The following is a 56,253-nucleotide window of genomic DNA, read 5'->3' on the forward strand; positions in this document are numbered from 1 at the left end:
CGAAGTAGGACTTCGCCGGTTGCGCTCCATAGGCCAGTGTTAGCGCTTCGGTGGTCGTCGACATCACAGTGGGCACGGAGAGGCTGCCGAATAACTGGGCGGCAAAGGTGTCGGTCAAGGCGAAATCGGCGCTCAAGGCATTGGCTTGATGTCCCGAATCACTCGCGACCATGGCGTAGCCCTGGCTCAGGACCTGGGGCTGCAACGGCAAGATGGTGCCGTTGTAGCCGCCTCCGCCTTGGTAGTAAAGCTTGCCGTTCCACACCTCCGGCAGCGCGATCTGAAAGTTCAGGGCAGGAGGGATCGTCCCGCTGACCCTGCAATGCATCGCCATGGTTTTTGTCGCGGGGATCATGACGGCGGTGAGCGACGCGCCTGCAACGGTTTGGCCGTTCAGATTTCCGCACGCTTTCTGAACCGTTACGACCGGCGTGGGGGGAGGACTTTCCGACTGCGCAGCCGGAGCGCCGGGAAGCAGCACGGGCAAAACACCACGGTTGTCGGAGCCGCCGCCGCAAGCAGCCAGCATTGCCACGCTGGCCGCTGCAACCTGGAGCCTTGCGCGCGCTGACGAATGTTTCGAGAAGAAGACGTGCATGTTTGATTCCTTGATCGGTTTTCGAGCCCGCGCCGCGACGAGATCGAGCGATGCGCATCGGGATGACGGAGGCCGCTTCAGCTTGCGGGTGCGGCCGGCCCAATCGGTCTGCCAGGGGTGCACCGACGGGCTCTCAGAGTTCGTCGAGCGGATAGATCGGACGCCGCACGCGTTCGAAGCGCAGCTTCGAATAGTCCGACGTCGTCACACCGACGCTGTCGCATTCGATGACCTCTTGCGCCAGGCTACCGAAACCGGCTCTCCAATGCACCCGGCTCTTCAATACGAGGTACCTGGTTCGATCGAGATCGATGCCGAGCGACATCAGATAGGCCAGGTCGTGTGGCTCAGTGGCCAGCGATGTCACCACGACCTGGACGCCGCCGACTTGAAGCACCACGGTCTTGCCCGCCGAGATGGCCACGCCGGCCATCATGGGGCCGCGCAGACGGAACGCGCCATCGCTGATGAGGCGCACGCGCGCTGAAACGGTGATCGGCGCATTGACGTCGCCGGTGGCCTTCAGCTCGCTCAGGCCTCCGAGGGAAAGCGTGAGTTCGTTTCCGACGCCGGCGGCGATCGCCCGCTCCACCGCCTGCGGATCGCGAATGGCATAGAACACCGCGTCCTGAAGGTCCTGGCGCAGCACCTCGGCAAGCACACCCGTGGTGTCCATGGTGCCCCCCGAGGCACTGTTGTCGCAGTGATCGAGCAGGACGACCGGCCACGTCGTCGAAGACTTCGCTCGCGCCACCGACTCCGCCAGAGGCAACCCCTCGTACAGGAAGGCCGAACGGTTTTCCCATGCCTGATCAAGCAACGCATCGCGCACTTGCCTGGCCTGTTCTTCATTCGCATCGGTGCACACCACGGCCGACAGGCCGGCATTGCGGATGTCCGCATGCGGGAAACCCGTGAACACGGATGCGGCAAGCACAGTCCCGGACTGCTCGAGTTCGATGCAGCGCGCTTGCAGCGACTGGTTGGGCTCCGCATGCGTGCCCTGGCGCATGACGTGCGGCAGCATGGGCCGGTTGTCCCATGCGAGGACAGGTTGGATTTCTCCACGGATCGTACGCACCAGCAGTTCTGCGGCCCGTCGGCCGGCCGCGGCCATGTCGATGTGCGGATAGGTGTGGTAGCCGCTGAGAACCGTCAGCTGCTCGACCATCTCTGGATAAAGGTTGGCGTGCATATCGAACGCCGCGCCGATCGGAACGGTCGGCTGCAATTCGCGAAGCCGGCGCAGGAGTTCTCCTTCGCCATCCTCATGGTCGCCCGTGACCATCGCCCCATGCAGGTCGAGCAGGATCCCGTCGAACACCTGGTCCTTGGCAGCGTCGAGGATCAGTCCGACGATCCGCTCGTAGGCGTCGGTGTCGACCAACCCGCTCGGGCTCGCCTCGGCGACTACCGCCACGGTGATCTCGCAACCCTCGCGGTCGGTCGCTTCCAGGAAGCCGCCCATTCCTGTCCCCGTACCTCGCCGGGCTGTCGCTGCGGCATCGCCAACGAGCGGCGTGTCGCTGTCACGGAAGAATCTCCGCAGCGGCGTTGGCGCGGGAGAGAAGGTGTTCGTTTCGTGCTTGAAGCAAGCCAGAAGCAAGCGGAGGGGAGCTTCACGATTCATGTTGTCCTCGGAGTCGGTTGCGCAATGGAGGTTAGAGAGGTCGAAGTCGGGGAGGCTTGCAGCGGTCAGAAGTCCACCGCTTGAAGAACCGCATCCCACGCCAAGTCCGACGCCGCTTCGGCCAGCACGAAAGGATCGACCGACGCAGTGCCTGTTCCCGTGGAGAGCGCGAAGAGGATGTCGCCGTCGTGCGGTGTGTGAAACGGCTGGATGGCGCGGGCCATCGACGAATGCACTTGCCTGCCAAGTTGCCGCAGGAACAGCGGCGGCATGGGCTGGTCGGTCACGAGGACAGTGAGCGTGGTGTTCTCCGTCGTGGCGACGGTGTTCCCCGGTGTGACGGGCGCTTCGGCTGTGGCCGATGCGATCGGCACCAGCACCTCGCGCGGGTGATGGCGCACGCCCGTACGCCGGTGACGCAGGCCGCGCACCACCCGGCCTTGGCGGTCGACGACCACGCCCAGTGCATTGACCACGGTGGCAACGAAAACCCGGGTACCGCCGACCATCGCGAACGCGGCGCCCTGTCCGCCGGCTTCGCGTTCGTAGTCCGGGTAGGCCGAAAATTTGCCCACCGCTGCCGAGCGCCCCGCGCCGCGCGCGCCCTGCGGAAAAGTCCCGGCCTGTGCTGCCCCGTAGGCGGCCGCGCCGAGCGCCTTGTCCGGATAAATCGAATTGGTGCGTCCGCCGAAGTCGTAGATGATGGCGCCGGACACCAGCGCGATCTTTCCCCACCCCACGGCGCCATCGCGCTCGGCCAACATGTGCGATGCCACCCCCGTGGCCGCTTCCAGCCCGTACAGGGAACCGCCCGCAAGGCTGATCGCATCCACGCGCGGATAGCCACCAAGAAGGCCCGGTGCGCCACCGCGCACATCGACCTCGCAGTCGGCTCCGCCCTCGACATGAAGGACCGTGCAACCGGTAGGCCCCTCTTCGTACTCCGCAATGCCGATCTTCAGCTGAGGAAAGTCGAAAGACAGCGCCCGACCGTCCGACGGCCCCTGCCACAGCCGCGGAACCAAGTCTTGCGCGGCGTTCACATCGTTTTTCATTTGTTTGACTCTTTCGTATTTACGCTGCAGCCTGCCAAAGGGCCTGGCTGTACTCGTGGTGCGGTTTCTCGTAGAAACGCGCGGCGTCGCCGATCTCGAGCACTTCGCCCGCGCGCATCACCGCGATCCGGCTGCATACGTAGCGCGTGGCGGCCAGATCGTGGGAGATGAAGAGGGCCGCAAAGCCGTGACGCTGCTGCAGGTCGCGGATCAGATTGAGGATCTGCACCTGCACGGATACGTCGAGCGCACTGACCGCTTCATCGAACACCAGAAACCGGGGCTGCGTGATCAACGCCCGGGCGATCGCCACCCGTTGGCGCTGCCCGCCAGAGAGCTCATGCGGGAACCGCTCGGCAAATCCCGGGTTGAGGCCCACCAGCGCGAGCGTTTGCGCGACGCGCTCGCGGCGCTCCTGCGGCGTTCCCGCACCGGTGACCGCAAGCGGCTCTGCCACCGACACGCCGAGACGAAGCCGCGGGTTGAGGGCCCACTCCGGCTGCTGCAACACTACCGACATGCGTCCCGCAAGCAGAAGTTGCCGCGCTCGACGCGAGGCGGGAACGACATCGCCAAGGAAGCGCACCGCCCCTTGCGTGGGCGCCTGCAAGCCCAGCAGTAGCCGGCCCATTGTTGTTTTCCCGGAGCCGCTTTCTCCGACGACCCCGAGCGTTTCGCCGGCGCGAATGCTCAAACTCACATCACGCACTGCGTCAACGCGGCGCCGGTTCCAGACCGGCCCCGCGGTGAAGGTAACGCCCACGCTATCGAGCGACACCACGGGCTCCGTCATGCGGCCTCCTTAAATTGAACCAGCTCGCCGGCGCGGTGGCATGCGACCGAACGCCCCTCGACCTCGCGCAGCTCAGGCCGCAGCGAGCGACAGTCGGCGCCGGCATACCCGCACCGGTCGGCAAAGGCGCAATGCTCGCTGCGACCGCTGAGCGCCGGCGGCGCGCCGGGAATCGAAGCCAGAACCTCGCCCAGTTTTTCCCTTCCAGGCGCCACGGCAAGCAGCGCCTGCGTGTAGGGATGCGCAGGCCGCGCGAAGACCACGGACGCCGGGCCGTACTCGACCACACGGCCGGCATACATCACCGCCACCGTGTCGCAATGACGGGCCACGGCGCGCAGTTCGTGGCTCAGCAGCACAACGCCTGTTTTCATTGAATCGCGCAACGACACGAGCAACGCAAAGATCTGCTCGCGCAGGGTTGCGTCCAGGGAGGCCGTCGGCTCGTCGGCCACCAGCAACATCGGCCCGCGCGCAATGGCCATTGCGATCACGACGCGTTGCGCCATGCCACCCGACAACTGGTGCGGAAAACTGCGTTCGACGCGTTCGATGTCGCGCAGCCCGACGCGTGCCAACAGATCGCGCACCGGCGCCTTGCTGCCGGCCGCCAGCGCCACTTGCTTGCCGACGCGCATGGTCGGGTCCAACGCGACCATGGGGTTCTGAAAAACGAAACCGAGCGTGCGACGACGCAGGTCGCGCATGGCAGTGTCATCCAGCTCGAAGACCGACCGGCCGTTCACTTTCAGATCGCCGCCGGGTCGACCGGCGTTGTCCGCCAGCAGCCGCCCCACAGCCAGGCCCAGCGTGCTTTTTCCCGAGCCGCTTTCCCCGACCAGCCCAAGTACTTCGCCGGCGCGCACCGACAGCGTCGCCCCGTCCAGCGCCCGATGTGCGGCCCCCGATGCGTCGCCGAACTCGATGACAAGGTCCGTGACTTCCAGCAACGGCGGTGTTGTCGCGCTGTTCATCAAAGTCGCCTCCCACGCAGAGGTTCGAGAGCATCGCGCAGTCCGTCGCCCAGAAGATTCACAGCCACAATGGACAGCGCCAGCACCACACCCGCCGACAGCGCGAGCCAGGGCGCGATCGTCAGGTACACCGAACCAAGACGCAGCAAAGCGCCGAGAGAAGACTCCGGCGGCTGGGAGCCGAGTCCCAGAAAACTCAACCCGCTTTCGATCAGGATGCCAATCGACACGGCGTAGGTGAACTGCACCAGCACCGCGCCCAGCACATTGGGCAGCAGGTGCACCAGCATCACGCGCAGGCGCGAGGCCCCCGCCACCTCGGCGGCCGTCACGAAGCCGCGCCCCACCATGCCGAGCGTGACCGAGCGCACCACCCGCACGAACAGAGGCAGCGTGGCGAACAGGATCACCGCGAGCGCAGAAATGCTCCCCGGGCCGATCACGGCAGCTACCAACAGCCCAAGCATCAGCGCCGGAAACGCGAACATGATGTCCATGGCCCGCGCAATCACGGTGTCGACCCAGCGCCCCACATAGGCGGCGTACAGCCCGATGAGTGTTCCGAGAATGGCGGTCCCGCAGACCGATGCCAGCGCCAGAACAAAGGTCGCACGGATTCCACGCACGATGCGTGGCAGCAGGTCGCGGCCCAGTTCATCCGTCCCGAAGGGCATTGCCCATGAGGGCGCAGCGAAGCGCGGGCCGGCGCCGATCTGGTCCGGATCGCCCAACGGCAGCCAGGGACCGAGGGCGCCCAGCAACAGCAGCGTGAGAAGGACCAGTCCGCCGAGGGCGGCCAGATGGTCGCGACGTGCGAAGCGCACGGCGGTTTTCATGACTTGCATCATTCGCCCTTTCACCCGTGGCGCCTGGCATCGATGCGCGGATCGAGCACGGCATACCCCAGGTCGGCCAGGGTATTCACGGCGATGAATACCGCAGCCGCCAGCAACACGCCGGCCTGCACGACCGCATAGTCGCGGTTGCCCAGCGCGCTGTAGACGTACAGGCCGATCCCGGGCACGGAGAAGAGGATCTCGGCAATCAATGCCCCGCCGAGCAGGTAACCGATGTAGGTGGCGGTCACGGTCAGCACAGGGATGGACGCATTGCGCAGAACGTGGTGATGCACGATCTGCCAACGGCTTCGCCCCTGCGAGATGGCGGTGAGCACATGGCCGTCGGTCAGCACGCGCTGAACCGAATCCCGCGTCGTGCGAACCAGCAGCGCGATGCCGAAGATGCCCAGGCTCATGCCCGGCAAGAGCGTAGCGCGCACGTTGACACCCGGGTCTTCGGTGAACGGCACATAGCCACCCACTGTCGCACCCAGGCTCCATCTGGAAAACACGTACACCAGCACGCTGCCCAGGACGACCTCGGGCACGCTGGCCCCCAGGGCGCCCACCATGCGGCCGACGGAGCGCCATCTGCCAATGCCCAGGCCAGCCAGCAAGCCCAGCGGCAACCCGACCGCCAGGGCCGTGGCCGTCGCGATCAAGGCGACCTGGATCGTCGCAGGCGCGCGGCGCACCATTTCGTCGGCCACCGGTTTGCTGGTCGCCATCGAAACCCCGAAATCGCCGATCGCTGCGGTGCCCAGCCATTTCACGTACTGCGCCGGCCCCGACCGATCGAGCCCGAACTTCGCGATCAGTTCGGCGCGCGCTTCCACGGAGGCATCCGGACCCAGCACCATCTGCTCGAAGCCCCCGGGCAGCAAACGCAAGCCGGCGAAAACGAGGATCGACACGCCCACAAGGGTCAACGTGGCAATCCCCAGGCGCAGGGCGAGGTAGTAGACGATTCGCATCTTTCGGCCCTGTGACTCAACGGCGCTTGAAATCTGCGACGTACTTGAAGACGTCGAAGTTGCCTTCGAGCGTGCCGAAGCGCGCGTCGAGCTGGTCGCGTCGGAAGCCGATGTAGTCCGGCTTGCCGACCAACGGGATCATGTTGGCCGAGCTCTCGATCAACCCGCATGCGCGCGTCATCAGCTTGTCGCGCTCGGGCCCATTGGGCGTCTGCCGGATCTGCGCCATCAGTTCGCCGTACTCGGGCACGGGCTCCAGGAATGTGGTGAAGACCGGCGAAAAGCCGGATGTCCACCAGTTCAGGACGATGCCGGGATCGGAGAAGCCCGCAAACCAGGTCAGCGACGCATCGAAGTTCGAGTCCTTCGGGTTCGTCGTCAGAACGCGCTTGTACCAATCGGCCACGGGCACTTGCTGCACCTGAACGCTGAACCCAGCTTCCTGCAGTTGGGGCTGCAGCACCTGGGCGATCAGCGGATAGGTCACCAGCACCGACGAGGCGATGAGGTTGATGCGCGGATTGGGGTTGCCCGCCTCCTTCAGCAAAGCCTTGGCCTTGGCCACCCGCTCCTTGCGTGGCTGCGTGTAGCTCGGCAGTCCTTCGCAAAGCTTCTTCCCGAAGGCACTGGGAACGGCGTACTCCACGGCCGACTCGCCGCCGAAAACCGCGTTGACGATCGCAGGTCGATCGACGACCAACGCCGCGGCCTGGCGCACACGACGGTCCTTGAAGACCGAGTTGCCGCTCAGACCACTCAGGTCCAAGTGGAAGTAGTTGGGCGTTTTCTGAACCACCGGCTGCACGCTCGGGATGGCGGCCAGCAAGCGCGGCGTGTCCGGGTTCTCGAATGTCGCCACGTCGATGCTGCCGTCACGCAAGCCGGCAAGGCGCGCTGCGTCATCGGGCATGACCCGGATCGTCATCTTGTCCATGAGCGGCTTGCCGCTTTGCCAATAGTGCGGATTTCGCTCCAGCAACCAAGCCTCGTCCTGGCGGTGTTGCGCCACCTTGTAGGGGCCGGAGCCGAGCATGCCCTTGGCAGGATCGAAGCTGCCCGCCTCGATTTCCTTCATCGGCAGGATCGAGGTGGTCGCCACGGAAAGTATGGACAGCAGCGAGGTATTCGGCTTGGCCAGGTCGATGCGCACGGTATGGGCGTCGATCGCGACCACATCGCTCACGCCACCGATCTGCTTGCCCCAGCCGCGCGCCTTTTGCGGATCTGTCAGCCGCTTCAGGCTGCCCACCACATCGGCCGAGGTCAGCGGCCGACCGTTGGAAAACGCTGCGTTCTTGCGCAGCTTGAAGACATAGGACGTGGGCGAAACCTGTTCCCAGGATTCGGCCAGCTTGGGCGTGATGTTGAGCTTGTCATCCGTGCTCAGCAACTGGTCGTAGATCAGATAGAAGACCGTCCACGACGAGCCATCGCCCGACGAATGCGGGTCGGTGGAAAGCACCTCCGACGGCTTGCCCCAGATGAGGGGCTTCGGGTTCTGCGCGAAGGCAAGGCCTGGCAAGACCAGGAGGGACGCCGCCGCAACCACTGCCGGCAGCCAGGTCCGGCCACGCCCGAACGCACACGAGATTCCAGTCATTTGAACTATCCGTCCTTCCGATTGATGACACGCAAATGTTATTTGACTAACATTGCATAGGTCAATGCAATATTAATACCAAGAGATAGGAGTAATCCCTTGCCCCACCCCACCACACAGACAAGAGCGAGGGATCTCGGGTTGCTCTTTTCCGGAAAGACAGGCCCTGCCAACGCGATCACCGACGTGCCCGGCGTCGAAATCGGGCAGACGACGCTCATTCATGGGGACGGCTCGCCACATCTTGGTGCGCCCGCCGTGCGCACCGGGGTGACGATCGTTCTGCCGCGAGGCCGATCCGGCGTGCTGCAGCCGGTCAAGGCCGGCGTGCACGCACTCAACGGCAATGGCGAGATGACCGGCACGCATTGGATCGAAGAGGCCGGGATCTTTCGCGGCCCGATCGGTGTGACGAACACGCACAGCGTCGGCGTGGTCCATCACGCTCTGGTGCGGTGGCTGTCCCGCGTCGACGGTGATCGCGGTGCCTACCCGTGGCTGATGCCGGTGGTCGCGGAAACCTGCGATGCCGTGCTCAACGACATGGATGGGCTGCACGTCGAGGAGTCTCATGTGTTCGAAGCCATCGCCGCAGCCGCGCCTGGCGCCGTCGCGGAAGGCAACGTCGGCGGAGGCACCGGCATGGTCTGCTACGGCTTCAAGGGCGGAACCGGCACGGCGTCGCGCGTCGTGAACGTCGCGGGCCAGGACTACCGTGTCGGCGTGCTGGTCCAGGCGAACATGGGCATCCGCCCCTGGTTGAACGTGCTGGGCGTACCCGTCGGTGAACTCATGCCCAGTTCAAGCAGCCGCCAAGGCGAGCCGGTTGCGCGCGAGCAAGGCTCGATCATCGTGATCGTAGGAACCGATGCCCCGCTTCTGTCCAGTCAGCTCAAGCGGCTTGCAAGGCGCGCCGCACTGGGCGTGGGCAGAACCGGCACGCCGGGAGGAGACGGCTCCGGCGACATCATGCTGGCATTCACCACCCACGCCGACCAGGCGCCCGGGGAGCTGGGCGTCTGCCGGACCGAGTATCTGGCTCAGCACACCCTCGACCCGCTCTTCCTCGGCGTGGTGCAAGCCGTGGAGGAAAGCATCCTGAACGCGCTGATTGCCGCCCAGACCATGGTGGGCCGGAACAACACGCGCGTGGAGGCGCTGGATCACAGTATGCTGATCGACCTGATGCGCCGCCATGGCCGCATCGCCGACACCCGATGAAATCTTCCCTGTCCCTTTTTGAACGCATCGAAGCGGCATCGTCCGAGATGACACGCTCGGAGCGGCTTCTGGCGGCCTACCTGACCGCCAACGCTCGCGAGCTGACGCTGGAGAACGCGGCGTCCGTGGCACGAAAATCCGGCGTGAGCCCGATGACCGTTGGGCGTTTTGTTCGCACGCTCGGTTACGACAGCTTCGACGAGATTCGCCGCGCAGCCAGTCGCTTGAGCGCACCTGCGGAGCTTCGCATCGCCGGCCGCTTCGAGCAATTCAGTCGTAGCCAGGTGCCCGTGTCCGACGTGCGCAGTGCGCAACTCACACAGCAAATCGATGCGTTGGTGGCCGCGCACGATCTGGCGACCGGAGAGCACTGGAACGCCATGGTGCGGCAGGTTGCGACATCCCAGCGTGTTTTCGTCGCGGGCTACCAAACCGTGCGCGGTGTTGCCTCCGACTTTGCGGCGCGCCTCGAATATGTGCGCGAGGGCGTGAAGTTTCTCGATGGTTCGGACGGCACCTACGCCGAACTTTTAGGCGCCCTGAAGAGCCAGACACGCTGCCTGGTTCTTGTCGACATTCGTCGTTATGCGAAGCAAGCCGAAGCGTTGGCGTCGGCCGCCACGGAGGCCGGCATTCCGGTCTTTGTCATCACCGATGCCTACTGCCACTGGGCTCGAACCTACACCCCGCATGTTTTTCATGTGCAGACGGATGTCGGCTTTTTCTGGGACTCCACCGTTGCGATCGTGGGCTTCATCAACCTGCTGATGAACGGCGTGATCGAGCAACTCGGGAAGAAGGTGGGTGAACGTGTCGGCCGGCTCGAGAAGCTGCAAGACCGTTTCGGCGCATTCCTCGATTGACATTCGTCATCGGGCACCGCCCCGGCCTGCCTGGCAGCACGTGCGGGTGCGTGCCCTCGGTTCGTCGCCGCGACCAATAAATTCGCAAGGGACAGTCACTTTCGATAGTGTGAGCGTCGATTGAAAGACCCGACGAAGTTGCTAGTCGATCAACGCCGAGCGGCAGCAACCGGTCCTGAAGCGGACATTTAACTTCAACCGTTCAGAAGACCGCTTTTGGCCGAACTCGGAAGTCTAGCCTTGGCCAAAGACAGTCCGCTCGAGCCGCAGACCTGCCGCTCGCAGGGACGAGCTGCCGACCTCGGCGCGGCATGTTCCTACGGTCTTGCGGTGCGTTCCCAGCCGCCGATAAGGTGGGCACTGGCGTGCCTCTGGTTGTCATCGGGTCCGTGTGGCTTGGCCGTTGCTGGTTCTGGCCCGACGTTCGGATGCAGGCCGCAGCAATTTCCGCAAAAACTACAAAGCACCTTTTCATGCCTTGATGCATGGCGCGATTCCCTCGCTCCTAAACTGAGAAAAACCATTCTCAGCGGCCCATTCAGGAGACATCGCAATGCATATCCGAAAGCGCCTCGGCGGCTTTCTGCTCGTTCTCGGCCTTGCCGTCGGTACGGCGCAGGCTCAGCAACCCCTGCGTATCGTGGTTCCGTTCGCGGCTGGCGGCGGAACAGACCAATACGCGCGGCTGCTGGCTTCCGAGCTCACCAAGCGCGGCACCCAGACCATCGTGGAGAACAAGCCCGGCGCCAGCGGCATCGTGGCGGCAGACAACGTTGCCCGGCCCAGGCCCGACGGCACCACCTTGCTGATGAGCTCGCTGAGCATTCTGGCGAGCAACACCGTGATGTACGACAAGCTGCCTTACGACCCCGTCAATAGCTTCACGCCGGTCACGCAGATCGCCTATCAGCCGACCATCGTCGTGGGACGCCCGGATCTGCCCTACAAGAACATCAAGGAAATGGTGGCCTATGCCAAGGCTCATCCGGACAAGATCAACCGGGGCTCGCCGGGCGCATCCATCCTGACCAACCTGGCGCCGCTGGCCTTCGAGGGCATGGCCGGCATCCGAACGACGCACATCCCGTTCAACGGAGATTCTCCCGCCCTGCAGGCCATGCTCGGCAGCCAGATCGACATCCAGGGCACCTCCATCACCGGCCCGCTGCAGCACGTCAAGGCGGGCAAGATGCGCGTGCTGGGTGTGATGGACGCCAAGCGCCTGCCGCAGGTGCCCGATGCACCCACTTTCAAGGAGCAGGGCTACGACATCGAGGCGCTGCTCTGGTATGCGCTTTCCGCGCCCGCCGCCACGCCGAAGGACACTGTCGACAAGCTCAATCGCGCCGTCAACCAGGTGTTGGTCGATCCTGACTTCATCGCGCGTTCGCAAGCGATCGGCATGGAGCCTCGCGGCGGCACGCCGCAGGCGCTGGCCGACTATGTGAAGGCCGAGACGCAGCGCTGGGTGCCGGTGCTCGAGCGGCTGGACCTGCCCAAGCAGGGGCAATGAATGAACGCGCTGTTCGACGACACCGTGGCCCTGGTCAGCGGAGCGAGCCAGGGAATCGGCTTTGCTGTTGCAAGCCGCCTGCTTGACGCCGGCTGCCGTGTGGCATTGACCGACCTGGACGCCGACAGGACGCGCGAGGCGGCCGCACGCACGGGCTGCGCCGCGGGCCGGGTGCGGCCCTATGCGCTGGACGTGCGCGATGCCGCGCAATGCGCCGCCGTGGTTGCCGACGTGACGCAGGCCTGGGGCCCCGTGGGGGTGCTGGTGAACAACGCGGGCGTGGGCGGCCGCAGTGCCGTGTTCGAGGCACAGGCGCTTTCGCAAGACATCGACCACGTGATGGCGGTAAACGTCAAGGGCGTGCTCAATCTGACGGTGGCATGCACCGAAGGCCTGCACCGCACACGCGGCGCCATCGTCAACGTGGCATCCATCACCTCGCTCGTCGCGACCTCGGCCCACATGGCCTACGGCGCCTCGAAGGGCGCCGTCGCTCAGCTGACCAGGTTCCTCGCGCGGGATTTCGGGCCCCATGGCGTGCGCGTCAATGCTGTGGCACCGGGCCTGGTGATGACGCCGATGACCGCCCACATCGCGGATGACGCCGAGCGCCACGAGCGGATGGTGCGCCGCACTTTTCTTGGCCGCGCGGGCGACCCGCAGGACATCGCAGGACCCGTGGTGTTCCTGGCATCGCCGCAGGCCCGCTACGTCACCGGAACCATCCTGCCGGTGGACGGCGGCTACACCGCCAACTGAGGCAGCCGCGCGCCTGGCCCGCAGGACAGGGCACGATCAATCACGAACAGGGCATGCCGCATGCCTTCATTGGGAAGAGAACACATGATCCGAGATCCTTCTGCGTTCGATGACACGCTGGGCACGTTGCGGCGCTACGTGCGCGAGCAACTGATTCCGCGCGAGGCGCAGGTCGAACAACTGGACGAAGTGCCTGCCGACCTCGTCGACGACCTGGCGAGCCGTGGCTTCTTCGGCTGGTCCATTCCCCAGGAGTGGAACGGCGGCGGCATGACGACCGAAGAACTGGTGCTCGCCGCGATGGAACTGTCGCAAGCCTCCGTGGCTTTCAGGGCGCGGGTTGGCACCAATACCGGCATCGGCTCCGAGGCGCTGGTCGCAGACGGCACGCGCGAGCAGAAGGCCCGCTACCTGCCGTTGCTGGCCAGCGGTGCCCTGACCGGTGCGTTCGCGCTGACCGAGCCCGATGCCGGCTCGGACGCGACCGCGTTGACGACGAGCGCCGTACGCGACGGCGATCACTACGTGCTCAACGGGACCAAGTGCTTCATCACCAATGCGCCGATCGCGGGGCTGTTCACCGTGATGGCGCGCACCGATCCGAAGGATCGGTCCGCCCGTGGCATTTCGGCTTTCCTGATCGAGCGCGGAACGCCCGGGCTCGCAACCGGCGAGCCGTACCGCAAGATGGGGCAGGCCGGATCGCCGGTGTCCGAGGTGCATCTGACCGACTGCCGCGTGCCGGCCGCCAGCATCATCGGCGGCGTGGAGGGCATGGGCTTCAAGACGGCCATGAAGGTGCTCAACAAGCAGCGCATCCATCTTGCGGCGCTGTGCACGGGTCCAGCGATCCGCATGCTGGATGAGGCTGTCGCGTGGACCTGCCAGCGTCGGCAATTCGGCCAGCCGGTGGCCGGCTTCCAGCTGGTGCAGGCGTTGATCGCCGACTGCCAGACCGAAATCCAGGCCGCACGGGCATTGATCCTGCAGACCGCGCGCCAGCGCGACGCCGGAGAGGACGTGACCATGCAGGCGTCGATCTGCAAGTACTTCGCTTCGGAGATGTGCGGGCGCGTGGCGGACCGCTGCGTGCAGATGCTGGGCGGCACGGGTTTCATCCACGGCCATCCCATCGAGCGCTTCTACCGCGACGTCCGCTTGTTCCGCCTCTACGAAGGCACGAGCCAGATCCACCAGCTCAACATCGCCAAGCGCACCATCGCTGCGACCGGCTATCGCCTGGGCGAATGAGCGAGCTGCACCACGCCAGATCCGAGGAATACCACCGAATGAACCACCCTTCCATGCAACCTCTTGCCGGCGTGCGTGTGCTGGACCTGTCGCGGGTCATGGCCGGCCCGCTGTGCGGCATGGCGCTGGCCGACCTGGGCGCCGACGTGATCAAGGTCGAGCATCCCGAGCGCGGCGACGACACGCGCGACTGGGGCGTGCGCATCGGCAGCCACAACACGTCCTACTTCAACAGCTGCAACCGCAACAAGCGCTCCATCTGCGTGGACCTGCAGGACAAAGAGGGCCAGGACATCGTGCGCAAGCTCGCGGCGCAGTGCGATGTGGTCATCCAGAACTTCAAGTACGGCGGCGCGCAGAAGATGGGCCTGGGCTACGAAGACTTGCGCAGCATCAACCCGAAGCTCATCTACTGTTCGATCTCGGGCTACTCGGTGCTGAGCGAGGAAAAGGCGCGGCCGGGCTACGACCTCGTGATCCAGGGCGAAACCGGCTTGATGGCCATGAACGGCGAAGAAGGTCAGGGCCCTTTGAAGTTCGGCATTGCCGCAGTGGACATGTTCACCGGCATGTACTCGGCCCAGGCCATCCTGGCCGTGCTCTTCGAACGCACGCGCACCGGTGAGGGGCGCCACATCCAGATGTCGCTGTACGACAGCGGGATGATGATCACCTCGTACTACGGGCTCACCGCCTGGCTCAACAAGGGTGACCCCGCCAAGTTCGGCAACTCGCATCCGTCGATCGTGCCCTACGGCGTGTTCGAGGCCGCGGACGGCCCGGTGGTGATCGCGGTCGGCAACAACGGCCAGTTCAGGAAGTTCTGTGACGAGGTGATCTTCTGTCCCGAGCTGCCGGTCGATCCGAAGTTCGCCACCAACACCGAGCGCTCCAAGCACCGGCATGAATTGCTGCCGCTCCTGCTGGCGAAGATCGGGCAGTTCCCGCGCGCCGATCTCATCGCGCGCATGAACACGGCGGGCATTCCCTGCGGTCAGGTGCTCGGCCTCTATGACGCGCTGCAGTCCGACCGGACCGCGCAGACCCAGGTCTGGCACCGCTTCGAAGACACGCAGGCGGGGCCGCAGGCCGTCCACGCGCCGCCCTACATCATCGATGGCGCACGCGCGGGCGTGCGCCACCACCCGCCGCACCTGGGGGAGCATACGGCCGAAGTGCTGCGTGAACTGCTCGACATGGGCGAGGCCCAACTCGATTCCCTGAGCCAGAGAAGCGTCATCAAATGAAGGAACACCGTATGCGCGCAACCGAATCCGCCGACTCGCGCCGGCTCTTGCTGAAGTCGTGCCTCGCGGTCGGGGCGGCGCCCTGGCTGGCGTCGCTGGCCGGCCGCGCCAACGCGGCGGGCAGCTGGCCCGAGAAAACCGTTCGCATGGTCGTGGCCTTCCCGGCCGGCGGCCCGACCGATGCGACGGCGCGCCTGATCGCCCAGAAGCTGGCCGGGGCGCTCGGCCAGCCCGTCATCGTGGACAACCGTCCCGGCGCCTCGGGGTCCATCGGGACCGCGTCGCTGATCAAGTCGGCGCCCGACGGCTACACGGTGTCCATGTTCGGCATGCCCGCGCTGGTGGCACCGATCGTCTACAGGAACAACCAGTACGACGTGCGCAAGGATTTCACCTGCGTGTCGTCGGTCTACGACCTGCCGCTGGTCTTGATGATCAACCCGCTGGTGCTGCCGGGCGTGAACGATCTCAAGGGGTTCATCGCGGCGGCCAAGGCGCAGCCGGTCAACTACTCGACCGCGGGCTCGGGCAGCATCGGCCACCTGGCGATGGAGCAACTCAAGGACATGGGCGACTTTCCGATGCAGCACGTGGGCTACAAGGGCAGTGCGCCCGCCATCACCGACCTGCTCGGTGGGCAGATCGGCGCCATGTTCGTCGACCTGGTGGCGGCCATGCCGCACATCCGCAGCGGGCGCCTCAAGGCGTTGGCGCTAGGCTCCGCCGATGCCCGGGCCTTCCTCCCCGAGGTGCCGTCCATCGCGCAGCAAGGTTTCGCCGGTTTCAACGTGAGCAGCTGGAGCGGGCTGATCGTGCCCAACGGCACGCCGGCCGCCGTCGTGACCCGGCTCGATTCGGAGCTGCGCCGCATCCTGGCCGAGGCGGACACGAAGCGCGGGCTCGAGACGATCGGAGCGCTCAGTGCCTACCAGCCGCCGGAAGTCATGAAGCGGCGGATGGCCAGCGAGTTCGAGCGCTGGAACAAGGTGGCGTCGGAGAAGGACATCTCGATCTGATTTTGGGTTTGCGCCCTCGGGTGCCGGCGCCATCGCAGCAACGCCCCGGAACCCGAGCCCTTGGAGGCTCGCGTTGCGGGGCGTTGTGCATGGAGCTTGAGGATCAGTGCGATTGCTTGGGCAGGTTCAGGCTGCGCAAGATCGGGAGCCACCGGTCCGCCTCGACCTTGATGAACCGCGCCAGTTCTTCGGGCGTGCCACCGCGCGGCTCCATGCCGATGGCGCGGGCACGGGCCACGAACTCGGGGTCGGCGATCACCTGGTTCACGGCCTTGTTCAGCCGGTCGATCACCGGCTTGGGCGTGCCGGTGGGAACCGAGAGCGAGTACCACAGCGTGGCTTCCATGTCGAAGCCCTGTTCCTTGAACGTGGGCGCGTCGGGCACCTGCGGCAGGCGCTGCGAATCCATCACGCCGAGCACACGCAGCTTGCCCGACTTCACGTAGGGCAACGATCCCGTGATCGACGTGCCGTGGATATCGATCTGGTTGCCCAGCAGGGCCTGCAGCGCCGGCGCGTCGCCGTTGAAGGGAATGTGCAGTGTGCTGATGCCCTGTTCCTTTTCGAAGGCGATGGGTGCCAGGTTCGTGAGGATGGCCGCGCCGGGCGAACCGCGGTTGATCTTGCCGGGGTGCTGCTTGGCGTAGGCCACCATTTCCTTGATGTTCTTGTAGGGCAGGTCGGTGCGGCCCACGACGATGGCGGGCTGGTAGGCGATCTGCGTGACCGGCGCGAAGTCCTTCACCGGGTCGTAGGGCAGCTTGTCGTAGAGCACGCTGTTGTTCGCGAGCGTGCCGAGCGAGGACACGAGCACCGTCTGGCCGTCCGGCTTGGCGCGCGCGACGTAGTCGGCCGCGAGGATGCCGCTGGCGCCGGGCTTGTTCTCGATGATGACGTTCAGGCCCTGCTTGTTGAGCTCCTGGGCCAGGATGCGGCAGTACTGGTCGGTGCCGCCGCCGGCGGCGAAGGGCACCACGATGCGGGTCACCTGCTGGGCGAGGGCCGGGGCGAGTGCGCAGGCACCCAGCGCCAACCCCATGACGAGTTTGCGATAGCTCATTTTTTTGTCTCCTGTTCTGGTTCGAATCGAACGCTGGATTTAGTCTAGGGCGCAGCTCGCGGTGGTGATCTGCAAGGAATGAAAAGCAGCTTTGCGCGATGTGCCGGCCGGGGCGCCAGCCCGCCCGCACACTTGCCCGATGACCGTGAAGATCACCCGGGTCGGGACGACCAAGGACCAATTGGGCGAGAGCCCCTGCTGGGATGCCGATGCGCAGGCGCTGAACTGGATCGACGCGTTGTCGGGCTCCCTTTGGCGGTTGAAGCCCGGGAGCGGAGAGCCCGAGCGGCACCTGCTGCCCGCACCCGTGGGTTCGATCGCGCCATGCCGCGGCGAGGCCGTCGTGGTGGCGCTGCGCCAGGCCTTTGCCCGCTATGACTTCGCCACGCGCACGCTCGAGCACCTGGCCCGCATTCCCTTGGACCATCCGAAGGTCCGCTTCAACGATGGCAAATGCGATCCGGCGGGCAACTTCCTGGCGGGCACCATGCACGTCGATCGCCAGGCCGGCGAGCGCGTGGAGGGCGGGCTCTACCGGCTGCGCCCCGACCTTCGCGTGGAGCACCTGGCCGACGACATCGGCTTTGCCAACGGGCCTTGCTTCAGCCCCGACGCACGCGTGCTGTACCTGGCCGACAGCCTGGAGCGAACCCTCTGGGCCTACGACTACGACCCCGACGGCCCATTGCGCAACAAGCGCCTGTTCGCGAAGACGCACGCCTTCGACTCCGGGCCCGACGGCGCGACGGTCGACGCGCAAGGGTTCCTCTGGACGGTGCTGACCCGGGCCGCCAGGCTGGCGCGCTATGCGCCGGACGGCACGCTGGAGCGCCTTGTCGAGCTGCCGGTGAGCTACCCCACGAGCATCTGCTTTGGCGGGCCGCGCCTGGAAGACATGTATCTGACCAGCATTTCACGCAGCGCGCGGCTGGAGGGCGACAAGGCGCAGGACGGCGGGCTGTTCGTGATCACGGGCCTGCCCGCCGCGGGGCGTCCGCCCGATCGTTTCGCAGACGTCTAGCGCGTTTCGCTTCTCAGCGCGTCCGCCACGTAGTCCACGAAGGCGCGCACCTTCAGCGGCAGCACGCGGCTCTGCCGGAAGACGGCGAAGACGCCGTTGGAAAACGCCCGCACGGCAAAACGGTATTCGGGCAGCAGCCGCACCAGCGAACCGTCGCGCAGGTCGTCGCGCACGGTGGCCTCGGACAGCAGCGCCACGCCCATGCCGCCGATGGCGGCCAGCCGCAGGAGTTCACCGTTGTTCGCGCTCAGTACGCCCTGGATGGCCAGTTCCTGCTGCTCGCCCGCCGGATCGATGTACTTCCAGGTGATGACCTCGCGCTCGCGCCGGTAGGTGAGGCAGCGCACCTGGGGCAGGTCGGTGGGGTGGCGGATGCGCGAGTAGGTCTTCACGAAGGCGGGGCTCGCCACGAGCACCTCGTCGCTGGACTGCAGCCGCTTGATGACAAAGCCCGAATCGTTGGACTCTCCCGTGCGGATGTCGACGTCGAAGTCGTGCTCCACCAGGTTGATCGGATGCTCGGAGAGTTCAAGCTCGACACGGATGTCGGGGTAGAGCTCCGAGAAGCGCGGCAGCAGCGGTGCGAGCACCCGCAGGCCGATGTGCGTGCGCGAATGCACGCGCAGCCGGCCTTCGGGCCGCTGGCGCGCGTTGTGCACGGCCTGCTCGGCCTCGCTCATGAGTTCGAGCATGGCTTCGGCCCGCTCCAGGAAGGCCTGCCCAGCTTCGGTCACCTTGAGGTTGCGGCTGGTGCGGTCCACCAGCTGCACGCCCAGTTCCTCTTCCAGTGCGCTGATGCGCCGCGAGATGGTGGCGGGCGACAGGCTGAGGCTGCGGGCCGCGGCCGAGAGGCTGCCTTTGCGCTGGGTGGCCACAAAGATGCGCAGCGAGTCGAGGGCCTTCATTTCGAAAGACGCAAAGAAGCTGTGCGTTCGCTGGTGATCCACGCGGGCGTCGAGTTCCTACGATGGACCTCGATCGAAAACAGCCAACCAGGAGCAACAGCGATGGATTTCGGAATCTTCATTTTGATGCAGCAGCGGAACAAGCATAAGACCTCCCACCAGATCCTGCGCGACGCCATCGAACAGACGCGTCTGGCGGACGAACTGGGCTTCGGTGCCGCGTGGTATGCCGAGCATCACTTCAGCAACTACGGCATGTGCTCGTCGCCGTTGACCATGATCGCGCACTGCGCCGCGGTCACCCGCAACATCCGGCTGGGAACCGGCATTGTCGTCGCTCCGCTGTACACGCCGGCCCGCCTGATCGCCGACGTGGCGATGGTCGACCAGCTGTCCAACGGCCGCCTGAACCTGGGCATCGGCTCGGGCTACCAGCAGTTCGAGTTCGAGCGTTTCGGCGTGTCGCTGGACTCCGCCAAGGCCCGCACCTTCGAGATGCTCGACATGCTCGAGGCGGGCCTGACGCAGCCCAAGTTCAGCTACGACGGCGCGTACTACCAGCAGCCGATGAGCGCCATCAGCCAACGCGCGGTGCAGCGTCCCACGCCTCCGATGTGGATCACGAGCGTCGATCCGGCGTTCCTGTCGCGCGCCGTGAAGTCCGATCACCATGTGTTCGTCTCCGGCGGCGACGGCGGCCTGGAGAAGCTGGCGGGCACCCGCGCGCTCATCGACAAGGTCGCCGTGGCCGAGGGCAAGGACCCCGCGGGCGTGCAGGTCGGCCTGCTGCGCGCGGCCTATGCGAGCAACAACAAGGACGAGGTGGAAAGCTACCTCGAATGCGCCCGCTACCAGCGCCGCATCGCCGTGAGCCTGAAGCGCCGCACCGCGCAGATCGCCGACGACTACCAGGTCGAGGAAGGCATCGTCGAGGGCGAGCCCACGCTGGACGAGATGCGCGCGCTGCTGCCGGTGGGCGACATCGACACGGTGATCGAGCGCGTGGTCCACGAGATCCGCACGCTCAAGCCGGTGCACTACTGCTTCCAGACGCAGATGGGCGATTTCGATCACGCCGCGATGCTGCGCCAGCTCGAGGTGTGGGGCAAGGTCATCATCCCGGCGGTGCAGCAGGAGATCGCCAACGATCCGCCGCACCGGCCTGCGGTCGCGGCCGAACTCGCCGCGGCCTGAAGCCGAACGCGAAGGAGACGCCATGTCCGAAGCCGCCGAAGACAGCGCCCGCTGCGCCATCGAGCCTGCCCAGTTCCGTCAGCTGCTCGGTTGCTTTCCGACCGGCGTGGCGGTCATCACCACCTGCACGCCGGACGGCCAGCCGGCCGGCCTGACCTGCAACTCCTTCAGCTCGGTCTCGCTGGATCCGCCGCTGGTGCTGTTCAGCCTGCGCAATGCCAGCCGCCTGCTGGGCACGTTCCAGGCGGCGGACGGCTTCGTCATCAACATCCTCTCGGAGCAGCAGGACGCGCTGTCGGGCCGGTTCGCATCGAGCAAGGTCGAAGACAAGTTCGAGGGCGTGCCGTGGCGCGCCGGCGCACTGGGCATGCCACTGATCGACGAGTGCCTCGCGAGCTTCGAATGCCGCGTGCATGCGGCCCACGAAGCCGGCGACCACACCATCTTCATCGGCGAGGTCCGGCACCTGAGCGCCGGCGCGGCCGATCAGGCGCTGGTGTTCTACAAGGGCGCCTACATGAAGCTGGCGGAGTCGCTGCGCAAGCTGGTCGTGGAAGGGCGCCTGGGCGACGCCGACATCGACGAGGCCTATCGCACGCTCTACGGCACGTTACTGCGCCTGGCCAGCGAGCGCGCCACCGAGGCCGAGCTGGACGCCGTGCATGAAGCCGCCGGCGCCATCGAGGCGCACCCCGACGATGCGCCGCTGAAAGAGCGCATCGCCTCGGCCAGCGCGTTCTTCGCCTCGATCGCCGCGGCGGGCCATAACGAGGCGCTGACGCTGATGGCGCAGACCATGACCAGCGTGCTGCGCGAGCGCATGACGCATGTGCTGTCGGTGCGCCCGCGGCCCGACCTCTATCCGCTGCGCCGCAAGGTGGCGCACAACCTGCGCCGGCGCGACGCCGCCGGTGCCACCGCCGCCCTGGACGAGCTGATCGCGCAGCTGCGCAAGGGTTGAGCCTTTTCCGATATTCCACAGGAGACAAGATGTCCATCGATTACGCCGGCTTCCGGCGCGAACTCGAATCGTTCGTGCGCAGCGCCTGCCCGCCAGAGATCCGCGCCGTCGTCGCGGCCGGCCAGAAGATCACCAAGCGCGAATACCAGGCCTGGCAGAAGATCCTCAACGCCCAGGGCTGGGGTGCGCCGAGCTGGCCGCGCGAGGCGGGCGGCACGGGCTGGGACATCCGCCAGCGCCTCATCTTCGAGGAGGTGATGGCCGAGCACGACTGTCCGCCCCTGTACCACCATGGGCTGGGCCACATCGGCCCGGTGATCATCCGCTTTGGCACGCCCGAGCAGAAGGCGCGGTTCCTGCCGCGCATCCTCGACGGCTCGGACTGGTGGTGCCAGGGCTATTCGGAGCCCGGCGCGGGCTCCGACCTGGCCTCGCTGTCCACCAGTGCGCGCCTGGACGGCGACGAGTGGGTCGTCAACGGCCAGAAGATCTGGACCTCGCATGCCCACGAGGCCAGCATGATCTACATGCTGGTGCGCACGTCGAAGGAAGCGAAGAAGCAGGAAGGCATCTCGCTGCTGCTGGTGCCGATGGACGCCCCGGGCGTCACCGTGCGCCCCATCCGGACGATCGACGGCTGGCATCACCTGAACGAGGTGTTCTTCGACGAGGTGCGCGTGCGCGCCGACAACCTCGTCGGCGAGGTCGGCAAGGGCTGGACCTGCGCGAAGTTCCTGCTCGAGCGCGAACGCCTTCCGCCGGCCAACGTGGCGCGGCTGGAACTCATGCGCCGCCAGGTCACGCAATTGGTCGAGGAGGCGAGCCGCGCCGCCGCGGGGCTGCGCGACTTCAGCGGCCTGCACCACAAGCTGCTGCTGTGCGAAGCCGACGTGAAGGGCGCGCGCGTGATGATGGCGCAGGCCACTGACGACCTGATCCACCAGCGCCCGCTGGGCGTGCAGCCCTCGGTCATCAAGATGACCTGCGCCGATGTCGCGCAGCGCCTGACGACCATCGCCCTCGATGCGGTCGGCCCCGATGCCGCGCATCGTTTTCTCGTGGACGACGGGGATGCCGGGGACGATGTGCCCGAGGCCACCTGGATCCAGAACTACATGTTCACGCGCGCCCGCACCATCGCCGGCGGCACCTCCGAGGTGCAGCGCAACGTGGTCGCCAACGAACTGCTGGGAGCCTGAGTCATGACCACATCTTTCCCGCCGCTCTTTCCCGGCATGCTGCTGGACGCAGCCAGCCGCTATGCCGAAGACCACATCGCCCTCGAGATCCAGGGCGACCCCGTGCGCGAACTGGGCTGGACGGCCACCCTTGTGCCCGAGGACGTCGGCGGCGTCGGCGGCAGCCTGAGCGATCTGGCGTCCATCGTGGAGGGGCTCGCCACGCACGGCCTGCAGTTGCCGGTGGTCGAGACCTGCGCCGTGGTGCCGCTGCTGCTGCAGGCCGCGGGGGCCGAAACCGCCAGGCGCTGGCTGGAGGCCGTGGCCGAGGGCAGCGTGCAGATGGCGCCCCTGACGGCCTTGTCGGGAACGCCCGATGTCCATGCCGTGACGGCCACGCATCTCGACATCGGCTACGAGCTGAGCGGCACGGTGCAGGGTGTCGATGCGACGCTGCCTGCCACGCACTACCTCGTGCCCGCGCAGGTCGATGGCGAGGACGCCATTTTCCTGGTCGATGCCGAAAGAGTCGGCGCACCGAAGGCCCGGTACCGGACGATGGAAGGCCGCGTGGGCGCGGACTTTGTTCTGGCGCAACTGGCCGTGCCCGAGAGCGCATGCATCGCGCGTGGTGCCGCCGCAAGTGACGCACGCGCCAGGGCCACCGATGCCGCCTTGCTGCTCACGGCCGTCGACACGGTGGCTGCGCTGGCCACGCTCATCCGCCAGACCGTCACCCATCTGAAGGAGCGGCGCCAGTTCGGCGTGGCGCTCTCGAGCTTCCAGGTGCTGCGCCATCGCGTGGCCGACATGTATGTGAAGTACCTGGGCGCCAAGGGCCTGGTGATCCATTGCTTTGACGCCTTCGAGCAGGACGCGCCCGATCTGCGCCGCACCTTGCGCCTGGCCAAGGTGTCGCTGGCCGAGTCGGCGCGCGCCTGCGCGGAAGCGGCCATCCAGATGCACGGCGGCATGGGCGTGAGCGAGGAGGTGCTGGCCACGCGCGTGGCGCAGCGCCTCGTCGCCTCCGAGTTCCGCTACGGCGACCGGCTGCTGCATGTCGCCCGGCTGCTCGCGCTGGCGCCGGAGGCGGGCGCGCCACACCTTTCTTTTTCCAACCAAACCGGGAGTGTGCGATGAGCATCAATCTGGAAGTTTCCGAACACATCGCCGTCGTCCGGCTCGACAAGCCGCCGGTCAACGCGCTGGACCGCGCCACGCGCCGCCGCCTGATCGAGATCTTCGACGAGGTCTCCGAGCGCACCGACGTGCGCGTGGCGGTCCTCACGGGCACCGGCAAGTTCTTCTGTTCCGGCGCGGACCTGAAGGACCGCCCCAACGCGGAGAAGGCCGGGGACTTCCTCGACCACAACCGCTGGACGCGCGAGACGGGCAATGCCATCCGCGAATGCGCCAAGCCCGTGATCGCGGCCGTCAACGGCCCCGCGCTGGGCGCGGGCTTCGGCCTCATGGCCTCGTGCGACATTTTCCTGGCGAGCGAGGACGCCACCTTCGCCATGCCCGAGATCAACGTCGGCCTCGCGGGCGGCGTCTCGATGCTGCGGACCATGGTCGGGCGTTCGTTCACGCGCCGCATGTTCTTCACCGGCATGAAGGTGCCGGCCGCCGAGCTGTACCGCCGCGGCGTGATCGACGAAGTGGTGCCCGCCGAGCAGCTGATGCCGCTGGCGATGGAGATCGCGCAGGAGATCGCCTCCAAGGCGCCGCTGGCCATCGCCTATGCCAAGCAGGCCGCCAACATGATGGACCTGATGCCGCAGCGCGACGGCTACCGCTTCGAGCAGAACTTCACCATGGCGCTGGCCCGCACCGAGGACGCGCAGGAAGCCCGCAACGCGTTTCTCGAGAAGCGCAAACCCGTCTACAAGGGGCGCTGAGATGCCGGTCGTGGAAGTGGGGCGCGGCATGGACGCGCTGTTCAAGCCGCGCTCGATCGCCATCTTCGGGGCGTCGGACGACGTCACCAAGATCGGCGGCCGGCCGCTGCAGTTCCTGCAGAAGTACGGCTACGCGGGCGGCATCTACCCGGTCAACCGCAAGGCGGGCCTCGTGCAGTCGCTGCCGGCCTATGCGAGCCTGGACGACGTGCCCGAAGTGCCCGAGTTGGCCGTGGTCGCCGTCCCGCCCGCGGGCGTGCTCGACGCGGTGAAGGATTGCGCCCGGCGCGGTGTGAAGGCCGCGGTCATCCTTTCGGCCGGGTTCTCCGAGATGGGCGAGGAGGGCGGTCGCCTGCAGGCGCAGATCGGCGATGTCGCGCGGGCCACCGGCATGCGCGTGGTCGGCCCCAACTGCCTGGGCGCGATCGGCGTGCCCGACAAGAGCATCGCCACCTTCTCGGTGGCGCTGGAGTCGTCCTTTCCCGTGGCCGGCTCGGTGGGCATCGTCTCGCAGAGCGGCAACCTGGGCAGCTTCACACTGCGCCTGGCCGGCGAGCGCGGCCTGGGCGTGAGCCGCATGCTGACCACCGGCAACGAATGCGACGTGGACATCGCCGATGCCATTGCCTCGCTCGCTGCGGACCCCGGCACTTCGGTGATCCTGTGCTGCATGGAAACCTGCCGCGACGGCGCGAAGCTGACGCGGGCCATGGCCATGGCCCGCGAGGCGGGCAAGCCGCTGGTGGTTCTGAAGGTCGGCGTCTCGGAGGCCGGCAGCGAGGCGGCCGCCTCGCACACCGGCGCCCTGGCCTGTTCCGACGCCGTGTTCGATGCCGTGCTGCGCAGCGGCGGCGCGATCCGCGTGCCCAGCATCGAGCAATTGCTTGAAGTCGGCCATGCGCTGTCCGTCGTCGGTCCGACGCGCGTGCCCGGCGGCCACCGCGTCGCCGTGCTCACGGCTTCCGGCGGCTTCGGCGTGCTGCTGGCCGATGCCGCCAGCGCGCAAGGCCTGGCGCTGCCCAAGCTCGCGGCACAGACGCAGGAGCGCATCCTGTCGGTCGTGCCATTCGCCGCGCCCTCCAACCCGGTCGACATGACGGCGCAGGTGTCGAGCCGGCCCGAGGTCCTGGCCCAGATGCTCGATGCGGTGGCGCGCGATGCCAGCTGCGATGCGTTGATCCTGCAGTCGGCCAATGCCTTCCATGTGGCCCGGCTGCGCGATGTGTTCCTTGCCGCGCTGGAACAGGTGCGCAAGGACCATCCTTCACGCCTGATCGTCCTGTGTGCCCGTGCGCCGCAGGAGGTGCGGGTCACGCTCAATGCCATGGGCTTTCCGGTGGTCGAAGGCATCGATGCGGCTTGCGCGACCCTGGCGGCGTTGCTGCGCTTCGGCGCGCGAGGCGACGTACGGGCTGTGGCACCGGCCATCGAACGCGTGCCGTTGGCCGCAGGGGCCTTCGCGACCGAGGCGAGCGCCAAGGCCGTGCTGGCGGAAGCCGGCCTGCCCGTGCCGCGGGAGGCGATCGCCGCCAACCGCGACGAGACGCTCGCCGCGGCGCGCGCGATGGGTTTTCCGCTGGTGCTCAAGATCGTCTCGCCCGACATCGCCCACAAGACCGAGGTCGGCGGCGTGTTCGTCGGCGTGCGTTCCGAAGCGCAACTGCTCGAGGAATACGAAAACCTGCTCGCGCGCGTGGCGCAGAAGGCGCCCGCGGCCCGCATCGCCGGCGTGCTCGTCGCGCAGATGGTGCAGGGCGGTGTCGAGCTGATCCTGGGCACCAAGAAGGACCCGATGTTCGGTCCGATGGTGATGGTCGGCCTGGGCGGCGTCTTCGCCGAGATCTTCAAGGACGTGGCGCTGCAGCCGGCGCCTGTCGACGAGGCGCAGGCCACCGCCATGCTGCGGTCGCTCAAGGCCTTCCCGCTGCTCGACGGCGCGCGCGGCCGGCCCAAGGCCGATGTGCCGGCGGCGGCCAAGGCCATCGCGGCGCTGTCGCGATTTGCCGTGCGCCATGCCGACGGCGTGTCCGAGATCGATATCAACCCCCTGGTGGTGCTGGACCTGGGACGCGGCGCGCATGCGCTCGACGCCCTGCTGGTGCCCGACGAACCCCTCACGAAAGCCCACCCATGACGATGTCTCTTTCAGGCCGAGCGGCCTTCATCAGCGGCGCCGGCCACGGCATCGGTCGCGCCACCGCGCGCGCCATGGCCCGCCTGGGCACCACGGTCGGCATCAACGACCTGAAGCCCGAATTCGTGGAGGAGGCCGTGGCCGAGATCCGCGCGCTGGGCGGCCAGGCCATCGGGCTGCCCTGCGATGTGTCGACGCGCGAAGGCATGCGCGAAGCCGTGGCGCAGTTCACGCGCGATGCGGGACGGCTGGACATCATGGTCAACAACGCGGCCTGGGTGCGCTACCAGCCGCTCGCGGAGATCACGCCCGAGGTCATGGACCGCATGGTAGAAATCGGCTTCAAGTCGGTGATCTGGGGCACCCAGGCGGCGGCCGAGGCCATGGACCCGGCACGCGGCGGCTCGATCATCAACGTGGCGTCCATCGCGGCCTTCAAGTCGCCCATGCGGTCGGTGGTCTACAGCGGCATCAAAGCCGGCGTGCTGGGCATCACCCGGGCATCGGCGGCCGAGCTCGGCGCGCGCAACATCCGCGTGAACGCGGTGGCGCCCGGTGCCGTGCCTACTGAGGGCACAGCCAGGAATCGCAACGCCGAACTCGATGCCAAGCGGATCGCACGCACGCCGCTGGGCCGCCTGGGCACGGTGGAGGACATCGCCGACGCCATCTGTTTCCTCGCCGGCGACGCCTCGCGCTTCTTCAACGCGGACGTGCTGCGCCTGGACGGCGGCGCCTCGGAGACGTCGCTGTGAGCGGCGCGCAAGCGACAGCCCCACGTCGGCTGCAGAACGTCTACGTCGCGGCGAGGCAGCCGGTGAAGCTCCATGACTTCTATACCGCCGCGCTCGGCCTACAGCTGAAGTTCAACGACGGCGAGCGCTGGTTCCAGTACGGCATCGGCAACACCAACGTCTCACTGGCCTGCCTCGAGGAAGCGGCTCCCGCTGCCTCCGGCCTCGTGATGGTGTTCGAAGTGGAGGACTTCGACGGCGCGCAGGAACGGATCACCGCTGCGGGCGGACAGGTGCTCGGAATGCGCGACATGGGCGGCCATGGCGTGGTGCTGTCGCTGCGCGACCCGGAGGGCAACATCGTTCAGCTGTTCCGGCGGGCGCCGCCACCGGGCGCATGAGCGCCCCGGCTTCGTTACAGGCGCTGATCGACCGCGAGGCGATCCGCGACTGCCTCTACCGCTACTGCCGCGGCATCGATCGCTGCGACGAAGCGGCCCTGCGTTCGGCCTATTGGGAGGATGCGACCGACTGCCACGGCGCCTGGAACGGCAGCGCCAGCGGCTTCATTGACCAAGCCCTGGCCAAGCTGCGCCAAGGCGGGCGACGCGTGCACCAGATCACCAACGTGCTGATCGAACTGCACGGCGATACCGCGGCGGTGGAAAGCAGTTTCTTTGCGCTGCAGACCATGGCCGCGCAGCCGGCGCAACAGACCTTCCTGTGCGGGCGCTACGTCGACCGCTTCGAGCGACGTGCCGGCCAGTGGCGCGTGGCCGCCCGCACCGTGGTCTACGACTGGATCGAGGAGCGCGCGCGGCCCGAGCTCGCACGCGACGACCCGACTCTGTTCGGGCCCCGGCAACCGAACGGCCTCGCGGCGCCGGACGACATGGTCTATCGATTGCTAGAGAACATTCCCCGGGGCTGAACCCGGCAACAAGAGATCCACACTGTTTTTGCAGCAACCATCCCGACCACCATGAACGTTCGACACCTCATTTGCGCTTTCATTCTCGGAGCCTCCTTCATGGGGGTGCACGCACAGAGTGCGGCGCCTGCGACGGCATCCTCGTTGCTGTCGCAGGCCCTGGTCCTGTCCGATGGCGTGCAGCCCCAGGTGGTCGAATGGCGTCGGCACATTCACCAGAACCCCGAACTGGCCTACCAGGAAATCGGCACCGCGAAGTACATCGCCCGGGCTCTCGCCGGCGTGCCCGGCCTGGAGGTGCGCACCGGAATCGCCGGCACGGGCATCAAGGCCGTGCTGCGTGGTGCCCATCCAGGCCCTGTGGTGGCGCTGCGTGCGGACATGGATGCCTTGCCCGTGGAGGAGCGCAACGACCTGCCCTTCAAGTCCACGGCCAAGGCGGACTGGCTGGGCAAGCCCGTCGCCGTGTCGCATGTCTGCGGGCACGACGCGCACGTCGCCATGCTGTTAGGCGCGGCCAAGGTGCTGTCGTCGTTGCGCGAGCAACTGGCTGGCACGGTGGTCTTCATCTTCCAGCCGGCTGAGGAGATCGGCCCGGGCCTGGGCAAGTCCAGCGGCGCCATGGCCATGGTGCGCGAGGGCGTGCTCGACAACCCCAAGGTCGACATCGTGCTCGGCCAGCACATCAGCAACCAGGCGCCTTCCGGCGCGATCCGCTACAGGCCGGGCCCGATGCTGGCCAGCATCGACGTGTTCCGGATCCAGTTCAAGGGCACGGGCGGCCACGGCGCGGCGCCGTGGGCCTCCAATTCGCCCATGCTGGCTGCGGCCGAGACCGTGCTGGGCCTGCAGAACATTGTGAGCCACCGGATCAACCCGACCATCGACGGCGGGCCGACGATCGTGAGCACCGGCATGCTGCAAAGCGGGAATCGCTTCAATGTGCTTCCTGAGACGGCCGAGATCGCCGGCACGATCCGCGCACTCTCGTCAGCGAACCAGAAGATCGCTCAGGAGGAGATCCGCCGCCGCGCCGCGGGCATCGCGGCCAGCTATGGCGTGCAGGCGGACGTGAAGATCGATAGCGGAGACGGCTACGAAGTGCTGGTGAACGACCAGGATGCCACGCTCTCTCTGGTGAGCGCCTTCGGTGCCGCCGCGGGGGGTGCTGCGAAGGTGAGCCAGATGCCAGCCTCCATGGGATCGGAAGACTTCGGCGCCTTCGGCTCGACCGGTGTGCCGGTCGTCTTCTGGATGTTGAACGCTTCGCCGATGAGCGACAAGGCCGGGCCGGTGAATCACTCACCGCTGTTCCAGATCGACGAGTCGGCGATGCGCGTAGGCGTTCGCGCGCTGACCGCGGCCACGCTTTCTCAACTGGCCAGCGCGCGACCTCAGGGGCGTTGAGCTGCCGAGGCAGTTCGACCTCGACGACGGCGCAGCGCGATACTGCTAGCTCCAAACGATGGAGGCGACGATGACCCCTTGCGAAGCTTGCAAAGAATTGCATCAGAAGCGGCATACCCATGCACCGCACGCAGCCTAAACACTGATCAGCAGTCGGCGACACACACATCCCAGCAAAGGGGGCGTCGAGACCTATCGTTGCAGCGTATGCGAGTGCGAGATGACGAGGGACATTGATCTGCGAGACGACAAGGCTGGTTGGGAGCTTTGAGTTCGACCTCAAGCTTCCTGAGCACAGGCTGAGCTGCTGCGCCAAGCCGAACAGCGTGGCGCGCCAGCCCGTATGGGGCGTCGTCCGGGCCCGCGCGATGGGCACGCGGCGGCCCTCCCGTGAATCAACGCCTCGTGGGCGAAGTTCGAGTTGGTCTGGCTTTTTGCCGAATTTCGCCGCCGCCTGTGTTGCGTTGAACCAGCCGTCGTCTTGGTAGGCGATCGCGTTCCCTGGTAGTTGCGTGTGACGATCTGCATGGCTCATCCCTCGGCCTAAAGGGGTTCCGTGGCAACCTTGGAGTTGGTCAGCGGGCCTCCCATGAACGCGGTAGCCCGATGGGCTCGCCAGCGCATGTGCAGCGTGAGAGCATCGTGCCAAGCTGTCCGCCAAGTACGGGGAAGCCGGGCGCCCGACCCAGCTCGGCACGAGGAGACCAAAACCATGAAGACAACATTGCTCGCCATCCTGCTCGCGGCGGCCGCCGGCGGTTCCAACGCAGGTTCCCTGGCCACGCCGGGCAGATTGGGATTCAATCCCGCCGGCGCCTCGTCTGCGCCGATCGTCGAGGCTGCTAATCGATCGGGAAGCCGACGCGTCGGCGGCAGCGGCCGTAGCGGCAAGGGCAGCCATTACGTGGGCGGCCGGCGCAGGTAGACCAACTGGGCCCACAAGGGGGCCCGAGAGGATTGGCGGCAATAGCTGATGAACGCGGCGCCGCCGGCATCATCTGCTTGGCATGCTGGGCCTGGGAGGTCTTCGCACGGTGGAGAAGGTCAAGGGCGCGGCATAGCCCTCGGGATAGGCTTGGAGAGTAGGCCCTAGACTTCAAAGGCCCTGGTGTAAGGGCTTAAATGCGCGTTGACGAGGGGCGAGAGTTGGCCGGGGTAGTCCTGCTCATGATCACGAGGCCAAATTGACCGGTGTGCGCAGTCATGTCGAGTTCTTCCACTCTGGCAGTCCGATTTTCTCGACTCTGGCTTGGCCTTCGACAAAGGCCCATCGGAACATACGCTTTTTTGTTTTACGAGATGAGCTACCGGACTTCATGAAGGTGTAGGGGTTCGAGCCGGCCGCTGCGACGTATTTCCTTCCAACGTCCCTTGCCTTTGCGTTGTGAGGAACATCTTCCGTTTTGTCGGGATGGTAGACACTGACAAAGGATTCCCATCCGGCAACGTGCAGAGGACCTTTGGACGAGTAGGCGTCCTGGTAGCCGACGGCAAACATGCTGATGAAAGACAGTTCCTCTACCGGCAAGCCATGAATCGTAGGGTCATAGTCGCGCAATCTGTCATCGAACGCGGCTTCTTTATCGTGCCGTCCCGAGTAGCAAGCAACGAAGCTGACCTTTTGTGCGCGGGGCACACTCGCCGCGGTCAGCTTCGTGATCAAAGAATATGGGCCTCCGCCTGCAATTTGCCCGCTTTCTTCCTGACCGTGGGCTACGACGTACAGGCCGATCTCGATCAACGCGCCAGTGGCGGTGGTTTGAGCGTTAGAGGGCGTCGCTTCTAACTTCTCCCAACGATTCACCTCGGTTACGTCTCCTCCTGCCGAGATTTTTTTCCAGACAACGCGTTGGGTTCCGACGCGGGACTCGGTTGCGTACTTTTCGAACAAACCTTGCGCGCTCTTGGCGGTAATTTCTGTCGAGCCAGGGCCACCGTCAACCACCACAATCCATAGTTCTTTTGCGTACATCGAAGGCCACCTCCGGTGATTCAAAAACGAAAGAATGCGTATCGGACAGACACAATTTGAAGAACCGCTTCGGCGTCTGCGCAGTCGATCAGCGTACCCGCGATCAGATATTTAGCATAGACAGCTAAAACCTGCGACCTTCGCGAGTGCGGCCTTCGTCCATGCGATGGTGCTGACAGAGTAGAGGGCTAGGCAGCGAAATCTCCGACCCGTCGGCCGCCACCATCACGCCAGGCGTCGATTCGGAAATCTCGACGGGCATGCCCATGTGTTCGTGGACGCGCCCGCTCTGCGCACAAGCGAACCCGGGGACTTTTAAGTTCAACCTTAGGGAGTTCCCATGCGGGCACATCACCTTCACCTTCAGAGTCTTCGACGCCGCGCCTGCCCAGAGCAGGGCGGTCACTGCTTCTACTGCCTCCAGCCTATGGGGCGCAATGTGAGCGCCGAGCACTTGGTTGCGCGCATGGACGGCGGCAGGGACTCGCGCGGCAACATCGTCGCGGCATTGCCGACGGTGCAATGCGGTGCGTCATGCACTCTTTCCAGGTGCCGCCCCCGATCCCGAAACTTATCAGGGCTTTGTGCTGTTGGTTGCCGCGGCTCGCTTGAGCCTAGATGAGCAACCATGAAAAAGCCCGCACGGAGCGGGCAATGTGTTACGGCGCGGCCGTCGCGATCAGGCCGGGTTGATATTTTGAGGAATTTCGACCGGCCCGATTCCGTTGTAGACGATCTCGTTGGTTTCGGCGAGGTGACGGTCCACCGTTCGCCCGGCGTGATCTTGTAGTCGCCAGGCGCGAGGGGCAACTCGCAGTCTTCGTAGACGCCTGGCCTAGCCACGATGGCGCGCGGAGGATAGTGGCCTATGCGTTGAAAAAATCGGTCTGGCTCATGTGCGAATTGTCGTTCGTTGATGTGCGGAACTTTCCTCCGCTGTGACCATCGTTGACAGAGCAAAACGCTGCGACGCGCTACAAAGGTCCGGAACAACAACGGCAGTTGCAAATGATTGGGTCTGGTCGATGGGCGCTGACGGTCAACGAACTGAAGGAAGGGGAGTTCCATTTCACCGTCTTGGTTGCTGTTGATGGCCCAGACGGCGCAGATGACCTGGATGACTCGAAGGACCCTGATGTTCCAGATCACTCGCTGAGCTTTCGACCAGTGGTCAACCGAGCGAGGCGGAGGGATGCTATCCGAGCTATGGCGCATCCCGAGGCGTTGCATCCCGTCCCTGGCCATCTCTCCCATGATCATGGGAGGACACTCGCAAACCCTCGTAGAGCAACTCGACCACGGCACCACACTTCGACCTCCATCAACCGAGGAGACACATGAAAAAGATCGCAGTCCTGCTTGCAGCTCTATGTATGAGTTGCGGCGCTCTCGCTCACTCGGGCGGCACCGACAAGAACGGTTGCCATCGCGACCACAAAAACGGCGGCACGCATTGCCATTGATCGGAGCTATCAAGATGAAATCAATCTTCCTCCTGGCCGCCATCCTCGCCTTTGGCTCCTCGGCCTTTGCCAAGGGCGGCGGTGGGCACGGCTCGAGCGGCTACAGCGGCTCTCATTCATACAGTTCCGGCGCGTCGAGCGGTAGTCACTCAACCAGCGGCTACACGAAGAGCAATGGAACTTATGTAGCGCCCAGCCACGCCACCAACCCCAATGGGACGAAGGCGGACAACTGGTCCACCAAGGGGAACGTCAACCCCTACACCGGCAAGGAAGGCACCAAGCCGCGGGATTGACAAGGTTCGCGTCCGCGGCTTGCGCTGGCTGACTGGCGGGGCTGATAAATTGCCTTTCCTGCACCTCAGTCGCACTTAGCCATCTCGCGCATACGCGGACGTTGCGGGTCAGCCGCGAGCCTTCAACGATCCGTCTTCTCAGTACAGCTTGCGAAGATCAAAAAAAGACAATGCGCGCCAGTTGTCTGGAGCATCTTGTCTTGTGTGATCTCTGTCCGGTTCTCGCGCACCTTCATCGCATTCGGGTATCGCTGGTAAACGCGTGATGCTTCTTTTCGGCGTGTCGCTCCAATGCCAAACGGTTTGTCGCGAGGCGCGCGGATTTTGAGCGCCACCGGCTGTTGAGCGCGGTAGTCGTCGTTTCTAGGAGGACGATTTGAGCTGACCGGCAAATTCCAGAAGCGACTTGCGCTGCTTCGTGCTCAATTGGCCAAACCAGAGGATGAGCTTGGCCAACTCGTCGTCTACTGCGTAAAAGTAAGCGGCGGGTATGCCGAGCTCGTCTGCGAGTCGATGGGCAAACGCAATGTTTGGCTCGTGAATTCCGCTCTCGTAGCGAGAGATGCGCGCGCTTGCACTACCTTCGTCCAGCCCCGCCTTCACTCCAAGTTTGTCCTGCGGCAGGCCGGCTGCCAATCGCGCAAGCCGCAGACGGGCACCGAAGATTGAGCGAGGAGATCGGCTGGGAGACACTCTACGATAGTCGTAAGAACGACTTTTCTCGTCTCTACGTTTTTCGTAGAATTTGGACTTGCAAATACCGTGTCAAGGCAAGTCCCACATGCCCAATCGAGCAGTTGCATCGCCACTCCCCAGCGCCCGGCGTTTGAGGTTGCCGGGCTCGGTGACGCGTGTCCCGCCGCGGCAACCCGCTCCGGTCGTGCGCAGCTTGTCCGCTGCGCGCATCGGTGCGCAGGTGAGGGCGCTTCGCATGGCGGCTGATGTCTCAGGTGGGGAGCTGGCGAAGCTGTCCGGGATTTCTTCCTCGATGCTCTCGCGCATCGAGCGCGGGCTGGTCTCGCCTTCGGTGGAGACCTTGGAGCGACTCGCGAATGGTTTGGGTGTGCCGGTGTCGCGCTTCTTTGGCGATCAGGGGCGGCGTACGGACTTCTGCCACGTGCGCGCAGGGCAGGGCGTTGTGGTCGATCGCGTCGGTGCGGTTTCAGACTACCGCTACGAGTTGCTGGGGCACCTGTTGTCGGGCAACCTGTTCGTCGAGCCCTACCTTGTCACGCTGCTGCCGGGCGCCGATCCCTACGTGACCTTCCAGCATCCGGGCCTGAAGTTCCTGTACTTCCTGTCCGGGGAGGTCAGCTACCGCTATGGCGCCAAGGTGGTCACGGTGGGGGCAGGGGACTCGCTGCAGTTCGAGGCGACCGCACTGCACGGGATCGAGGCCATTCAGAAGGGGCCGGTGTCTTATCTGTCGGTGGTGTTCACGCTGCGGGACTGAGGGCACGCGGATTCGCGTTCCGGCCTTCGCGCGCCCGACACCCGTCAGTAGCCGAGCTTGCCCGCCGCGGGGCGCCGGCCGCCCGCGCTAGCGGCCTGCTGAAAAGCCTGCGTGATCAGGCCGGTCGTGGTGCCCGCGAAATAGCGTGCGCCCCATTGGCCGTACTTGTCCTCGTCCTCGGGCGTGAGCGCGATCACGCCGCCGCAGTTGCCAGCATCGCGGATCGCGCAGAGTGCGCGCTCGATCGCGGCTTCGACTTCGGGTGCTTTCCAGTTGTTGTCGAAACCCATGGCATGGGAGAGATCGTTTGGGCCGACGAAGACGGCGTCGACACCGGACACGGCCGCGATGGCCGCGGCCATCGAACGCCGTGGCTCGACACTCGCGCCCCTACCGCTGCATGGACGCAAAGCTCCCGGAATGCCGCTAGTCGCCAAACCAAAAAAACACCCAGAGGCCGACAGTGCCATACGCTACAAACATGGTCAGTGCTTCGCTTTGAAGAGCAAGGCGCGCATGCTGCAAACGAGTGCGAATCATCATTTCAATCCTCTCTCTCCACGGACGCTCCCCTTGGCTGAGGTTGCGCGGGGTCCGTCCGTTCGTCAAGCCGACGTTAGTTCACACCGGGTATGACGCGGCGCATGCCGCAGGCAGATGCGATCGCGGGGGCGAAAAGAGGCTTGTTAGAGCGGCTGTGTGGGCCCCGAGTCGCCAGATGGGGCCGCACGACGTTGACCAGGCGATCCACTCTGGCGTAGTGCCAGAGCGCATCCATCGTCAGCTTGCGCTGCGATCAGCCATCGTGCAGCACTTCCAGCGCCACGTCGAGGCCGATCTTGTTGCGGCACTTGAAACAGTCGACGATCGTCTTGGCCGCGTTGAACACCGGGACCTTCACGTCGTCGATCTCGACCGGCTCGATGCCTTCGGCCAGAGCCGTCCCCGACATGCGCACCACGCGCAGAGTAGGCTGATCCAGCCGGAGGGTGTGGGCTAGTGCTGGGGGATTGCCAACCAAGCCTCGAACGGGGCCTGCGTGCGATGCCATGGACGCGCAGCCCCGACAGCAGGCATACCACGCCACGCGGCACGCGCAGGGCGACCTCGGCCAGAGACCGGTGCTCGCCGAGCGCGCGTCCCGGCAGGCTGTAGATGCCGCGGGCGATGCGCTCGAGCTTGCCGGCTGAAACCAGTCGGCTGAGCATCACTGTCGGCAGGCCGTGCTCAGCCAGTTCGCGCGCGCAGCAGTGGTCGACGCGCGGCGAGCGCGAACACGGCTTGTTCGAGCGTTGGATCCGAGCCCATCCTGAGGTATGTTGCAACAATTAGTCATTTGTCAATAAACGACTAGTTAATGCAATCACCGTTGAAGGTCAACTGGCAACTCGGATTTCATCATTGAGCCCCAAATCGACGGCTTGCGGCCCTATGCGGAGGCACCTGGGAAGCTGACGCGAGAATGGCTTCAGTTCGGCGTCATAAGTACCAGGGCCGATTCACCGAGAACATGTCACCGAAGCGGAAAGCCGAAGGCTGCTGCGGACGTCGCTCGACCTGCAGGTCTGGGGCCAGGTGCTTCGCGCCCATCGGTGTGGAGCATTCACCGTCGCAAGAATGCGCGCCCTGACTGGCTGAAAGGCGGCTCTCCTTGAAGACGGGACGGAAGAGGGGCAGGAGGCGGGGGGATGGGCTGGCCTTGCTGCGACCTTGAGGGTGGCACACCGTTCTCGCCGTCAAGGTCTGCGCGCGTCCCGTGGCGCGCTGGCGGCCTGCGGCCGTCTTCGAACCTTGACTGCTGCGCTGCGGCGTGCCGGCGACGGTCCCGGGCAATCCCGCCCGCAACCGTTCAAGGAGAACGTCATGGCTTCCATTTCCAACTTTCCTTTCATCACCGATGCGCAGTTCGAACTGATGCTGGGCAACGGCGCGCAGTCCCGGGCAGAGGCGGGCCTCGATCCGCTGCCCGTGATTAAGCTGTTCACGCCGGACGCCGGCGCCACCTGGCTGCTGAGCGAGATCGATCCCGGGGACCACGACATCGCGTTCGGGCTGTGCGATCTCGGGCTCGGATTCCCCGAGCTGGGTTGCGTGAGCCTCGCCGACCTGGCGCAGGTGCGCGGCATGCTGGGCCTGCCGATCGAGCAGGACCTGCACTTCCGGGCCGTCAAGCGCCTGAGTGCCTATGCGAAGGAGGCGCGGATGGCGGGCCGCATCCAGGCGTGAGGGCCCGGCCGCCGGCTCGGCCGGCGGCCTTTTGTTCTTCTCTTCTTTTCTCTCTTCGTTGCTTTCCTGTTCCGGCGACACGCCAGCCGTGCTACGCGCAGGCGGTGGTCAAGGGCGCGGCTGTCGACTCTGATATCGAATAGTTGGCGTGGTCGCCGCATTGCGCCAATGTTCGTCGGTTCTCGACCGTTGCCGCTCAAGTGGCCGTGCATGCACGGCAGCAGCCGGCCAGGCCGCCCGCCTTGCGTTCGGCGGTTCCGACGTTCACGTGGCACCGCGTGCTTCGCAGCGTGTGGCTGGCGCACCCCTGCGGGTCGCGGCGCTCGCGATGGCTGCGTGGGGCGGTCTGCCGCCAGTCCGCGTTGGCTCTGCATTCGAAGCCACCTCTTGACCGACGCATAGCGCGCTCGGGCCGCTGTCCAGGGCTGCGGGCTTTGCCACCGTCCTCACCCGGTCCTCGCTGCGCTCGGCTGCGGCTTGCGGGCGGTCCCTGGACATCGGCCCTTTCCGCGCGCTTTTCATGCGTCGAGGCGGCTCCGAAAGCAGATGTTCAACCACCGCGGCAGATGCCGCAGAAAGGCCCAGCCATGCACGCCAATTCGACTTCCAGTTCCAACCGGCGCGGTGCGCGCGGCGCGACGCTCCCTGGCCACCGGACAGCCACGGGCGTTCCCCCCGTACCCCCCGAGGGCTCACCCCAAGCAGGTGGAGGTGTCGCCGAATCCGCAGGCACCGCTGCGCGGGATCGGGGCCGCATGGACGTGCGGCAGGTCGTGACGGACCGCATCATCGCGATGCTGGAGAAGGGCGGCCCTGTGTTCCGAGAACGCTGGACGCGGGCGGCGGCACGCGGCGTGCCTCGCAACGGCAAGACCGGCGCACCGTACCGCGGCGCGAACGTGCTGCTGCTCTGGGAGGCGGCAATCGAGGCGGGCTACGCGTCCAGCGTGTGGCTGACCTACCGGCAGGCGCAAAGTCTCGGCGCCCAGGTCCGCAAGGGCGAGCGCGGCGTGCTGTGCGCGCACTTCGAGCGCAGGGCGCGCGAACGCCGCGGCGAGGCCGGCGATGCGCTGCCCGAAGGCAGTGTGGACGAGGAGGTCGTGGCCGCCGATGCCGGTGCCCGTGCGGGCGTGCTGCTCTGCCTGCCGTTCTGGCTGTTCAACGTGGCGCAGATCGACGGGTTGCCGCTCGAGGTGGTGGATATGGGTATCGCTTCCCCGCCGAGTTCGCGGGACTCGGTGGAGCGGGCGATGCGACTGCTGGGGGGCTGCAACGCGACGATTCGTCACGGCTTCGACCAGGCGGCGTACCTCCCTGCGCTCGACGAGATCCGGCTGCCGTGGCCGCGGCAGTTCACCAGTGCCGAGGCGCAGTGCGCAACGGCGTTGCACGAGTTGGTGCATTGGACCGGGCATCCCGAGCGGCTGAACCGCAGCTTCGGGCGCCGCTTCGGCGACGCGGCCTATGCCTTCGAGGAACTGGTGGCCGAGCTCGGCAGCGCGTTCGTGATGGGGCACTGCGGGCTGGTCGACGCCACGGTTGAGGGGCATGCGGCGTACATCGATGCCTGGCTGCGGGTGCTGCGCGGCGACCGCACGGCGATCTTCACGGCTGCGCGGCTCGCCGAGGATGCCTTCGCGTTTATCGTGGCGCGCGAGATGCCGGCGATTTGCATTGACGGTTAGAACGCGCGGGATTGAGGGCGGTGGTCTGGGGCAGCGTATCGCCGCGGCCTCTAAGGTCGCGGAGGGGCCTCTTCCGGCCACCATCCGAGGCCGCGCACTCGCTCACCAGGCGACCGGAAGATCCAGAACGACGCGACCGCGCTTGCCGTGGCGGCCGAATCCGCTCGACGGCACCGTCAGCCCGCGCGGCCGTAGGTGCGTTCGATGACCCAGATGTCGTCCAAGCCCGTATCGTCGTCGCGGGCCTGTCGCCATGCGACGAGTGCGAAGTCAGCGATGGCCGCACATTCGGGCACGCTTTGCGGTGAAGCTTTGAGACGATCGGCGACAAGCGCCGGCTCCCAGCCGTCTCCGTCATTGGCGGAAACAACGATGCTGTAGCCGCCCGGTCCGTCGCTCCCGCGTACCCATGCCCCGATGGCGCCGGTACCGACAGCGGCGCATCCTCTCAGCGTATCTTCCCCGGCGGTGGGGTCGACCGGTACCGCGCTCGACAGGGACAGAATGTCCTGTCCCGTGGCGTACATCACCTTGTTGTTCGCCTGGCCGTCCAGGTCGTACTGCGTCCACGCGAGCAGCGTCTGGCGACCGTCGGCAGTCTCCATGCGCAATGCACTGGCGGCCTCCTGATGCTCGGGCTCGAGAGCCTTGTGCCCACTCCACCCGGTTCTTCCGCCCTTCGAAACCCGTATCTCGCAAGCCTTGTGATCCGCGCGGCTTCGCAAGGAGGCCAGCGAGTACGCCTCATTGGCAAAGGCCATGCACATCTCGCGCGCCCGCTTGCCGTCGACCGGACCCTCGACTTGCTGCGGTGCGCTCCAGCTGCTCGTGGTCGAATCGAAGTAATGGACGACGGTCGCCGTGTCTTCGCGTGTCTGCGGCGATCGCAGATGCATGGCAAGCGCGACCTGCGGCGCGCTGCCGCGCGAGAGCGTAAAGACGGCGCTGTCGTAGCCCGCGGGAAGCGGGAAGCGTGCGCCGTCCTGCCCGACGCCGTCGATCGACAGCGAGGCGGTCCACACCGTCCTGGCTGATTCGGGGAAGTTCTGCTGCACGCCCCAAGCCACGACAGCCGCTCCTCGTTCGTCGATGGCAAGCGCCAACGACCTGATTTCCGCGGCATCCTCGCTGACTCGCGTCGCGTCGGGCAGGGTGCCTGGCGCGACGATGACCAAGTACACATGCTGGCGCAGTTCGTTGCTGCCCGAGACCCAAGCCAGCGCAAGGTTGCCCGATGCGTGCTGCGCTATTTCCAATGCAAACAGCGGCGATTCAATGATGTTGGGCGTTGCATTGAAGGGCGCTCCCCAGCCCTTTTCCGTCTCGTAGGTGCGAACCCAAACCTGCGCTCCCTGCGTCCATGCCACGGAGATGAAGCGCCCTGCGGCGGAGGTCTTCACGGCACTGACCGCATAGCCGGTCTGCTTGGGTATCGACGGCCCGATGATCGTCGCCTCGCCCCATCGCCCGACAGCCTGGGCGGGTGGCGGCGGTGCAGGCGGGGGCGGGGCCGGTGGGGGTGGCGGCGGCGGCATTTGTCCGCCCTGGTCGATCGGCCATGCAAAGCCGCTGCCCGACCCTCCGCCTCCGCATCCGGCGATGCCGACCGCCGTCGCCGCAGCGCTCACCGCTGACAAAAAGTGCCGCCTCGATGCTTTCTGCAGCCGCTCTTGAAATTTCATGCTTACCCTCCGGGACGGCCACTCCCTCTTCACCATCGCGCAAGGTCGGCCCCACCTTGCGAATTCGAGGGACGGATTGTTCCGATCGCGGCCGCTCCGTCCCAGAGCCGGCTCACCGCATTTCGCAGCCCTGCGTTCGTTCCGGCCGTCGCGCGGCGCCGATGCAGTCGCATCCGGGCATGGATGCCCCGTCGAAATCCCTGCCGACGCCGATCGCGCGTCAAGGCGGCGTTTGCTGCAAGCGCTGAATGCGAATGCGCACGCTGGGCGGCGTCTCGTCCGTTCGACGGCTCCCTTCACGCGCAGTCCGCGTCATGGCTTGTGCTTGCTGAAGACGAACTGCGCTGCACCGCGCATGCGGCCGAGATGTCTTCGGTCTCGTGGCACGCAGGCGCGTGGAATTGAGTGGAATCGAGACGGTTGTCGTTGAGCAGGAGGGAGCGATCGGCCTGGAACCCGGCTGGACTTTCGCCAAGCGGTTGCTGCGATCGGTGGGACGGCGCATCGGTTCATGGGACGGGGCGGGCGAGGCCTCGCGGCCGGCGATTCGCCGACGCAGAGCAGGTCCGAAAACGCGGCTGCGGCTCCGCGGTTCCACGATGCACCGGGTGTTTTCGCAGCCCAGGCGCTCGAAATCGGAGCCAGGCGTTCGCGATGGTCGCCCGCAGCCTCGCGAATACCCCGCTCGCACCTATTCTTCGCCGCTTCTCAATGGCGAAGACGCATGTATTCCAGGTCCTACGCGATCGATGACCGCCACGAAGCTTGCGCACTGGTCGCCTGCATCGGCTGCTTGCCGCAGGACCTTGGGCGACTGCACTCACGAATGCATCCAGCGGCCCGGTCATCCGCTCTCATTCATTTCCGGGCAGTGACCGTGCCCGCTTCAACCAGACAATCATGAGATCTAAGGGCAGTACAAGGCGTCAAGTGATGGCGCGCGCAATGGCCGCAGGGATGACCGCGGCGATCTCCGCCTGTGGCGGCGGAGGTGGCAACGGCGGCGGCCTGCCATTCCAGGGGATCGGAGGCGGCGGCGATCCAGATGGCGGCCAAGGCGACGGCACCATCATGCCAATCGAGGAGCGCTCGGCAGCGACGCGACGCGTGCACGACAAGTACATGGAACTCGTTGCGAGCGGCACCGCCGCTCCCTTCGAGGCGCTTGTCGATTGGGCCCTGACCCAGCCCGAGTACGACCAGGCGGGCAAGGGCAAGGACACATTCTGGGCGCGCTTCAAGGATGGGCGCTACTTTGTCTATACAGACAACTGGCGCAAGGTCGACCCCCTGGAGCTTCCTCGGCTGCCGCAATCCGCAAGCGCGGCACGTACCGTCAGCCTTGCGGCTGTTGCGGACGCCGGCAAGCCCGAACTGCCCGAGACGGAACTGGCTGTCATCATGTGCGGGGACGGGGGCGATGGCAGTGGTGAATTCGATGCCGTCAAGCCGTTTCAGCAAAAAGTGACCGACGCGCTCAAGGAGAGGGGCTGGACCATCCACCCTGACCACGCGGTCACTGTCGACTCATTCCTCGGGCTCAGCGGCAAACAGATCGGCTTGATGTATCTCGCCTGCCACTCGGCCGAGCTCGGGCCGACCGGGCAAAGGCAGTTCGGGATATTTTCGGAAACGCGCGCGACGGCCGAAAACGAGAAAAAGTACGAGGCACTTTTCAAAGCCGGTCTGCTGGTCTACCACCGTGATCGCGATCGGGAGGCCGAGGCGCGCGGAGGGAATCCCCCGGTCTACGGCCTCACCGATGGCTTCCTCAAGGAACACCTGCTCTTCGGCAAGGGATCGCTGGTCGTGACGCTGGCCTGCAACAGCGGCTCGCCGGAAGGCAGCCCGATCCGCGAGGCGCTGAGTGGGAAGGGCGCAGGCACCATCGTTGCATGGGACGGCAGCACCAACCCCTTCGGCGCACTGTCGATGGTCTACATGTTCGACCGGCTCACCGGCACCAACGCGTTCGACCCGGGAAAGCCCGCCAATCGCGCCTTCGCGCTGGACGATGTCTGGACCTTCATGCGGGAAAAGACGAACGGCGGGATCAAGCCCAATCTGTTGATCACGCCCCACGTCAACAAAGAAGGCAAGGTGGATCCCCTGGCCGAGCCCGCGTACATCAAGCGCTTCGGAGACGGCTTCGACCTGAGCAACCCGGTGATCTCGGAGCTGAGTGTGGACTCCGGCGACCGGCTCCTCATCCACGGAAACTTCGGTACCGAAGCCGGGGAAGTGTCCATCGGCGGCACGAAGGTCGCGGTGGAGGGGTGGGGCAACGACAAGATCACGCTCGTGCTGCCGACCGCCGCTTCCGATCCCCCGGGGTCCCATGGCGATGTCATCGTCACGGCGCGCAAGCGCACCAGCAACCGCCGTGTGCTCACATCGTGGCGCGGCGTGGTCGAGTACACCTACAGCACTCTGTGGCTGCCGGGGAACACGGGATTGCTGACCTGCGATCTCTCGATCAATCTCCATCTGCGCGGCGATGCGCATGCGCTGCGCACCGCGGTCGATGGATCACTCAAGCGCAGCGTGCAGTCCTTCATTCCCGCGTCGGACAGCAAGGTCACCTACAAGGCGTCGGGGACCAATGTCGGAGGGCTGTCCACGAGGACCTGGAGCGGCAGCGGTTCGTTGCCCTACACAGGATTGGGCTTCGAGGGCAACTCGGTCTCGATCAATGCGGCGATCGACGTCGTCGGCAGGCTGATCAAGATTGCTCCGGCCGTGGTCGGGGAGGATCTGCTGCTGGTGAAGACCACGAGCGTCAGCGGCTCCACCGATACGAAGACGTTCTTGCCGTTCCACACGAATGCACTGGGCTACACGGACGCCTTCGGCGGCGATAAAGTGGCCTACGGCACGGCGTTCGAGCTCGATGCCGCGGGCAACGTCCCTGCGTACGACAAGCGCCTGCCCGTTCCACCCTACGAACTCGACATGGCATCGATGCGGGTCAAGACCGGTGGCATGACCGCTGATCCGCCTTTCGACGATACGGTGGGTCGGTGAGAATTCCTCGGCGCGGTCTTCGGTCCGAGCTGCTTGGAGATTCCTGAAACGAGTTCCACGTCCCGGCGGGCAGGACTCAGCCCGCGCATGTCCCGGTGACGCAGGCTGAACGCCGGCTCTCCGATGAGAGCCTTCTTCCACCTCGCTCAGCGCCGAGCAATTGAAGGGACCGTTCGGGGAAGTGCGCGCGGCCCACCGCCGTCCATGCAGATCTCGCAGCCTTACGTCCCTTCAGGACATCTGGTGCGCGATCCCGAACGCTCGGCCCTGTTTTCGCGGGATGCAGCTCTGGCCGCTCAGGCATGTCGCCGGAAGAATCGAACGCTTCTTTTCAACCGCCATATCACCAAGGGGAATTCCATGAATGGCCAACCCGCCGGCCGCACGCCGCGCTTCGATCCCTACGCCGCCGTTCACAAGGGCCTGCGCGCCCTGATGGCCGATACGCTCCTCGCGCTCGGCCGCACGGACGCCAGCGACGCCGCCGCACTCCAGGCGACAACCGAACGGCTTCTGGAGATGCTCGAGTTCTGCCGCTCGCATGCGCATCACGAGAACGAATTCCTGCATCCGGCGATCGAAGCGCGCTCGCCTGGCACCAGCAGCGCAACGGTCATCGACCACACGCTGCATGAGCAGGCGATCGAGCAGCTCAAGAAAGCTGCGCGGCAGCTGCCCGAGAGTCCCGCCGAGCAGAGGGCCGCAGCGTTGCTGGAGCTCTACCGCGGCGTCGCACTCTTTGTCGCACACAACCTCGAACACCTGCACCACGAGGAAACGACCCACAACGCCACCTTGTGGGCCTACTACACGGATGCGCAAATAGAGGCGCTCCATGATGAGCTCGTCGCGTCCATCGAGCCCGAGCAGAGCATCTTCATCATGCGATGGATGCTGCCGGCGATGAACCCCGCGGAGCGCGCGCACCTGATGCGCAAGCTTCGTGCGACGGCGCCGCCGCCGGTCATCGATGCGGTGCTGCAGGCCGTTCGCGGCGCGCTCGATCCGCAGGCCTGGCAAGCGCTCGCGTCGAGCTCGGCAGAGCCCCGACGGGTTGCAGAATTCGCGGACGCCGCCGGATGACGGCTGGCACCGTTGGGCCGCTTGCTGCCACCGGCAGGGCGCCCAGGATCGCCGGCGACCAATCTCGTGGATGGGCGATGCGGCCCACGGGGTGCCTTCCGGCCCTCACCGATGCGGACGGGATTACCTGAGGACCCGGCGTTGAGCGGGCCGCCGACCGGCCCGCCGTCACGCAGCGGGCCCGCTTGTTTCGTTCCGCGCCGCGCGCAGCATCGTGGCAGATGCGCCGACCAACGTGTCGTGGAGCTCCTGGCTGACCCGCGATGACGTCAACAGCACCAGCGGGACCATGATCTGTTCGCGCAGCGGCCGCGGCTGCACGCCGGCATAGCGGTGCAGGGAGAAGGGCGCTGGCAGGCACGTGCATCCTCGCCCCGATCCGATCTGCGCGAACACATGCAGCGCATCGGGTGCCCCGGCTTCCTCCTCGGGAATGAAGCCATGCGCGGCGTACTGCCGGGTGAACTCGTCGTACATGCGCGAGTTCTCGGCGCGGGTGAAGCGGAAGAACGGCGGCATCGTCTGCAGCTCGCGCAACGCGATGGCTCGCCTGCGCGCGAGCGCCGACGCGGCTGGCACGAAGGCCATCAACGGCACCTGGTGAATGAGATCTCCCCGCAGGCGATGCATCGATGCCGGCCACAGGACGATGGCCGCATCCAGGTCGCTCTTTCGCAGGGCCGAGACGGCCGCGGCGGTGGTCGTGGTCCGCACGTCCACGCCACTTGCATGGCCGCCCTCCACCAAGGCGTGCTCCATCGCCGCGAGGCCGCGCAGCTGTACCCAGTTCAGCACGCCCAGCCGCAGACGCGGCAGGTTTTGAGATGCCTGTGCCACATGGGCGATCGCGGCATCGAATTCGTGCATGAGCGATGAGAAGCGGCGTAGCGCGACCTCGCCGGCAGGTGTCAGCCGCACGCCATGCGTGTTGCGATCGAAGAGGCGCACGCCGAGCGCTGCTTCCAGTTCGGCGATCTGGCGCGACAAGGGCGGCTGGGTGATCGCAAGGCGCTCGGCGGCGCGTCGGAAGTTGCGCTCTTGTGCCACCGCCAGGAAGCACTGCAGCTGCCTCGCGCTGATGGATCTGGTCATTCAAAAACGGTATCACAAAAATTGGAATTCCAATGCGGGAAACGTTTTCCTAAAGTGCCGGCTGCGCATCGGAACGGTCAGAACGTTCGATCGATGAAAGTACGCCCATCCGCGTCCGCTTCGCATCTGCGACGACGGGCTTTTTTTTCAATGACCATGACCACCAATGCATAAGCACACCCTGTCACATCGGGGCTTCGGGCCGGCAGCCCGAGCTTCATTCACGCGGCGCCCGTGGACCTTCGAGAATCCGCGTCTTGGCCGCCGCCTTGGAGCGCGCCATGCATGAGATGTCGGCACACAACGGCATGGGCGCTCGTGCCGCGCGTGCGCATGGGGCGGCCAGCTACGACGCCTTGGTAGAAGCCTGGACCTTCGAGCCGATCCTCCATTTCCAGGTCCGCCTCGGCAGCGAATTCGCAGTCGGCATCGAAAGCCGCAGACGCACACCGCTCTACGTCTTCGCAGGCCAGCACTGCCAGTTCCAGATGCGCGATGGCAGTGCGCCCGTCCAGGTCGAACACGGCGATGTGCTGTTTCTTCCTCGCGGCGGCGCGCACCGCGTCTTCGACACGGCTGACCTGACACCGTTGTCGTTCCCGCTGGTCATCGCGCGCCAGTCGGCGCGCCAAGGGCGGACCTATGCCGTTGACCTGGAGGCTTCCGCCGACGGTGCAGGCCCCGTGAACCCAGACGCGTCAACGATGGTCAGCGGCAGCTTCTTCTACAGCGAACTGCTGCAGGCAGCGCCGCTGCTCGCGCGGCTGCCCGATGTGGTGCACCTTCGGCGCCGCGGCCATGCGCTGCCCTGGCTGGCGCCGATGGCCGACCTGTTGCACTGGCTGTGCAGCGTCCCGCACGGCGGCCGCGGCGTCGGCATGACCGAGGCCGTCAATGCGCTCATCCGTCACATCGTGCTGCAGGAGTTGCGGCACGACGTGCCGGCTGCGCCGGGCGCACGCGCATGGGGCGCGTCAGGCCCGGTCGAGACCAAGTCCGCCGCCGCGCGGCGCGACGCACGGCTGCTGCCCGCCCTGCATGCCATTCACACGCAGCCCGAGCAACAGTGGACGATGGAGTCTCTGGCCCGCCTCTGCCACATGGCGCGCACCACGTTCGCGACACGCTTCCGGCAAGAGACGGGCCTTGCGCCGATGGGCTACCTTGCCCATTGGCGGGTGCAAGCTGCGGCACGCCTGCTGCGCGAGCAGCGGCTCTCGCTCGACGAAGTGGCAGGCCGGGTCGGGTACTCGACCGGTGCGATCCTTGCTCGGGCCTACAAGCGCGTGATGGGGGCATCGCCGCGCGGCCATGCGCAACTGCAGCGCGCGGATTGACGACCGGCTCCTGAATTCCTGCACCGGCCACCGCTCGACGGTCACCTGGTCGGTATCCAGCCCGACACGGAACTGGACTTCCTGACCCTTTCCACTCGCACCTGCACGGGCCCCGCGCTCGAACAAGAGGTCGGCCGTGAAGTTCATGGCGATTGTGGACGGGCCCGTCTCGAGCGAGAGCCCACATCTGCCGACGTACAGCCTGGCCTCGAGCCCGGTCGGTTTTGAACGCCAAGCTGCAATTGCAGTCCTCTCGGCTGTGGTTCATGCGCCTGAAGCCAGAAAGAATCACGTGCCCGCCCGCTGGCATGCGCAAGGTCTTCCGATGTCCACGTCCCCCTCATTCACCGCTTCCGTCGCCTTGGCACATCGGAACTCTTTGCCTTCACACGCCGAGGTTTCGCGCGGCTGGCGCGTGCACGCGGCTTTCGTCACCGCGCTGCTGGCGCATGTCGAACCTGTCATCGCCGTTGACATGGGCGGGGGCGAAGGAGTCGACGGCGCAGGCACCGGTTTCAGGCAGTGTGTGGACCGATGCGGGAACCACACGATCTGGCACTGCGTAGACCTGAGCGTTGCGACACACGCGGAGGCGGCCGCGGCCTTCGAGGAGGGGACCGTCGACGTCCTGCATGTCGATGCCAGCCACCCGGCCCTGATGTACGCGCTGGATTTCAGCCCCTGGCGACCCAAGCTCAGCGCCAATGCCATCGTGATCGTTCACGGCATCGGCGCGGGGCGAAAGCTCCGCCGCCTGTGGACGTTGGTGCGGCGAGGCCATTCAGCCTTCGAGTTCACTCAGGGCCTCGGGCTGGGCGTGCTGTCCGTGCGGCCACGCACGGAGGACCCGCTCCAGGCCTCCTTGGAGGACAAGGTTCAGCGACTCGTCCAAGAGCTGGCACGCCTCAAAGGCCATGCGGCCGAGGTCACCGCCAAGCGGGAGCGCGCCGAGGAGATGCTAGAGGCGGAACACTTCGAGTCCCTCGACAAGGATGCGGAGCTCGCACGGCGCGAGGAGCAGATGCGCGCGCTTGCCGACTCGGTTGAGGCGCAAGCCGTGCGCCTCGACGCCTTCGAGGCCAGCCTGGGATGGCAGCTGGTGCAGCTCTACTGGAGGCTGCGCGTGCACGCATTTCCGGCGGGGACGTGGCGCGGTGAATTCTATGAGCGGCACCGGGCGAAAGTGCTGCGTCCTGTGCAGCAGTGGATGGCGAATCGCGTGCCTGCGCGCGCGCCGGCGCCGTCGCAGGTTGCGCCCGCGCGGCCGACGGGCAGGGCCTGCGGGCCGCGTCCCTGGCTCGCACCACTCACGCAACTGTCTCGTCAAAGCCTCGGTTCGCGCATTCTCGTCGTTGCGGAACTCTCGATTCCCGCGTGCAGGCGCTACCGGGTCGATCAGAAGGTCGAGATGCTCGAGCACCTGGGGCTGGAGAGCACGGTGGTCAATTGGCGCGACATCGAGGCATGCCGCGCGGCCTTGCCGTTCCATGGCCTGGTGATCTTCTATCGCGTGCCTGCCGCATCGCACATGGTGTTGATGGCATCGGAAGCTCGGCGACTGGGCGTGCCGACGGTCTTCGACGTGGACGACCTGATCTTCGATTGGGAGCCCTATCGTCGGCAGCTGCTTGCATCGGGCGCCGAACCGGATCGGATGGCCTCCGCGAGGGACGCGACCGCGCAGTACCGGCTGATGTTGAGTCATTGCCAGCACGGCATCGGCAGCACGGCTGCGATCGCGCGTCGCATGGGCGAGGTGGTGCCCGGAAAGACGCACGTGGTCGCCAACGCACTGGACGAGGGCATCCTCGCCCTGGCCGAGGAACTCAGGCGCAATCCGCCGAAAGCCGATCCCAGTTTCGTCACCGTCGGCTATGGCAGCGGCTCCAAGACCCACGACGGCGACTTCAACATCGTCGCGCCCGCCCTGCTGGCCGTCATGCGGCGTCATCCTCAGGTGCGACTCGTCATTCACGGCCCGCTTGAACTGCCGCCGCAATTCCGGCGCTTCTCGGACCGCGTCTTCCAGATTGCTTTTCTGCAGGACGACGACTACCTGCGCGCACTGGCCTCCTGGCAGATCAGCATCGCTCCGCTGGAGGACAGCCTGTTCAACGAAGCCAAGAGCAACATCAAGTTCATCGAGGCGTCGATCCTCGGGGTGGCGAGCATCTGTTCGGGCACGGCGCCATTTCGGGAAGCCATCGAACATGGGCGCACCGGGATGATCGCGGAAACGAGCCAGGCATGGGAAGAAGCCTTGACGCGGCTGGTGCTCGATGGCGGCCTGCGTCGCAGCATCGCGCAGGAGGCGCGTCGCAGCGTGTTCTCGCGGTACCACCCCCGTGCGGTCGCCGTGCAACAGCTGCAGGAGGTGGTCAGGCCGCTGCTGCCGGCTCCCAGCACACGCCTGAAGGTGCTGGCAGTGAACGTCCTCTTCGCGCCGGTGAGCTTCGGCGGGGCGACGGTGGTCGCGGAGCAGTTGTGCCGCCGCCTGAAGGCGGACGGCTGCGATGTCGCCGTGTTCACCGCGCTCCTTGCGACGGACCTGGAGCCCTACCGCGTGGTGCGTTATGAGGTCGACGGACTGCCGGTGGTCGCCGTTCAGGTCGCAGGCGATGCGCAGCGCCAACTGGACTACGACGATCCGCAAGTGGGCGCGATTTTTGCGCAACTGCTCAAGTCGTTTCGGCCGGATGTCGTGCATTTCCATTCGGTTCAGCGACTGGGCGCAGCGATGGCCCATGCGTGCGTGGAGGCCGGCGTGCCTTACGCCATCACTCTGCACGATGCCTGGTGGCTGTGCGAGCGGCAGTTCATGGTGAAGGGCGACGGCGTTTACTGCGACCAGCAGGAGATCGATCTGCGAGACTGCTCCAAATGCGTGCCGGATAGCGGCTTCACCTTCAGGCGCAGGTTCTTCCTCGGCGACGTGCTCGATCGGGCGAGCCTCCTGCTTGCACCGAGCGAATTCCAGCGCGAGCTCTATGTGGCGAATGGGGTCGCGGCGCAGAAGATCGTCGTGAACCGCAATGGCGTGCCGTTGCCCACGCGAGCGCGCCCCGCACGGCGCCCCGGCGCGCCGCTGCGGCTGGCCTATCTGGGCGGCCGTGCGGTGCACAAGGGTTACTTCTGGCTCCAGGAGATCCTGGAGGGCATGCCCGGGCGGGCTTACGAACTCTCCATCACCGACATCGCCCTGCGCACCGGTGCAGCCTCCATCGATGCGGCCGAGTGGCGCGTGTCGGGGCGGGTACATGTCGTCGCCCCTTTCGAGCAGGCGCAGATGGACGACTTCTACGACGGCGTCGATGTCGTGCTGGTCCCCTCGTTGTGGAAAGAGAGCTTCGGCCTGGTGGTGCGGGAGGCACTGGCCCGTGGCATCTGGGTCATTGCGACCGCCGCCGGCGGCCTGGTCGAGGACATCGTGGACGGCGTGAACGGCCGCGTGATCGCGATCGGCGATACCGGCGGTTTCAGGCGAGCGCTCGACGATGTGCTGGCCAATTTCGACCATCTGCCCTCCAGAGCCCAGTGCGCGAAGGCGTCGCTCATCCGCGGCTACGATGAGCAGGCCGCCGAACTGCTGCCCCATCTGCGCCGCATCGCCGAGGCGCCGAAGGCGGTCGCGCGGGTCATCGACACGCAGCGAGCTTGGCGAGCGCCTGTGATTCCGATCATCCCGCGTGCCGCGGACTCAGGAACTGTCTGAACAGGTCACCAATTGACGCGCCATGATGGCCACTGGTGCGCATTGGCAATGGAGCGCAGTTGGTTGTCACCGGTCGGATGCGCCATTCGACGGCTTCGGGTGCGGGCCGGACCACAGCTGTCCCCGTCGTTCTCGCTGCTCGCCGTGGCGCAGATCCAGGCGGTGCGGCTGCTCGGTGGTCACTGCAATGCGAGGAACCTGCAACGCTGACGTATCGGCCGGCGCTGAAAGAGATTCGACTGCCGTGGCCGCGGCAGTTCGCGAGTGCCGAGGCGCAGTGCGCGACGGCGCTGCACGAGCTAGTGCATTGGACGGGCCGTCCTGGGCGGCTGAACCGCAGCTTCGGGCGCCGCTTCGGTGACGCGGCCTATGCCTTCGAGGAACTGGTGGCTGAGCTCGGCAGCGCGTTCGTGATGGGGCACTGCGGGCTGGCCGAGGCCACGGTCGAGGGGCATGCGCCTACATCGACGCCTGGCTGCAGGTGCTGCGCGGCGACCGCACGGCGATCTTCACGGCAGCGCGGCTCGCGGAGGAAGCCTTCGCGTTCATCGTGGCGCGCGAGATGCCGACCCTTGCTGGGTCCGGGAGAGAGGAGGGCGCATGGAGGCCGTCGTCGGTCTCCGGCTCGCCGGCGCACGCGGAAATCGGCGCGGTAACGCCTTCCTGTTGCGTCCTTGCGAGAAGCAGGGGCTGCGGAGGCGATGCCGCCGGTCGGTCGTACCGCACGAAGTAGACCGGTGCGCTTGGGACCTCAAGTGCGCTTGGTCATCGATTTCGCCTCCGCAACCTCACTCGGCACCCGTGGGCGATGCGCATTGCGCCAACCGGCCAGGTCGGGCTCACTGGGGGCTTTACTGCTCCATATCTTGAGCAATATGACCATGATTTGATCAATATATAGACGACGAGCAATGAGACGTTGCTTGATGTGCTCTATAGAATGAGCAAAAAACTATCATTTTGTTCTAGATATGGAGCAGTCATGGCCCGCACACAGCATCCGCTTTCGATGTCCTTGACGAAGGTCGCCGCCGGCCTGGGCCATCGCATCGAACTGGCCCGCTGCCGTCGTGACCTGTCGTCGACGCTGTTTGCCGAGCGCGTGGGCATCTCGCGCAACACACTGGCTCGGCTGGAGTCAGGTGACCCTGCGGTGTCGCTGGGCAGCTATCTGAAGGCGTTGCGCGTGCTGGGCCTGGAAAGCGACGTCGATGCGGTGGCGCGGGATGACGTGCTGGGCAGGAAGCTGCAAGACTCGGCGTCCTTGCGCGGCCGCGGACGCGTGAACGGATCTCCTCACAACTGATCGGGAAGTAAGCCCATGGCTACGAAGAGCGCCCGTGCGGTCCGCCCCCTGTTGGAGGTCCACCTGGACGCGCCGGAGCTTGGCCCGGCCATGCATATCGGGAATCTGTTTCCGGGGGGCGAACGCGTCGACCTGGCACCCTCCTTCGAGTACACCAAGGCATGGCTGGATGCGCCGAAGGCCGTGCAGATCGATCCGCAACTGCCCCTGTACGCCGGCGAGCAGCACGCTCCCGAGGGGCGGGGGTTCGGCATCTTTTCGGACTGCGCACCGGACAGGTGGGGGCGCGTGCTCATGGAGCGTCGGGAAGCCCATGCGGCCGCAAAAGAAAAAAGGCCCATGGTTCGCACGAACGACCTGTTCTACATGCTCGGCGTGAACGATTTCACGCGAGCCGGCGCGCTTCGATTCCGACGCGGCCCCGGCGCGCCGTTTCTTGACGACGGCCCACTGCCCGCGCCCCCGCTGACCGACTTGCGCGAACTGGCCGAGGTCGCCAGGAGGCTCGACGGCCCGCGACCAGAGGCGCTGCCAGAGTACGGGAAATGGCTCTCCATGCTCATCGCACCCGGCTCATCGCTGGGGGGCGCACGACCCAAAGCCACCTTCACCATGCAGGATGGCACGCTCTGGCTGGCCAAATTCCCGGGACACAACGACCAGTACGACTGGGGAAGCTGGGAATACCTGACCCACCTTCTGGCCAGGGATGCCGGGATCGTGATGCCCGAGGCGAGTCCTGCTGAGCGACCACTACCACACCTACTGCGTGAGTCGATTCGATCGCCAGGCTGGCGCAGCAGGCGCCGCGCAGGGACGCCGGATGTATGCCTCGGCCATGACGCTGCTCGAGCGGCGCGATGGCCAGGAAGGAGGGAGCTACCTGCACCTCATCGAGGCCCTTGAATCTTGCGGCGGGGTGAGGCTGACCGAGGACATGCACCAGCTTTTCCGGCGCGCCGTCTTCAATCTGCTGGTGGGGAACAGGAACGACCACCTGCGCAACCATGGGTTTATCTTGCAGCCCACAGGCTGGCGGCTTTCCCCGGCCTTCGACCTGAACCCCAATCCCGCGAAAAGCGACCATTCATTGACATGGGAGGGCAAGTCTGCGGCGCCGGTTCTGCAGACCTTGTTGGACACGGCGGGGCACTACCGCCTCGACACAACCGCTGCACAGGTCATCGTTGACGAGGTCTCTGCGGTCGTGGCCACATGGAAGGACCGGGCAGCACAGCTTGACCTGCCTGGTGGTGAAGTACAGATGATAGCCAACGTGTTTGCCGTCTGATGCAGGGGCGGGCAGAAAACAGGTTGTGCATGATGAGGGCGGTCCGGATGTCATGGACCAATGATCGGCCTCTATTGTCGGGCGAAGTTATAATGGAGCCCGTTGCAGCGGCAGTGGTTTATTCGTGCCTTATTGCAACTCCTGTTCATGAGGTGAGCTCATCCCCATGCAGGCTCCGTATTGCGACCTTCGTCGCCTTGTTGGTCTGTAGAGCTGCAGCCAACCGATTTCCTCGTTAGCTCGCGCAGGTTGATTCAAGCCTGCGAATTCCGGATGAATTAGATTCCAAATATCGGCATTTCCATGGGCAAGTTCGTCGTATCGCCCTCGACACATCCGACCGACTGTGGCCGTTTTCGCGCCTCTTTCTCGGTCCACCGATCTCAAAGTGACGGCAGTTCAGGCCGAGTGTTCCAACTCGACAAAGCCTTTGCTTCACGCGAAGCCGCCCGGCTTCTTGCCGTCACGCAGGCCTGGCTGCAAACGTGCATGCCGCACTCGCTGAGTGCCGGCTACCTGCCGGCATAGATCTCACGCACTTCGGCATTTGCTGCGGACTTCGGATCCGAAGATCGGAGTTCCACCGTCGCGGCGACCCGTCGCGCACCTTCATTCAGAAAGGCTCTTTCCATGAGCGTCAAAATTTACGTGGGCAACCTGCCTTTTTCGGTGACCGATTCCATCCTCGAAAGCAACTTTGCCGAGTTCGGCCGAGTTTCTACGGCGAAGGTCATGATGGACCGCGAAAGCGGCCGCTCCAAGGGCTTCGCATTTGTAGAAATGGCCTCTGCCGAGGTTGCCCAAGCCGCCATCACCGCCCTGAACGGGATGTCCGTGGATGGACGCTCGATTGTGGTGAACCTGGCCCGTCCCCGCGAAGAGGGGAGCGGCTCGGGTGGCTATAGCGCAACCGGTTACAGCGCAGCCAAACGTTCGGACGTCGGCTACGGCAACGGCGGCTTTGGTGGTGGTCGTTACTGACCTGGGTCACGTCTTCTGAAAAACCGGCCTCCCTGAGCCGGTTTTTTTTCGTCCGTTCGCCGAGCGCTGACGCAATACTTGCCCGCTCACCACGCAGTTTTCGCCATGAGTGCCGTGGAGGGACGCACGTTGCACGCTACGTGCAGCAGATCAGCGATTTTGAAGGCGCGAAGGCCTTGCAAGAGCAGTGCGCTTGTGTCGTATTTACAGCGTTGGCGCAAGCCGCACCTCCTGTGCTGGATCACGATGAAGGATCGGCCCCAGTCGGCTCGAAATTCATCAACGCTCTGGCCGAGCAGGCCGGCATGGACTGCGAGGGCGGCAAGCGAATCGTCATGCAATCGCTCGGCGGGATTCCGCAGGGCCGACCTGCCAGGCCGCAAGAGGTTGCCGACCTGTTCACGTTCCTTGTGTCGCCACGGCCCCGATCGCGGGACCGTCCCGACGGTTTACGGCAAGGGCGGGGCCAGCGCCGGCACGCTGCTGGTCTACAGGCGCATTGGCGCCACGGTTCGAGAGTCAAGGCAAGCTCTTCACGACCCAGCCGAAGGCAGTCGCCGGGGTGATCGAAGGGGCTGCCAGGGACATCGGGCGCAAGGCTCGGTGCTTCCCTTGCATGCGATGGCCGCCGCGCGATCGCTTCGTCCCGGGCTTGGCCGTCAGTATTCGAAGCCTCACCTCGTCGGAAGCAATTGCAGCAAGTTCCGGCAGGGTGCGTCGCCTAGCCAAGCCAACTCGCCCAGCCGCCGCGCCTGCGCTGCCTGAAGCAGGCGCCTTGCACGCCTCGGTCCGGTTCCGTTCGCCCGGAATGGGGCGCGGTTCGATCGGCGGCGCCTGGAGGCAGGATTGGCGTGGGCCCTTCGCGGCGCTTGTGAAGGGCGGGGAGGGCTTGCCTGTGAGCCCCAAGGCTACCCCTCGTTCTCGCTTTCAAGGCCCTGCGCGCGCTGCGCGTGCTCAGCGCGTGCCGCACGCCTGCGACGGCCTTGAGCGCTGCGCTGCGACGGGGCTGCGGGGGCACGCCCAGGCGGTATTGAATGCGGGCGCGGCACCCCGGTGCCTTGGGGGAGTGCTCTGCCCGGCGCCGGTCGAGCGGGGAGCTCGGTCACCTCGCATCGCTCTTCGGTTCATGCACATCGTGCGTTTCGAAGTAATCTGGCGCAAGGCCGGCCAAGGCCCGATCGCCGGGCGCGGGTTCAGCGCTCGGTCGGCGCGCGAAGCCAGTTATCCAGCACCAGGCCAGGCACGCGCGCGAAATGCTTCGTGTTGTCCGTGACGATGACGGCGCCGACCGCCAGCGCGTGGGCCGCGATCATCTCGTCGAAATCGCCGATGGGCGTACCGCCCGCTTTCAATTGAGCACGCAGATCGCCATGTCGCAGCGCTGCCTGCACCTCCCAAGGCAGGACCGGCGCAATGCGCAGGAACTCCTGCACGATCCGATGCAGCCGCACAGCCTCGGGACGCCGGGCGATGCCGAATCTCAGTTCGGAGCAGGTCACGGCGGAGATGCACCATTGCCCCGGGGTCAGGGCTTGCAGGCGCGCATCGAAAACCGGGTTGCCTCGGATGGCTTCGCTCGCGGCGTTGGTGTCTAGCATGTACAGCGTCATTCCTTCCAGCCTTCGAAAGGATCGCGCAACTGCTCGCTCTGATCGTGCGCATCCGGAAAGTCTGGAGGCACGATACCTAGTTGCTCCCGCATCTGCATGAACGCGCGCCACTGCGCGGGTGCGCGTGTGGACAGGATGACGTCGCCGGTCGCGTCGTCGCGTCGAATATAGACCTCGGTGGTGCCATCGAAGCGGAATTCCGCAGGCAGTCGCACGGCTTGACTGCCCCCGGTGGCAAAGAGTTTGGCGGTGGATTGCTGCACGACGGACTCCAGCAGGTAATG

At 65.8% G+C, this 56,253-nt stretch carries 52 protein-coding genes and 2 pseudogenes (1 of these 54 running past the window's edge); 36 read left to right on the top strand and 18 right to left on the bottom strand.

What is annotated here, in order from left to right; all coding sequences use genetic code 11:
• The 8 genes from QFZ83_RS11690 to QFZ83_RS11725 form a co-directional block, all read right to left on the bottom strand.
• A protein-coding gene (locus QFZ83_RS11690) for a tannase/feruloyl esterase family alpha/beta hydrolase (protein WP_307506337.1) crosses the window boundary here: on the bottom strand, positions 1 to 721 show its start. 1,031 nt of this gene lie to the left of the window's left edge; the window shows 721 of its 1,752 coding nt (coding positions 1-721); its start codon is at positions 719 to 721; the stop codon falls past the left edge of the window.
• Between the two features lie 10 nt (positions 722 to 731).
• On the bottom strand, positions 732 to 2,228 hold the full coding sequence (locus QFZ83_RS11695) for a M81 family metallopeptidase (protein ID WP_307506339.1): 1,497 nt from the start codon (positions 2,226 to 2,228) through the stop codon (positions 732 to 734).
• Positions 2,229 to 2,293: 65 nt separating this feature from the next.
• A complete protein-coding gene (locus QFZ83_RS11700; protein ID WP_307506341.1) occupies positions 2,294 to 3,283 on the bottom strand; it encodes a P1 family peptidase in 990 nt (329 codons plus the stop codon).
• 19 nt (positions 3,284 to 3,302) lie between these two features.
• Positions 3,303 to 4,076 carry an ATP-binding cassette domain-containing protein gene (locus QFZ83_RS11705; protein WP_307506343.1) on the bottom strand — a complete coding sequence of 258 codons (774 nt, stop codon included), beginning with the start codon at positions 4,074 to 4,076 and terminating at the stop codon, positions 3,303 to 3,305.
• Complete coding sequence (locus QFZ83_RS11710; protein ID WP_307506346.1) at positions 4,073 to 5,050, bottom strand: ABC transporter ATP-binding protein; 978 nt, start codon at positions 5,048 to 5,050, stop codon at positions 4,073 to 4,075. Before QFZ83_RS11710 ends, QFZ83_RS11705 begins: the two co-directional genes overlap by 4 nt.
• Positions 5,050 to 5,886 (bottom strand): ABC transporter permease, encoded by an 837-nt coding sequence (locus QFZ83_RS11715; RefSeq protein ID WP_307506348.1) that lies wholly within the window; start codon positions 5,884 to 5,886, stop codon positions 5,050 to 5,052. Before QFZ83_RS11715 ends, QFZ83_RS11710 begins: the two co-directional genes overlap by 1 nt.
• Before the next feature lie 20 nt (positions 5,887 to 5,906).
• Positions 5,907 to 6,863: an ABC transporter permease gene (locus tag QFZ83_RS11720; RefSeq protein ID WP_307506351.1), complete on the bottom strand. Its 957-nt coding sequence runs from the start codon at positions 6,861 to 6,863 to the stop codon at positions 5,907 to 5,909.
• 16 nt (positions 6,864 to 6,879) lie between these two features.
• Positions 6,880 to 8,463, bottom strand: a complete 1,584-nt coding sequence (locus QFZ83_RS11725; RefSeq protein ID WP_307506354.1) for an ABC transporter substrate-binding protein — start codon at positions 8,461 to 8,463, stop codon at positions 6,880 to 6,882.
• 99 nt (positions 8,464 to 8,562) lie between these two features.
• Between QFZ83_RS11725 and QFZ83_RS11730 the strand changes: the two genes are divergently transcribed.
• The 7 genes from QFZ83_RS11730 (at position 8,563) to QFZ83_RS11760 (ending at position 16,333) form a co-directional block, all read left to right on the top strand.
• A complete protein-coding gene (locus tag QFZ83_RS11730) occupies positions 8,563 to 9,684 on the top strand; it encodes a P1 family peptidase (protein WP_307506358.1) in 1,122 nt (373 codons plus the stop codon).
• Positions 9,681 to 10,547, top strand: a complete 867-nt coding sequence (locus QFZ83_RS11735) for a MurR/RpiR family transcriptional regulator (protein WP_307506361.1) — start codon at positions 9,681 to 9,683, stop codon at positions 10,545 to 10,547. Before QFZ83_RS11730 ends, QFZ83_RS11735 begins: the two co-directional genes overlap by 4 nt.
• Before the next feature lie 553 nt (positions 10,548 to 11,100).
• The gene (locus tag QFZ83_RS11740) at positions 11,101 to 12,060 is read left to right on the top strand and encodes a tripartite tricarboxylate transporter substrate binding protein (RefSeq protein ID WP_307506364.1); all 960 of its coding nucleotides are present in this window, start codon (positions 11,101 to 11,103) and stop codon (positions 12,058 to 12,060) included.
• Entirely contained in the window at positions 12,061 to 12,819 is a 759-nt protein-coding gene (locus tag QFZ83_RS11745) for an SDR family NAD(P)-dependent oxidoreductase (protein ID WP_307506367.1), read from the top strand.
• 84 nt (positions 12,820 to 12,903) lie between these two features.
• A complete protein-coding gene (locus QFZ83_RS11750; RefSeq protein ID WP_307506370.1) occupies positions 12,904 to 14,070 on the top strand; it encodes an acyl-CoA dehydrogenase family protein in 1,167 nt (388 codons plus the stop codon).
• A gap of 38 nt (positions 14,071 to 14,108) precedes the next feature.
• Positions 14,109 to 15,317: a CaiB/BaiF CoA-transferase family protein gene (locus QFZ83_RS11755; RefSeq protein WP_307506373.1), complete on the top strand. Its 1,209-nt coding sequence runs from the start codon at positions 14,109 to 14,111 to the stop codon at positions 15,315 to 15,317.
• Positions 15,318 to 15,328: 11 nt separating this feature from the next.
• Complete coding sequence (locus QFZ83_RS11760) at positions 15,329 to 16,333, top strand: tripartite tricarboxylate transporter substrate binding protein (protein ID WP_307506376.1); 1,005 nt, start codon at positions 15,329 to 15,331, stop codon at positions 16,331 to 16,333.
• A 103-nt stretch (positions 16,334 to 16,436) separates the two neighbouring features.
• Here QFZ83_RS11760 and QFZ83_RS11765 read toward each other — a convergent pair whose 3' ends face one another.
• Entirely contained in the window at positions 16,437 to 17,393 is a 957-nt protein-coding gene (locus QFZ83_RS11765; RefSeq protein WP_307506379.1) for a tripartite tricarboxylate transporter substrate binding protein, read from the bottom strand.
• A gap of 139 nt (positions 17,394 to 17,532) precedes the next feature.
• Between QFZ83_RS11765 and QFZ83_RS11770 the strand changes: the two genes are divergently transcribed.
• Positions 17,533 to 18,414 carry an SMP-30/gluconolactonase/LRE family protein gene (locus tag QFZ83_RS11770; protein ID WP_307506382.1) on the top strand — a complete coding sequence of 294 codons (882 nt, stop codon included), beginning with the start codon at positions 17,533 to 17,535 and terminating at the stop codon, positions 18,412 to 18,414.
• On the opposite strand, the gene QFZ83_RS11775 is transcribed toward QFZ83_RS11770, so the two are convergent.
• A complete protein-coding gene (locus QFZ83_RS11775) occupies positions 18,411 to 19,319 on the bottom strand; it encodes a LysR family transcriptional regulator (protein WP_307506384.1) in 909 nt (302 codons plus the stop codon). The genes QFZ83_RS11770 and QFZ83_RS11775 overlap by 4 nt on opposite strands.
• Before the next feature lie 102 nt (positions 19,320 to 19,421).
• Here QFZ83_RS11775 and QFZ83_RS11780 point away from each other — a divergent pair, with 102 nt between their 5' ends.
• From QFZ83_RS11780 to QFZ83_RS11830, 11 genes are all read left to right on the top strand, one after another.
• Positions 19,422 to 20,513 (top strand): LLM class flavin-dependent oxidoreductase, encoded by a 1,092-nt coding sequence (locus tag QFZ83_RS11780; protein ID WP_307506387.1) that lies wholly within the window; start codon positions 19,422 to 19,424, stop codon positions 20,511 to 20,513.
• A 22-nt stretch (positions 20,514 to 20,535) separates the two neighbouring features.
• Positions 20,536 to 21,474 (top strand): flavin reductase, encoded by a 939-nt coding sequence (locus tag QFZ83_RS11785; RefSeq protein ID WP_307506390.1) that lies wholly within the window; start codon positions 20,536 to 20,538, stop codon positions 21,472 to 21,474.
• A gap of 29 nt (positions 21,475 to 21,503) precedes the next feature.
• Positions 21,504 to 22,673 (top strand): acyl-CoA dehydrogenase family protein, encoded by a 1,170-nt coding sequence (locus QFZ83_RS11790; protein ID WP_307506393.1) that lies wholly within the window; start codon positions 21,504 to 21,506, stop codon positions 22,671 to 22,673.
• A gap of 3 nt (positions 22,674 to 22,676) precedes the next feature.
• Entirely contained in the window at positions 22,677 to 23,792 is a 1,116-nt protein-coding gene (locus tag QFZ83_RS11795) for an acyl-CoA dehydrogenase family protein (protein WP_307506395.1), read from the top strand.
• The gene (locus tag QFZ83_RS11800; protein WP_307506398.1) at positions 23,789 to 24,550 is read left to right on the top strand and encodes an enoyl-CoA hydratase/isomerase family protein; all 762 of its coding nucleotides are present in this window, start codon (positions 23,789 to 23,791) and stop codon (positions 24,548 to 24,550) included. Before QFZ83_RS11795 ends, QFZ83_RS11800 begins: the two co-directional genes overlap by 4 nt.
• 1 nt (position 24,551) lies before the next feature.
• Positions 24,552 to 26,684: an acetate--CoA ligase family protein gene (locus QFZ83_RS11805; protein WP_307506401.1), complete on the top strand. Its 2,133-nt coding sequence runs from the start codon at positions 24,552 to 24,554 to the stop codon at positions 26,682 to 26,684.
• Positions 26,681 to 27,439, top strand: coding sequence for an SDR family NAD(P)-dependent oxidoreductase (locus QFZ83_RS11810; protein WP_307506403.1), 759 nt, complete (start codon positions 26,681 to 26,683; stop codon positions 27,437 to 27,439). Before QFZ83_RS11805 ends, QFZ83_RS11810 begins: the two co-directional genes overlap by 4 nt.
• Positions 27,436 to 27,819 carry a VOC family protein gene (locus tag QFZ83_RS11815; RefSeq protein ID WP_307506405.1) on the top strand — a complete coding sequence of 128 codons (384 nt, stop codon included), beginning with the start codon at positions 27,436 to 27,438 and terminating at the stop codon, positions 27,817 to 27,819. The genes QFZ83_RS11810 and QFZ83_RS11815 overlap by 4 nt, the downstream gene beginning before the upstream one ends.
• Positions 27,816 to 28,349, top strand: coding sequence for a nuclear transport factor 2 family protein (locus QFZ83_RS11820; RefSeq protein ID WP_307506407.1), 534 nt, complete (start codon positions 27,816 to 27,818; stop codon positions 28,347 to 28,349). The genes QFZ83_RS11815 and QFZ83_RS11820 overlap by 4 nt, the downstream gene beginning before the upstream one ends.
• Positions 28,350 to 28,448: 99 nt before the next feature.
• Positions 28,449 to 29,756 (top strand): M20 family metallopeptidase, encoded by a 1,308-nt coding sequence (locus tag QFZ83_RS11825; protein WP_307506409.1) that lies wholly within the window; start codon positions 28,449 to 28,451, stop codon positions 29,754 to 29,756.
• 712 nt (positions 29,757 to 30,468) lie between these two features.
• Positions 30,469 to 30,681, top strand: a complete 213-nt coding sequence (locus tag QFZ83_RS11830) for a hypothetical protein (protein WP_307506411.1) — start codon at positions 30,469 to 30,471, stop codon at positions 30,679 to 30,681.
• Positions 30,682 to 30,957: 276 nt separating this feature from the next.
• Here the strand turns inward: QFZ83_RS11830 and QFZ83_RS11835 are convergent, their stop codons facing one another.
• Positions 30,958 to 31,728, bottom strand: coding sequence for a hypothetical protein (locus QFZ83_RS11835; RefSeq protein ID WP_307506414.1), 771 nt, complete (start codon positions 31,726 to 31,728; stop codon positions 30,958 to 30,960).
• Positions 31,729 to 33,065: 1,337 nt separating this feature from the next.
• Here QFZ83_RS11835 and QFZ83_RS11840 point away from each other — a divergent pair.
• Both QFZ83_RS11840 and QFZ83_RS11845 read left to right on the top strand, forming a co-directional pair.
• Positions 33,066 to 33,191: a YHYH domain-containing protein gene (locus QFZ83_RS11840; RefSeq protein WP_307506416.1), complete on the top strand. Its 126-nt coding sequence runs from the start codon at positions 33,066 to 33,068 to the stop codon at positions 33,189 to 33,191.
• A 14-nt stretch (positions 33,192 to 33,205) separates the two neighbouring features.
• Positions 33,206 to 33,487 carry a hypothetical protein gene (locus QFZ83_RS11845; protein ID WP_307506420.1) on the top strand — a complete coding sequence of 94 codons (282 nt, stop codon included), beginning with the start codon at positions 33,206 to 33,208 and terminating at the stop codon, positions 33,485 to 33,487.
• A gap of 363 nt (positions 33,488 to 33,850) precedes the next feature.
• Here QFZ83_RS11845 and QFZ83_RS11850 read toward each other — a convergent pair whose 3' ends face one another.
• Positions 33,851 to 34,180, bottom strand: a complete 330-nt coding sequence (locus QFZ83_RS11850) for a helix-turn-helix domain-containing protein (RefSeq protein WP_307506423.1) — start codon at positions 34,178 to 34,180, stop codon at positions 33,851 to 33,853.
• A 187-nt stretch (positions 34,181 to 34,367) separates the two neighbouring features.
• Between QFZ83_RS11850 and QFZ83_RS11855 the strand changes: the two genes are divergently transcribed.
• A complete protein-coding gene (locus QFZ83_RS11855; protein WP_307506428.1) occupies positions 34,368 to 34,940 on the top strand; it encodes a helix-turn-helix domain-containing protein in 573 nt (190 codons plus the stop codon).
• 44 nt (positions 34,941 to 34,984) lie between these two features.
• Here the strand turns inward: QFZ83_RS11855 and QFZ83_RS11860 are convergent, their stop codons facing one another.
• Together QFZ83_RS11860 and QFZ83_RS32750 are read right to left on the bottom strand one after the other, a co-directional pair.
• On the bottom strand, positions 34,985 to 35,302 hold the full coding sequence (locus QFZ83_RS11860; RefSeq protein WP_307506430.1) for an aldolase/citrate lyase family protein: 318 nt from the start codon (positions 35,300 to 35,302) through the stop codon (positions 34,985 to 34,987).
• A gap of 434 nt (positions 35,303 to 35,736) precedes the next feature.
• Complete coding sequence (locus QFZ83_RS32750) at positions 35,737 to 35,892, bottom strand: hypothetical protein (protein WP_373457534.1); 156 nt, start codon at positions 35,890 to 35,892, stop codon at positions 35,737 to 35,739.
• Positions 35,893 to 35,989: 97 nt separating this feature from the next.
• On the opposite strand from QFZ83_RS32750, the gene QFZ83_RS32755 reads away from it, so the two are divergent.
• From QFZ83_RS32755 to QFZ83_RS11875, 3 genes are all read left to right on the top strand, one after another.
• Positions 35,990 to 36,130, top strand: a complete 141-nt coding sequence (locus QFZ83_RS32755) for a hypothetical protein (RefSeq protein WP_373457535.1) — start codon at positions 35,990 to 35,992, stop codon at positions 36,128 to 36,130.
• A 673-nt stretch (positions 36,131 to 36,803) separates the two neighbouring features.
• A complete protein-coding gene (locus QFZ83_RS11870; RefSeq protein WP_307506433.1) occupies positions 36,804 to 37,166 on the top strand; it encodes a DUF2958 domain-containing protein in 363 nt (120 codons plus the stop codon).
• Positions 37,167 to 37,921: 755 nt separating this feature from the next.
• Entirely contained in the window at positions 37,922 to 38,851 is a 930-nt protein-coding gene (locus tag QFZ83_RS11875) for an ArdC family protein (RefSeq protein WP_307506436.1), read from the top strand.
• 176 nt (positions 38,852 to 39,027) lie between these two features.
• Here the strand turns inward: QFZ83_RS11875 and QFZ83_RS11880 are convergent, their stop codons facing one another.
• Positions 39,028 to 40,533, bottom strand: a complete 1,506-nt coding sequence (locus QFZ83_RS11880; protein WP_307506440.1) for a hypothetical protein — start codon at positions 40,531 to 40,533, stop codon at positions 39,028 to 39,030.
• 933 nt (positions 40,534 to 41,466) lie between these two features.
• Here QFZ83_RS11880 and QFZ83_RS11885 point away from each other — a divergent pair.
• A complete protein-coding gene (locus QFZ83_RS11885) occupies positions 41,467 to 43,557 on the top strand; it encodes a hypothetical protein (RefSeq protein ID WP_307506442.1) in 2,091 nt (696 codons plus the stop codon).
• 204 nt (positions 43,558 to 43,761) lie between these two features.
• Positions 43,762 to 44,640 carry a hemerythrin domain-containing protein gene (locus QFZ83_RS11890; RefSeq protein ID WP_307506445.1) on the top strand — a complete coding sequence of 293 codons (879 nt, stop codon included), beginning with the start codon at positions 43,762 to 43,764 and terminating at the stop codon, positions 44,638 to 44,640.
• Positions 44,641 to 44,808: 168 nt separating this feature from the next.
• On the opposite strand, the gene QFZ83_RS11895 is transcribed toward QFZ83_RS11890, so the two are convergent.
• Positions 44,809 to 45,732 carry a LysR family transcriptional regulator gene (locus tag QFZ83_RS11895; protein ID WP_307506448.1) on the bottom strand — a complete coding sequence of 308 codons (924 nt, stop codon included), beginning with the start codon at positions 45,730 to 45,732 and terminating at the stop codon, positions 44,809 to 44,811.
• A 281-nt stretch (positions 45,733 to 46,013) separates the two neighbouring features.
• Here QFZ83_RS11895 and QFZ83_RS11900 point away from each other — a divergent pair, with 281 nt between their 5' ends.
• The 9 genes and pseudogenes from QFZ83_RS11900 to QFZ83_RS11940 form a co-directional block, all read left to right on the top strand.
• On the top strand, positions 46,014 to 47,069 hold the full coding sequence (locus QFZ83_RS11900; RefSeq protein ID WP_307506452.1) for an AraC family transcriptional regulator: 1,056 nt from the start codon (positions 46,014 to 46,016) through the stop codon (positions 47,067 to 47,069).
• Between the two features lie 145 nt (positions 47,070 to 47,214).
• Entirely contained in the window at positions 47,215 to 50,781 is a 3,567-nt protein-coding gene (locus tag QFZ83_RS11905; RefSeq protein WP_307512693.1) for a glycosyltransferase, read from the top strand.
• A 77-nt stretch (positions 50,782 to 50,858) separates the two neighbouring features.
• Complete coding sequence (locus QFZ83_RS11910; RefSeq protein ID WP_307512694.1) at positions 50,859 to 51,437, top strand: zincin-like metallopeptidase domain-containing protein; 579 nt, start codon at positions 50,859 to 50,861, stop codon at positions 51,435 to 51,437.
• Positions 51,438 to 51,763: 326 nt separating this feature from the next.
• Positions 51,764 to 52,087 (top strand): helix-turn-helix domain-containing protein, encoded by a 324-nt coding sequence (locus QFZ83_RS11915; protein WP_307506455.1) that lies wholly within the window; start codon positions 51,764 to 51,766, stop codon positions 52,085 to 52,087.
• Between the two features lie 90 nt (positions 52,088 to 52,177).
• A pseudogene (locus QFZ83_RS11920) lies at positions 52,178 to 52,813 on the top strand (type II toxin-antitoxin system HipA family toxin); the annotation flags it as partial.
• A gap of 43 nt (positions 52,814 to 52,856) precedes the next feature.
• A complete protein-coding gene (locus tag QFZ83_RS11925; protein WP_307506457.1) occupies positions 52,857 to 53,378 on the top strand; it encodes a type II toxin-antitoxin system HipA family toxin in 522 nt (173 codons plus the stop codon).
• Positions 53,379 to 53,681: 303 nt separating this feature from the next.
• Positions 53,682 to 53,906, top strand: coding sequence for a hypothetical protein (locus tag QFZ83_RS11930; protein WP_307506462.1), 225 nt, complete (start codon positions 53,682 to 53,684; stop codon positions 53,904 to 53,906).
• A 102-nt stretch (positions 53,907 to 54,008) separates the two neighbouring features.
• Positions 54,009 to 54,359, top strand: coding sequence for an RNA-binding protein (locus QFZ83_RS11935; RefSeq protein ID WP_307506465.1), 351 nt, complete (start codon positions 54,009 to 54,011; stop codon positions 54,357 to 54,359).
• Positions 54,360 to 54,652: 293 nt separating this feature from the next.
• Positions 54,653 to 54,790, top strand: a pseudogene (locus tag QFZ83_RS11940) (short-chain dehydrogenase); the annotation flags it as partial.
• A gap of 762 nt (positions 54,791 to 55,552) precedes the next feature.
• Here QFZ83_RS11940 and QFZ83_RS11945 read toward each other — a convergent pair.
• Both QFZ83_RS11945 and QFZ83_RS11950 read right to left on the bottom strand, forming a co-directional pair.
• Positions 55,553 to 55,969 carry a type II toxin-antitoxin system VapC family toxin gene (locus tag QFZ83_RS11945; protein WP_307506468.1) on the bottom strand — a complete coding sequence of 139 codons (417 nt, stop codon included), beginning with the start codon at positions 55,967 to 55,969 and terminating at the stop codon, positions 55,553 to 55,555.
• Complete coding sequence (locus QFZ83_RS11950; protein ID WP_307506472.1) at positions 55,966 to 56,232, bottom strand: antitoxin; 267 nt, start codon at positions 56,230 to 56,232, stop codon at positions 55,966 to 55,968. The genes QFZ83_RS11945 and QFZ83_RS11950 overlap by 4 nt, the downstream gene beginning before the upstream one ends.
• Positions 56,233 to 56,253: the final 21 nt, after the last annotated feature.

The organism is Variovorax sp. W1I1 (assembly GCF_030815625.1).
Lineage (GTDB): Bacteria > Pseudomonadota > Gammaproteobacteria > Burkholderiales > Burkholderiaceae_C > Variovorax > Variovorax paradoxus_C.

Coding starts and splice junctions, on each gene's coding strand:
- QFZ83_RS11835 (WP_307506414.1), bottom strand. CDS start 31,728: ATGTACGCAAAAGAACTATGGATTGTGGTGGTTGACGGTGGCCCTGGC.
- QFZ83_RS11705 (WP_307506343.1), bottom strand. CDS start 4,076: ATGACGGAGCCCGTGGTGTCGCTCGATAGCGTGGGCGTTACCTTCACC.
- QFZ83_RS11750 (WP_307506370.1), top strand. CDS start 12,904: ATGATCCGAGATCCTTCTGCGTTCGATGACACGCTGGGCACGTTGCGG.
- QFZ83_RS11795 (WP_307506395.1), top strand. CDS start 22,677: ATGACCACATCTTTCCCGCCGCTCTTTCCCGGCATGCTGCTGGACGCA.
- QFZ83_RS11870 (WP_307506433.1), top strand. CDS start 36,804: ATGGCTTCCATTTCCAACTTTCCTTTCATCACCGATGCGCAGTTCGAA.
- QFZ83_RS11785 (WP_307506390.1), top strand. CDS start 20,536: ATGTCCGAAGCCGCCGAAGACAGCGCCCGCTGCGCCATCGAGCCTGCC.
- QFZ83_RS11905 (WP_307512693.1), top strand. CDS start 47,215: ATGGCGATTGTGGACGGGCCCGTCTCGAGCGAGAGCCCACATCTGCCG.
- QFZ83_RS11895 (WP_307506448.1), bottom strand. CDS start 45,732: ATGACCAGATCCATCAGCGCGAGGCAGCTGCAGTGCTTCCTGGCGGTG.
- QFZ83_RS11725 (WP_307506354.1), bottom strand. CDS start 8,463: ATGACTGGAATCTCGTGTGCGTTCGGGCGTGGCCGGACCTGGCTGCCG.
- QFZ83_RS11890 (WP_307506445.1), top strand. CDS start 43,762: ATGCAGATCTCGCAGCCTTACGTCCCTTCAGGACATCTGGTGCGCGAT.
- QFZ83_RS11695 (WP_307506339.1), bottom strand. CDS start 2,228: ATGAATCGTGAAGCTCCCCTCCGCTTGCTTCTGGCTTGCTTCAAGCAC.
- QFZ83_RS11765 (WP_307506379.1), bottom strand. CDS start 17,393: ATGAGCTATCGCAAACTCGTCATGGGGTTGGCGCTGGGTGCCTGCGCA.
- QFZ83_RS11875 (WP_307506436.1), top strand. CDS start 37,922: ATGGACGTGCGGCAGGTCGTGACGGACCGCATCATCGCGATGCTGGAG.
- QFZ83_RS11780 (WP_307506387.1), top strand. CDS start 19,422: ATGGATTTCGGAATCTTCATTTTGATGCAGCAGCGGAACAAGCATAAG.
- QFZ83_RS11800 (WP_307506398.1), top strand. CDS start 23,789: ATGAGCATCAATCTGGAAGTTTCCGAACACATCGCCGTCGTCCGGCTC.
- QFZ83_RS11820 (WP_307506407.1), top strand. CDS start 27,816: ATGAGCGCCCCGGCTTCGTTACAGGCGCTGATCGACCGCGAGGCGATC.
- QFZ83_RS11790 (WP_307506393.1), top strand. CDS start 21,504: ATGTCCATCGATTACGCCGGCTTCCGGCGCGAACTCGAATCGTTCGTG.
- QFZ83_RS32755 (WP_373457535.1), top strand. CDS start 35,990: ATGGACGCGCAGCCCCGACAGCAGGCATACCACGCCACGCGGCACGCG.
- QFZ83_RS11755 (WP_307506373.1), top strand. CDS start 14,109: ATGAACCACCCTTCCATGCAACCTCTTGCCGGCGTGCGTGTGCTGGAC.
- QFZ83_RS11775 (WP_307506384.1), bottom strand. CDS start 19,319: ATGAAGGCCCTCGACTCGCTGCGCATCTTTGTGGCCACCCAGCGCAAA.
- QFZ83_RS11745 (WP_307506367.1), top strand. CDS start 12,061: ATGAACGCGCTGTTCGACGACACCGTGGCCCTGGTCAGCGGAGCGAGC.
- QFZ83_RS11935 (WP_307506465.1), top strand. CDS start 54,009: ATGAGCGTCAAAATTTACGTGGGCAACCTGCCTTTTTCGGTGACCGAT.
- QFZ83_RS32750 (WP_373457534.1), bottom strand. CDS start 35,892: ATGTCGGGGACGGCTCTGGCCGAAGGCATCGAGCCGGTCGAGATCGAC.
- QFZ83_RS11900 (WP_307506452.1), top strand. CDS start 46,014: ATGCATGAGATGTCGGCACACAACGGCATGGGCGCTCGTGCCGCGCGT.
- QFZ83_RS11915 (WP_307506455.1), top strand. CDS start 51,764: ATGGCCCGCACACAGCATCCGCTTTCGATGTCCTTGACGAAGGTCGCC.
- QFZ83_RS11845 (WP_307506420.1), top strand. CDS start 33,206: ATGAAATCAATCTTCCTCCTGGCCGCCATCCTCGCCTTTGGCTCCTCG.
- QFZ83_RS11805 (WP_307506401.1), top strand. CDS start 24,552: ATGCCGGTCGTGGAAGTGGGGCGCGGCATGGACGCGCTGTTCAAGCCG.
- QFZ83_RS11770 (WP_307506382.1), top strand. CDS start 17,533: ATGACCGTGAAGATCACCCGGGTCGGGACGACCAAGGACCAATTGGGC.
- QFZ83_RS11860 (WP_307506430.1), bottom strand. CDS start 35,302: ATGGCCGCGGCCATCGCGGCCGTGTCCGGTGTCGACGCCGTCTTCGTC.
- QFZ83_RS11880 (WP_307506440.1), bottom strand. CDS start 40,533: ATGAAATTTCAAGAGCGGCTGCAGAAAGCATCGAGGCGGCACTTTTTG.
- QFZ83_RS11810 (WP_307506403.1), top strand. CDS start 26,681: ATGACGATGTCTCTTTCAGGCCGAGCGGCCTTCATCAGCGGCGCCGGC.
- QFZ83_RS11735 (WP_307506361.1), top strand. CDS start 9,681: ATGAAATCTTCCCTGTCCCTTTTTGAACGCATCGAAGCGGCATCGTCC.
- QFZ83_RS11740 (WP_307506364.1), top strand. CDS start 11,101: ATGCATATCCGAAAGCGCCTCGGCGGCTTTCTGCTCGTTCTCGGCCTT.
- QFZ83_RS11710 (WP_307506346.1), bottom strand. CDS start 5,050: ATGAACAGCGCGACAACACCGCCGTTGCTGGAAGTCACGGACCTTGTC.
- QFZ83_RS11700 (WP_307506341.1), bottom strand. CDS start 3,283: ATGAAAAACGATGTGAACGCCGCGCAAGACTTGGTTCCGCGGCTGTGG.
- QFZ83_RS11760 (WP_307506376.1), top strand. CDS start 15,329: ATGCGCGCAACCGAATCCGCCGACTCGCGCCGGCTCTTGCTGAAGTCG.
- QFZ83_RS11930 (WP_307506462.1), top strand. CDS start 53,682: ATGGGCAAGTTCGTCGTATCGCCCTCGACACATCCGACCGACTGTGGC.
- QFZ83_RS11840 (WP_307506416.1), top strand. CDS start 33,066: ATGAAAAAGATCGCAGTCCTGCTTGCAGCTCTATGTATGAGTTGCGGC.
- QFZ83_RS11715 (WP_307506348.1), bottom strand. CDS start 5,886: ATGAAAACCGCCGTGCGCTTCGCACGTCGCGACCATCTGGCCGCCCTC.
- QFZ83_RS11825 (WP_307506409.1), top strand. CDS start 28,449: ATGGGGGTGCACGCACAGAGTGCGGCGCCTGCGACGGCATCCTCGTTG.
- QFZ83_RS11885 (WP_307506442.1), top strand. CDS start 41,467: ATGGCGCGCGCAATGGCCGCAGGGATGACCGCGGCGATCTCCGCCTGT.
- QFZ83_RS11830 (WP_307506411.1), top strand. CDS start 30,469: ATGAAGACAACATTGCTCGCCATCCTGCTCGCGGCGGCCGCCGGCGGT.
- QFZ83_RS11945 (WP_307506468.1), bottom strand. CDS start 55,969: ATGACGCTGTACATGCTAGACACCAACGCCGCGAGCGAAGCCATCCGA.
- QFZ83_RS11910 (WP_307512694.1), top strand. CDS start 50,859: ATGCGCCATTCGACGGCTTCGGGTGCGGGCCGGACCACAGCTGTCCCC.
- QFZ83_RS11720 (WP_307506351.1), bottom strand. CDS start 6,863: ATGCGAATCGTCTACTACCTCGCCCTGCGCCTGGGGATTGCCACGTTG.